Origin of the sequence: Parolsenella sp. LCP21S3_E11, from assembly GCF_052118165.1 — a bacterium.
Lineage (GTDB): Bacteria > Actinomycetota > Coriobacteriia > Coriobacteriales > Atopobiaceae > Parolsenella.
The window spans coordinates 686,319-743,159 of record NZ_JBQKHS010000001.1 but is presented as its reverse complement, the minus strand read 5'-3'; the positions used below and the strand labels follow the sequence as shown (position 1 = coordinate 743,159).

Annotated in this window: 56 protein-coding genes and 5 tRNA genes (2 of these 61 running past the window's edge); 44 read left to right on the top strand and 17 right to left on the bottom strand. The window is 57.8% G+C overall.

The genetic code is table 11. The annotated features are described in order from the left end of the window. The 42 genes from pyrH to ACTQ1Z_RS03090 all read left to right on the top strand — a co-directional run. On the top strand, positions 1 to 620 hold the 3' portion of the coding sequence (gene pyrH, locus ACTQ1Z_RS03295; RefSeq protein WP_441858669.1) for a UMP kinase. Its footprint begins 109 nt before the window's first position; 620 of the gene's 729 nt are visible here — the last part of the coding sequence; its start codon lies beyond the left edge, outside the window; its stop codon occupies positions 618 to 620. After that, a complete protein-coding gene (gene frr, locus ACTQ1Z_RS03290) occupies positions 620 to 1,165 on the top strand; it encodes a ribosome recycling factor (RefSeq protein ID WP_293845157.1) in 546 nt (181 codons plus the stop codon). Before pyrH ends, frr begins: the two co-directional genes overlap by 1 nt. Positions 1,166 to 1,198: 33 nt before the next feature. After that, the gene (locus ACTQ1Z_RS03285; protein ID WP_320678965.1) at positions 1,199 to 1,981 is read left to right on the top strand and encodes an isoprenyl transferase; all 783 of its coding nucleotides are present in this window, start codon (positions 1,199 to 1,201) and stop codon (positions 1,979 to 1,981) included. A 75-nt stretch (positions 1,982 to 2,056) separates the two neighbouring features. Beyond that, the gene (locus tag ACTQ1Z_RS03280; RefSeq protein ID WP_441858666.1) at positions 2,057 to 2,935 is read left to right on the top strand and encodes a phosphatidate cytidylyltransferase; all 879 of its coding nucleotides are present in this window, start codon (positions 2,057 to 2,059) and stop codon (positions 2,933 to 2,935) included. Beyond that, positions 2,932 to 4,128, top strand: a complete 1,197-nt coding sequence (dxr, locus tag ACTQ1Z_RS03275; protein ID WP_441858664.1) for a 1-deoxy-D-xylulose-5-phosphate reductoisomerase — start codon at positions 2,932 to 2,934, stop codon at positions 4,126 to 4,128. Before ACTQ1Z_RS03280 ends, dxr begins: the two co-directional genes overlap by 4 nt. Further along, positions 4,125 to 5,519, top strand: coding sequence for a M50 family metallopeptidase (locus ACTQ1Z_RS03270; RefSeq protein WP_441858662.1), 1,395 nt, complete (start codon positions 4,125 to 4,127; stop codon positions 5,517 to 5,519). Before dxr ends, ACTQ1Z_RS03270 begins: the two co-directional genes overlap by 4 nt. Before the next feature lies 1 nt (position 5,520). Then, positions 5,521 to 6,618, top strand: coding sequence for a flavodoxin-dependent (E)-4-hydroxy-3-methylbut-2-enyl-diphosphate synthase (gene ispG, locus ACTQ1Z_RS03265; protein WP_441858660.1), 1,098 nt, complete (start codon positions 5,521 to 5,523; stop codon positions 6,616 to 6,618). Between the two features lie 108 nt (positions 6,619 to 6,726). Then, positions 6,727 to 8,436, top strand: a complete 1,710-nt coding sequence (locus tag ACTQ1Z_RS03260; RefSeq protein ID WP_441858792.1) for a proline--tRNA ligase — start codon at positions 6,727 to 6,729, stop codon at positions 8,434 to 8,436. Between the two features lie 5 nt (positions 8,437 to 8,441). After that, entirely contained in the window at positions 8,442 to 9,596 is a 1,155-nt protein-coding gene (locus ACTQ1Z_RS03255) for a pyridoxal phosphate-dependent aminotransferase (RefSeq protein ID WP_441858658.1), read from the top strand. A 110-nt stretch (positions 9,597 to 9,706) separates the two neighbouring features. After that, positions 9,707 to 9,782, top strand: a tRNA-Ala gene (locus tag ACTQ1Z_RS03250). Between the two features lie 44 nt (positions 9,783 to 9,826). Further along, a tRNA-Ile gene (locus ACTQ1Z_RS03245) sits at positions 9,827 to 9,902 on the top strand. Positions 9,903 to 10,240: 338 nt separating this feature from the next. Further along, complete coding sequence (locus ACTQ1Z_RS03240) at positions 10,241 to 11,212, top strand: hypothetical protein (protein WP_441858656.1); 972 nt, start codon at positions 10,241 to 10,243, stop codon at positions 11,210 to 11,212. Between the two features lie 160 nt (positions 11,213 to 11,372). Next, positions 11,373 to 11,447 (top strand) — tRNA-Val (locus ACTQ1Z_RS03235). Positions 11,448 to 11,451: 4 nt separating this feature from the next. Continuing rightward, a tRNA-Ala gene (locus ACTQ1Z_RS03230) sits at positions 11,452 to 11,527 on the top strand. A gap of 118 nt (positions 11,528 to 11,645) precedes the next feature. Then, entirely contained in the window at positions 11,646 to 12,020 is a 375-nt protein-coding gene (locus ACTQ1Z_RS03225; protein WP_441858654.1) for a VOC family protein, read from the top strand. Between the two features lie 27 nt (positions 12,021 to 12,047). Then, positions 12,048 to 14,057, top strand: a complete 2,010-nt coding sequence (locus ACTQ1Z_RS03220; protein ID WP_441858652.1) for an ABC-F family ATP-binding cassette domain-containing protein — start codon at positions 12,048 to 12,050, stop codon at positions 14,055 to 14,057. Beyond that, positions 14,057 to 14,752 (top strand): site-2 protease family protein, encoded by a 696-nt coding sequence (locus ACTQ1Z_RS03215; protein ID WP_320678979.1) that lies wholly within the window; start codon positions 14,057 to 14,059, stop codon positions 14,750 to 14,752. Before ACTQ1Z_RS03220 ends, ACTQ1Z_RS03215 begins: the two co-directional genes overlap by 1 nt. A 1-nt stretch (position 14,753) precedes the next feature. Continuing rightward, positions 14,754 to 15,563, top strand: coding sequence for a segregation and condensation protein A (locus ACTQ1Z_RS03210; RefSeq protein WP_320678980.1), 810 nt, complete (start codon positions 14,754 to 14,756; stop codon positions 15,561 to 15,563). Continuing rightward, positions 15,563 to 16,237 carry an SMC-Scp complex subunit ScpB gene (gene scpB / locus ACTQ1Z_RS03205; RefSeq protein ID WP_441858649.1) on the top strand — a complete coding sequence of 225 codons (675 nt, stop codon included), beginning with the start codon at positions 15,563 to 15,565 and terminating at the stop codon, positions 16,235 to 16,237. The genes ACTQ1Z_RS03210 and scpB overlap by 1 nt, the downstream gene beginning before the upstream one ends. Continuing rightward, a complete protein-coding gene (locus ACTQ1Z_RS03200) occupies positions 16,230 to 17,030 on the top strand; it encodes a pseudouridine synthase (RefSeq protein ID WP_441858647.1) in 801 nt (266 codons plus the stop codon). Before scpB ends, ACTQ1Z_RS03200 begins: the two co-directional genes overlap by 8 nt. 3 nt (positions 17,031 to 17,033) lie before the next feature. Further along, positions 17,034 to 17,723 carry a histidine phosphatase family protein gene (locus ACTQ1Z_RS03195; protein ID WP_441858645.1) on the top strand — a complete coding sequence of 230 codons (690 nt, stop codon included), beginning with the start codon at positions 17,034 to 17,036 and terminating at the stop codon, positions 17,721 to 17,723. Positions 17,724 to 17,755: 32 nt separating this feature from the next. Then, positions 17,756 to 18,445, top strand: a complete 690-nt coding sequence (gene cmk / locus ACTQ1Z_RS03190; protein ID WP_441858643.1) for a (d)CMP kinase — start codon at positions 17,756 to 17,758, stop codon at positions 18,443 to 18,445. Beyond that, complete coding sequence (locus tag ACTQ1Z_RS03185; protein WP_441858641.1) at positions 18,442 to 19,188, top strand: lysophospholipid acyltransferase family protein; 747 nt, start codon at positions 18,442 to 18,444, stop codon at positions 19,186 to 19,188. Before cmk ends, ACTQ1Z_RS03185 begins: the two co-directional genes overlap by 4 nt. Positions 19,189 to 19,211: 23 nt before the next feature. After that, a complete protein-coding gene (gene ispH, locus ACTQ1Z_RS03180; RefSeq protein WP_441858639.1) occupies positions 19,212 to 20,051 on the top strand; it encodes a 4-hydroxy-3-methylbut-2-enyl diphosphate reductase in 840 nt (279 codons plus the stop codon). Positions 20,052 to 20,135: 84 nt separating this feature from the next. Further along, complete coding sequence (der, locus tag ACTQ1Z_RS03175) at positions 20,136 to 21,458, top strand: ribosome biogenesis GTPase Der (protein ID WP_441858637.1); 1,323 nt, start codon at positions 20,136 to 20,138, stop codon at positions 21,456 to 21,458. A 36-nt stretch (positions 21,459 to 21,494) separates the two neighbouring features. Next, on the top strand, positions 21,495 to 22,190 hold the full coding sequence (locus tag ACTQ1Z_RS03170) for a glycerol-3-phosphate acyltransferase (RefSeq protein WP_320678994.1): 696 nt from the start codon (positions 21,495 to 21,497) through the stop codon (positions 22,188 to 22,190). Further along, positions 22,187 to 23,206 carry an NAD(P)H-dependent glycerol-3-phosphate dehydrogenase gene (locus ACTQ1Z_RS03165; RefSeq protein ID WP_441858634.1) on the top strand — a complete coding sequence of 340 codons (1,020 nt, stop codon included), beginning with the start codon at positions 22,187 to 22,189 and terminating at the stop codon, positions 23,204 to 23,206. Before ACTQ1Z_RS03170 ends, ACTQ1Z_RS03165 begins: the two co-directional genes overlap by 4 nt. Positions 23,207 to 23,254: 48 nt before the next feature. Continuing rightward, positions 23,255 to 23,932, top strand: coding sequence for a ribulose-phosphate 3-epimerase (gene rpe, locus ACTQ1Z_RS03160; protein WP_320678997.1), 678 nt, complete (start codon positions 23,255 to 23,257; stop codon positions 23,930 to 23,932). A gap of 6 nt (positions 23,933 to 23,938) precedes the next feature. Continuing rightward, positions 23,939 to 25,105 carry a cysteine desulfurase family protein gene (locus ACTQ1Z_RS03155; protein WP_441858632.1) on the top strand — a complete coding sequence of 389 codons (1,167 nt, stop codon included), beginning with the start codon at positions 23,939 to 23,941 and terminating at the stop codon, positions 25,103 to 25,105. Between the two features lie 55 nt (positions 25,106 to 25,160). Continuing rightward, complete coding sequence (locus ACTQ1Z_RS03150; RefSeq protein ID WP_320679000.1) at positions 25,161 to 25,943, top strand: Nif3-like dinuclear metal center hexameric protein; 783 nt, start codon at positions 25,161 to 25,163, stop codon at positions 25,941 to 25,943. A gap of 5 nt (positions 25,944 to 25,948) precedes the next feature. Next, positions 25,949 to 26,662 (top strand): zinc ribbon domain-containing protein, encoded by a 714-nt coding sequence (locus ACTQ1Z_RS03145; RefSeq protein ID WP_320679002.1) that lies wholly within the window; start codon positions 25,949 to 25,951, stop codon positions 26,660 to 26,662. Positions 26,663 to 26,664: 2 nt separating this feature from the next. Then, the gene (coaBC, locus tag ACTQ1Z_RS03140; protein WP_441858630.1) at positions 26,665 to 27,951 is read left to right on the top strand and encodes a bifunctional phosphopantothenoylcysteine decarboxylase/phosphopantothenate--cysteine ligase CoaBC; all 1,287 of its coding nucleotides are present in this window, start codon (positions 26,665 to 26,667) and stop codon (positions 27,949 to 27,951) included. After that, positions 27,945 to 28,826 carry a deoxyribonuclease IV gene (locus tag ACTQ1Z_RS03135; protein ID WP_441858628.1) on the top strand — a complete coding sequence of 294 codons (882 nt, stop codon included), beginning with the start codon at positions 27,945 to 27,947 and terminating at the stop codon, positions 28,824 to 28,826. Before coaBC ends, ACTQ1Z_RS03135 begins: the two co-directional genes overlap by 7 nt. A 16-nt stretch (positions 28,827 to 28,842) precedes the next feature. Next, on the top strand, positions 28,843 to 30,681 hold the full coding sequence (locus ACTQ1Z_RS03130; protein ID WP_320679006.1) for an ABC-F family ATP-binding cassette domain-containing protein: 1,839 nt from the start codon (positions 28,843 to 28,845) through the stop codon (positions 30,679 to 30,681). A 119-nt stretch (positions 30,682 to 30,800) separates the two neighbouring features. After that, positions 30,801 to 30,877, top strand: a tRNA-Pro gene (locus ACTQ1Z_RS03125). Between the two features lie 287 nt (positions 30,878 to 31,164). Beyond that, positions 31,165 to 31,866 (top strand): CDP-alcohol phosphatidyltransferase family protein, encoded by a 702-nt coding sequence (locus ACTQ1Z_RS03120; protein WP_320679007.1) that lies wholly within the window; start codon positions 31,165 to 31,167, stop codon positions 31,864 to 31,866. An 83-nt stretch (positions 31,867 to 31,949) separates the two neighbouring features. Then, positions 31,950 to 33,023, top strand: a complete 1,074-nt coding sequence (locus ACTQ1Z_RS03115; protein ID WP_441858625.1) for a D-alanyl-D-alanine carboxypeptidase family protein — start codon at positions 31,950 to 31,952, stop codon at positions 33,021 to 33,023. A 9-nt stretch (positions 33,024 to 33,032) separates the two neighbouring features. After that, positions 33,033 to 33,407: a RidA family protein gene (locus ACTQ1Z_RS03110; RefSeq protein ID WP_441858623.1), complete on the top strand. Its 375-nt coding sequence runs from the start codon at positions 33,033 to 33,035 to the stop codon at positions 33,405 to 33,407. 37 nt (positions 33,408 to 33,444) lie between these two features. Further along, on the top strand, positions 33,445 to 33,864 hold the full coding sequence (locus ACTQ1Z_RS03105; protein WP_441858621.1) for an FHA domain-containing protein: 420 nt from the start codon (positions 33,445 to 33,447) through the stop codon (positions 33,862 to 33,864). 4 nt (positions 33,865 to 33,868) lie between these two features. Continuing rightward, entirely contained in the window at positions 33,869 to 34,585 is a 717-nt protein-coding gene (gene ftsR / locus ACTQ1Z_RS03100) for a transcriptional regulator FtsR (protein ID WP_320679013.1), read from the top strand. Positions 34,586 to 34,643: 58 nt separating this feature from the next. After that, a complete protein-coding gene (locus ACTQ1Z_RS03095; RefSeq protein ID WP_441858619.1) occupies positions 34,644 to 35,192 on the top strand; it encodes an adenine phosphoribosyltransferase in 549 nt (182 codons plus the stop codon). A 13-nt stretch (positions 35,193 to 35,205) separates the two neighbouring features. Further along, complete coding sequence (locus tag ACTQ1Z_RS03090) at positions 35,206 to 36,798, top strand: ClC family H(+)/Cl(-) exchange transporter (RefSeq protein ID WP_441858617.1); 1,593 nt, start codon at positions 35,206 to 35,208, stop codon at positions 36,796 to 36,798. 380 nt (positions 36,799 to 37,178) lie between these two features. On the opposite strand, the gene ACTQ1Z_RS03085 is transcribed toward ACTQ1Z_RS03090, so the two are convergent. Genes ACTQ1Z_RS03085 through ACTQ1Z_RS03070 form a run of 4 tightly spaced genes read right to left on the bottom strand, consistent with a single transcriptional unit; the run spans position 37,179 to position 39,356 of the window. Continuing rightward, entirely contained in the window at positions 37,179 to 38,114 is a 936-nt protein-coding gene (locus ACTQ1Z_RS03085; RefSeq protein ID WP_320679016.1) for an NAD(P)/FAD-dependent oxidoreductase, read from the bottom strand. A 42-nt stretch (positions 38,115 to 38,156) separates the two neighbouring features. After that, entirely contained in the window at positions 38,157 to 38,606 is a 450-nt protein-coding gene (gene dut / locus ACTQ1Z_RS03080) for a dUTP diphosphatase (protein ID WP_320679017.1), read from the bottom strand. Beyond that, positions 38,596 to 39,051: a transcriptional regulator NrdR gene (gene nrdR / locus ACTQ1Z_RS03075; protein WP_293814164.1), complete on the bottom strand. Its 456-nt coding sequence runs from the start codon at positions 39,049 to 39,051 to the stop codon at positions 38,596 to 38,598. The genes dut and nrdR overlap by 11 nt, the downstream gene beginning before the upstream one ends. 59 nt (positions 39,052 to 39,110) lie before the next feature. After that, entirely contained in the window at positions 39,111 to 39,356 is a 246-nt protein-coding gene (locus tag ACTQ1Z_RS03070; RefSeq protein ID WP_441858614.1) for a hypothetical protein, read from the bottom strand. A gap of 193 nt (positions 39,357 to 39,549) precedes the next feature. Here ACTQ1Z_RS03070 and lexA point away from each other — a divergent pair, with 193 nt between their 5' ends. Continuing rightward, positions 39,550 to 40,203 (top strand): transcriptional repressor LexA, encoded by a 654-nt coding sequence (gene lexA / locus ACTQ1Z_RS03065; RefSeq protein ID WP_320679020.1) that lies wholly within the window; start codon positions 39,550 to 39,552, stop codon positions 40,201 to 40,203. 8 nt (positions 40,204 to 40,211) lie between these two features. Continuing rightward, positions 40,212 to 41,042 (top strand): heparan-alpha-glucosaminide N-acetyltransferase domain-containing protein, encoded by an 831-nt coding sequence (locus tag ACTQ1Z_RS03060; RefSeq protein WP_414153549.1) that lies wholly within the window; start codon positions 40,212 to 40,214, stop codon positions 41,040 to 41,042. Between the two features lie 12 nt (positions 41,043 to 41,054). On the opposite strand, the gene hflX is transcribed toward ACTQ1Z_RS03060, so the two are convergent. The 13 genes from hflX to ACTQ1Z_RS02995 form a co-directional block, all read right to left on the bottom strand. Continuing rightward, entirely contained in the window at positions 41,055 to 42,359 is a 1,305-nt protein-coding gene (gene hflX / locus ACTQ1Z_RS03055) for a GTPase HflX (protein ID WP_320679021.1), read from the bottom strand. Between the two features lie 31 nt (positions 42,360 to 42,390). Beyond that, the gene (gene miaA, locus ACTQ1Z_RS03050) at positions 42,391 to 43,335 is read right to left on the bottom strand and encodes a tRNA (adenosine(37)-N6)-dimethylallyltransferase MiaA (protein ID WP_320679022.1); all 945 of its coding nucleotides are present in this window, start codon (positions 43,333 to 43,335) and stop codon (positions 42,391 to 42,393) included. Beyond that, complete coding sequence (miaB, locus tag ACTQ1Z_RS03045) at positions 43,332 to 44,639, bottom strand: tRNA (N6-isopentenyl adenosine(37)-C2)-methylthiotransferase MiaB (protein WP_320679031.1); 1,308 nt, start codon at positions 44,637 to 44,639, stop codon at positions 43,332 to 43,334. Before miaB ends, miaA begins: the two co-directional genes overlap by 4 nt. A gap of 59 nt (positions 44,640 to 44,698) precedes the next feature. Continuing rightward, a complete protein-coding gene (locus ACTQ1Z_RS03040) occupies positions 44,699 to 45,016 on the bottom strand; it encodes a stage V sporulation protein S (RefSeq protein ID WP_293814157.1) in 318 nt (105 codons plus the stop codon). A gap of 96 nt (positions 45,017 to 45,112) precedes the next feature. After that, positions 45,113 to 46,228 carry an ATP-binding protein gene (locus ACTQ1Z_RS03035; RefSeq protein ID WP_441858610.1) on the bottom strand — a complete coding sequence of 372 codons (1,116 nt, stop codon included), beginning with the start codon at positions 46,226 to 46,228 and terminating at the stop codon, positions 45,113 to 45,115. Between the two features lie 17 nt (positions 46,229 to 46,245). Next, positions 46,246 to 47,808, bottom strand: coding sequence for a ribonuclease Y (gene rny, locus ACTQ1Z_RS03030; protein ID WP_441858608.1), 1,563 nt, complete (start codon positions 47,806 to 47,808; stop codon positions 46,246 to 46,248). A 339-nt stretch (positions 47,809 to 48,147) separates the two neighbouring features. Next, positions 48,148 to 48,744, bottom strand: coding sequence for a regulatory protein RecX (locus ACTQ1Z_RS03025; RefSeq protein WP_441858606.1), 597 nt, complete (start codon positions 48,742 to 48,744; stop codon positions 48,148 to 48,150). A 109-nt stretch (positions 48,745 to 48,853) separates the two neighbouring features. Further along, a complete protein-coding gene (recA, locus tag ACTQ1Z_RS03020; RefSeq protein WP_441858604.1) occupies positions 48,854 to 49,948 on the bottom strand; it encodes a recombinase RecA in 1,095 nt (364 codons plus the stop codon). 274 nt (positions 49,949 to 50,222) lie between these two features. Continuing rightward, entirely contained in the window at positions 50,223 to 51,347 is a 1,125-nt protein-coding gene (gene pgsA / locus ACTQ1Z_RS03015; protein WP_320678558.1) for a CDP-diacylglycerol--glycerol-3-phosphate 3-phosphatidyltransferase, read from the bottom strand. Beyond that, complete coding sequence (rimO, locus tag ACTQ1Z_RS03010) at positions 51,348 to 52,730, bottom strand: 30S ribosomal protein S12 methylthiotransferase RimO (RefSeq protein WP_441858602.1); 1,383 nt, start codon at positions 52,728 to 52,730, stop codon at positions 51,348 to 51,350. It abuts the gene before it with no gap. 125 nt (positions 52,731 to 52,855) lie between these two features. Beyond that, positions 52,856 to 53,353, bottom strand: coding sequence for a YajQ family cyclic di-GMP-binding protein (locus tag ACTQ1Z_RS03005; protein WP_293814151.1), 498 nt, complete (start codon positions 53,351 to 53,353; stop codon positions 52,856 to 52,858). A 54-nt stretch (positions 53,354 to 53,407) separates the two neighbouring features. After that, positions 53,408 to 54,910, bottom strand: coding sequence for a helix-turn-helix domain-containing protein (locus tag ACTQ1Z_RS03000; protein ID WP_441858600.1), 1,503 nt, complete (start codon positions 54,908 to 54,910; stop codon positions 53,408 to 53,410). 8 nt (positions 54,911 to 54,918) lie between these two features. Beyond that, a protein-coding gene (locus ACTQ1Z_RS02995; protein WP_441858598.1) for a DNA translocase FtsK crosses the window boundary here: on the bottom strand, positions 54,919 to 56,841 show its 3' portion. The gene runs 690 nt beyond the window's last position; the window shows 1,923 of its 2,613 coding nt (coding positions 691-2,613); the start codon falls outside the window, past its right edge; its stop codon occupies positions 54,919 to 54,921.

Sequence of the window (56,841 nt, the reverse complement as noted above, 5' to 3'; positions counted from 1 at the left end):
AGATTAAGCTCATCCACGATGATGGCATCGAGATTGGCATCGTCGTTGGTGGAGGTAACATCTTCCGTGGCGTGTCTGGCGCCGCTGGCGGCATGGATCGAGCCCAGGCAGACTATATGGGCATGCTCGCCACTGTCATGAACGCTCTTGCCCTTCAGGACAGTTTCGAGCGTCACGGTATGACTACGCGCGTGATGAGCGCCATCAAGATGGACGAGGTGTGTGAGCCCTATATTCGTCGTCGTGCAATCAAGCACCTCGAGAAGGGCTATATCGCAATCTTCGCGGCCGGTTCCGGCAACCCGTATTTCACGACGGACACCGCAGCTGCTCTTCGCGCTTGCGAGATTGATGCTGACTGCCTCATGAAGGCCACCAAGGTTGACGGCATCTACGACGCTGACCCCGTGAAGCACCCCGATGCCAAGAAGTTTGACCAGATTACTTATCGTGAGGTCCTTACTCGCGATCTTAGGGTCATGGATGCAACCGCTACGGCTCTTTGCAGCGATAACAACATGTCTATGATCGTGTTCAACATTGACCAGCCGCACGTGTTCGCCGATGCCCTCCAGGGGCTTCCGGTTGGTACCACCGTCTATGGGGAGGAGACCCACTAATGAGCGAGATCACCAACAACGCGCGTACGCGCATGGACAAGTGCCTCGAGTCTCTTAAGGCCAACTTCGCGCGCGTTCGTACCGGTCGCGCCAACCCGCACATCCTTGATTCCATCATGGTTGATTATTACGGTCAGGCGACCCCGGTTACGCAGCTTGCCGGTGTCAAGGTTCCCGAGGCTAGCATGCTCTGCGTCGAGCCCTGGGATAAGAGCAGCCTCAACGCCATCGAGAAGGCCATCTCCCAGTCTGACCTCGGTATCACTCCGTCGAATGACGGCGTTGTCATTCGCCTCCCGTTCCCGAAGCCGACGGGCGAGCGTCGCAAGGAGCTCGCTAAGGAATGCCGCACCTACGCCGAGGAGGCTCGTGTTGCCGTGCGCAATGTCCGTCGCGAGGCAAACGCGAAGCTCGAGCGTGACGAGGAGCTCTCCGAGGACGACGTCCGTCGCGAGCAGGCTGTCATCCAGAAGCTGACTGACGAGTTCGTCGCTAAGATCGACGAGGCTACCAAGGCTAAGGAAGCCGAGGTAATGGAGATCTAGGAGCCTGTCCACCACTTATTTGAGGAGCAGAACGTGCTGCGCGACGAGCAGAAGCTGATCGAATACTTTGCCGATGCACCAGATGACATCTCGCTGTCTGATGTCAATCTCGACCATCTCCCCAGCCATATCTCCGTAATCATGGACGGCAATGGCCGTTGGGCCACCCGCCAGGGCAAGGAGAGGGGAGAGGGTCACATCGCGGGCATTTCCAGTCTTCGCGAAACCATCACCGCTTGCGTTCGACTCGGGATTGATGTTCTGTCCGCATATGCGTTCTCAACCGAGAACTGGAAGCGTCCACAGCATGAGGTCGATCTCCTCATGCATCTGTTCGCCACCACGCTTCTCAAGGAACTCCCCCTTTTCCATCAGGAAAACGTCAGGCTTGTATTTCTCGGAGACATCGAGGCTCTTCCAGAGAAGACGCGCGATGTCTTCGAGGAGGGTCTTGCTGAGACTGCGGGTAACACGGGCATGGTGCTCGCCCTTGCTGTGAACTACGGCGCAAGGGCCGAGCTCGCCCGTGCCGCCCGCACTCTCGCGGCTCGCGTGGCAAGTGGAGACATTAATATCGAGGATATCGATGAGGGTGCTGTCGCGGCCTCGCTCTATACCGCCGATCTTCCTGATCCGGAGCTTCTCATTCGAACCTCCGGAGAACTTCGACTTTCTAACTATCTCCTTTGGCAGCTTGCTTACAGCGAGTTCTATGTCACAGATACTCTGTGGCCAGATTTCGATCGCTGGGAACTCCTTCGTGGCATTAGGGCCTTCCAGGGCCGAGACCGTCGCTTTGGCGGGGTGAAAGCCTAATTGTCTACAGAAGAACATCGCGACAAGGAGACGCAATCCAAGGGTCCTGTCGGCATCAATAAGGTGTCGGATACCATGGAGCGCAGGCGAGCGGCCCGTGAAGACGCGCGCGTCATCGGTGGCCTTCGTAGTCAACGTTTTCGGTCGAGTGCTGAGAAGTTCATTACTCGCTCGACGTATGGTCTTCTCTATGCCGCGATTATTCTCGTCTGCCTCTTTTGGGGTCGAGTTCCCACGATGTTCCTCGTTTCCGCTATGTCATGGCTTTGTGGGTCTGAGTTCTACCGCATGGCTCGTCTGGGTGGCAGGATGCCTAACGAGTTTATCGGACTAGCTGCCGCCGCTCTGTATCCGCTTGCTGCGCTAGTCTCCGTTGAGGGTCAGACTGGAGTTACGCTCCTGCTCATGCTCGCAGCTGGCACTTGGTACGTCCTCACTCCTAGAGCTAGCATTTCTGATGCGGCGATTACGGTATTCGGGGCTGCCTATACAGGCCTGCTGTTCTCATCTGTCGTCGTTATCAGGGCTTCGTACCTTGGAACTGAAGGCGCGCTCCTAACGCTCGGCGTCATGGGGTCTGTCTGGGTTAACGATGCCACTGCATATATATTCGGGTCGCAATTTGGAAAGCATAAGATGGCTCCCCGCATCTCTCCCAATAAGAGCTGGGAGGGTTTCGTCGGCGGTCTTCTTGGTAGCTGCCTGACATGGATTGCTCTCTACGCGCTCAAGGTATGTGGGATCAGCCTGCTCCTCGCACTCATCGGGGGTCTTATCTGCGGCGTTTCTGGCGTCATCGGCGACCTCTTTGAGAGCCGCCTCAAGCGCGCGGTTGGAGTAAAGGACTCCGGGAACCTAATTCCTGGTCATGGAGGCCTTTTGGATCGCTCGGATTCCATGCTCTTTGCAACCATGACCGCCTATTTCGTCCTGCACATCGGAGGGATTCTGTGAGCATATTCGAGGACATGACCTCAAGCCTTGAAAGGCGTCGCCCGACTCGTCTGGCCCTCTTGGGCTGCACGGGGTCTATTGGCACCCAAACGCTTGATATCTGTCGCATGCACCCTGACAAGGTGGAACTTACTGCCATCGCGGTGAACTCTTCCTGCAAGGGGCTTGTAGAAGTTGCTCGGGAATTTGGCGTGCCCCATGTTGCCGTTGCAGACGAGGCCCGCAAGGACGACCCGATTCTCGAGGAGCTTCCCGAGGGATGCGACATTGGTTTTGGCCAGGACGCCGTCACGCGTCTTGCCAGCCTTCCGGACGTCGATTGCGTACTCGTTGCCGTAGTTGGCGAAGCTGGCATCTGGGCGAGCGCGGAGGCCCTTCGCTGCGGCAAGATTTGGGCGCCCGCAAACAAGGAGGCTCTTGTCATCGGCGGGGACCTTCTCATGCCCATGGCTAAGCCGGGCAGGGTCCTTCCCGTCGACTCTGAGCATAACGCCATCTATCAGTGCCTCGTTGGGGAGAGGCGCGAGGACCTTTCGAAGATTTGGCTCACCTGCTCTGGTGGACCCTTCTTCGGCAGCTCTCGCGAGCAACTCAAAAATGTCACCGCGACGCAAGCTCTCGCGCACCCCACGTGGAAAATGGGATCTAAGATCACCATCGACTGCGCAACCCTGATGAACAAGGGGCTCGAGGTCATCGAGGCGCATCATCTCTTCGATGTTCCCATTGACGACATCAATGTTCTCGTTCACAGGCAGAGTAAGGTACATTCCGCCGTCGAGTTCTCGGACGGCTCGGTTAAGGCGCAGCTTGGCCCCTCAGACATGAGAGTCGCCATTCAATATGCTTTGAGCTATCCAGAGCGCTGGGAAAGCCCGGCCACCCACGTGGATTGGCGCTCCAGCGAGCCCCTCACCTTTTCCGCGCCTGATGTCGAGTCGTTCCGCTGTCTCCCTCTCGCGCTTGAGGCGGGCCGTACGGGAGGCACGCTTCCCTGTGCGATGAACGCAGCCAATGAAGTGGCAAACGAGGCCTTTAGAAACGCCGCCTGTGGGTTCTGCGACATCGATCGCGTTGTCGAGCGCGTGATGGAGATGACGGAGGTCGAGCCGCTCTCCTCATTCGAACAGATAGCCGAGGTTGACGCTCTTTCGCGCAGTCGCGCTCGTGCTCTTGTCTCGGAGCTTGCATGAGCTGGCTCTCATCTTTTGCCTCGGCAGCCTTTTGGGGGATATTCCTTCTCTCGATACTCGTGTTCCTTCATGAGGGAGGGCATTTTCTTGCCGCCAGGGCTTTCGACATGCGCGTAACAGAGTTCTTTCTCGGCATGCCTTGTCGCTATAAGCTTTCGTACAAGAGTAGGACGCGCGGTACGGAGATTGGCATTACTCCCATACTCCTTGGGGGATACAACCGCATTTGCGGCATGAATGGCCCTGCAGGCACACGTGCTGCCGAGGTTCTTTCCGCCGTCGCGCGTGTCGGACGCATCAAAATCTCTCAACTCTCCGAAGACCTTGCCATGGATACGAATGAGCTCGTCGACGTTCTTTCCGTGCTGGTTGATTGGGCGTCTATAGAGCCGTACTACGATGAGAGCCTTGGAGAAAACCCAAGCCAAAAGACATGGCCAGAGCAAGTTCAGACCGTAGAGCGCGATGCGAACCTGCTGACTGCGTTCGATCGAGGCCACGACTTCTCGCTCCCCGGCTCTACGAAGGCGGGGGAGAGTCATGCCCTTCCTGATGGTGGAGCCGACGCGTTCTTTGCGCAAGAGCGGTCACGGACGTATCAGGGCAAAGGGTTCTTTGCTCGCGTGTTGACCCTAGTGGCAGGCCCCGCGGTCAATGTCGTTCTTGGCATTGCTCTAATCGTTGGCTGCCTTTCGATCGGCGGAGTCCAAGTCGTCGAAAACGTGCCGGAAATCGGGTTCGTTGAGGTGGGTTCGCTTGCCGAGCGGTGCGGTCTGACCGAAGGGGACCGAATCTCCTCCGTCAATGGAACGTCGGTCTCCACCTGGGTGGAGCTATGCGACCAACTCAACGAGTGCCTAGCGTCTGGCCAGACTTTCACCGTGGAGTTCAATCGCGATGGCCAGCAACTCGAAGGCGACGTTGACCCAGCTAACAACCCGCTTGAGTCTGGAAAGTTTGGCATCACGGCCGTCGTTACGACGTTGCACCCAAGCGTTGCCGACTCCATTAAGGCCGCCCACAACTATGTGACGGCAACGGTGTCCTATATTGCACGGCTGTTCCAACCCGCCCACACTGCCGAGGTTGTCTCGCAGTCTTCGTCCGTCGTTGGCATTTCCGTTATGGCATCTCAGGCTGCCGCTTCGGGTGCGAGAGACTTCCTGTTCCTCATGGCGGCGATTTCGCTTTCGCTCGGATTCATGAACCTCATTCCCATTCCTCCGCTTGACGGTGGAAAGTTTCTCATCGAGGTCATACAGCTGCTTATTCGCAGGGATGTCTCGATACGCGTTCAGAATGCCCTGTCTTACCTGGGCATTGTTCTCGCAATGATCTTGTTCTTCTTCGTCTTGAAGCAGGACATCGTTCGAATTATCTTTGGAGGTTAGCATGCTCGACCTTCGACTTCCGTCCCAGCAGGATGCCCCGCTTCCTAGGGAACTCACTCATCAGGTGCTCGTGGGTAACGTTCCTGTTGGCGGGGGAGCTCCCGTGTCGGTCCAATCCATGTGCACCACCGCCACGACCGACCCCGTAGCGACGCTAGCGCAGATCCATGACCTCGCTGAGCTCGGCTGTGAAATCGTTCGCGTTGCGATTCCGCACGCTGATGCACTCGACGGCTTTGCCGAGACGTGCGCCGAGTCGCCTATCCCCGTCGTTGCTGACGTGCACTTCGACCACCGCTTTGCTATCGAGGCGGCGCGTCGCGGTGCTGCCGGCATTCGCATCAATCCCGGGAACATCGGCTCTTTCGATCGTGTGGATGCCGTCATCGACGCGGCAGGGGAGGTTGGAATCCCCATTCGCATCGGAGTGAACGCTGGCTCTCTCGACAAGGAGATCGATGCGCGCGAAGACCTGACGCAACCCGAGAAGCTTGTCCAGAGCGCCGTCTCCTTCGTGCGGCATTTCGAGGAGCGCGGCTTCAGAGACATCGTTCTCTCCGCCAAGGTCCACGACGTTCCCGCGACGATTCTCACCAATCGCGAGCTTTCCCGAGTCCTGCCTCATGTGCCACTCCATCTTGGTGTTACGGAGGCGGGCACCATTCGCCAGGGCACGGTTAAGAACGTCTCGGCGCTCTCCGTGCTGCTCTCTGAGGGTATTGGCGACACCATGCGCCTTTCCCTCACCGCTCCACCCACCGAGGAGGTTCCCGTCGCCTGGGAGCTTCTGCAGTCCCTCGGTATGCGGCGTCGCACTCCGGAGCTCGTGAGCTGTCCCACCTGCGGCAGGTGCCAGGTCAACCTTATCGAGATCGCCAACGAGGTCGAGGAGAGACTCCAGAAGATCTCAGCCCCCATTTCCGTTGCCGTCATGGGGTGTATCGTCAACGGCCCAGGCGAGGCGCGCGGCGCCGACATCGGCGTTGCGTGCGGACTTGGCACCGGGCTAATCATCGCTGGGGGAGAGACCCTGCGGAAGGTCCCCGAGGATCGCATAGTCGACGAACTTTTCGCCGAAATTCACGCGCGTTTCGAATAAACAACGGACCGCTCGCAAGCTTGGGCCTTTTGTCCGGTTCGCGTTAGAATGACTAGGCCAATTAACGAGCGCCAATAGCGCCGATTAAAGGATACAGTTATGAACCCAATGAAGATGAGCCGTCTTTACGCCCCCACCCTCAAAGAGGATCCCACCGAGGCCGAGCTCGCGAGCCATCGCCTGCTTCTTCGCGCGGGCATGATTCGTAAGGAGGCTGCTGGCCTCTACACGTATCTGCCTCTGGCTTGGCGCTCCATCCGCAAGATCGAGAACATCGTTCGCGACGAGATGGACACGCATGACGCCCAGGAGCTCATGATGCCCATCATGGTCGACGCGGACCTTTGGCGCCAGAGCGGCCGCATCGATGCCTATGGCAAGGAGCTTGTCCGCTTCAACGACCGTCACGAGCGCGAGTTCGTCCTTGGCCCGACTCACGAGGAGACTATCACCGCCCTCGTTCGCAACGAGCTCAGGAGCTATAAGCAGCTACCCGTTAACCTCTACCACATCCAGGACAAGTTCCGTGACGAGTTCCGCCCTCGCTACGGCCTCATGCGCGGGCGCGAGTTCATCATGAAGGATGCCTACTCCTTCTCTGCCACTCAGGAGAGCCTACAGGAGGAGTACGACAAGATGAAGGAGGCGTACGCCAACATTTGCGTGCGCTGCGGCCTGAAGGCCCTTCCCGTCGTCGCCGACAGCGGAGAGATTGGCGGCGATACTTCCGTCGAGTTTATGGCTCTCGCGGATGCCGGCGAGGCGAGCCTCGTTTATTGCGACGATTGCGGATTCGCTGCAGACGATGAAGCGGCGAGCACGATGGTTAACGTCAGCGAGGGCCCGGGCGACGGTACCCTCACCAAGGTAGAGACCCCGGGTCTTGGCACCATCGCCGACGTCGCCAAGTTCTTCGGCTTCCCCGAGAACGGCACGCGCAAGGCCCTCGCCATCATCGACGCCGAGGGAAACCCTGTCGTCGCCATCGTCCCCGGCGATCACGAGCTCAACGACTGCAAGGCGGAGCACGTCTTTGGCAAGGGCTATCGCCTCATGACCGACGAGGAGCTCGAGGAGAATGGCCTGTTCAAGGGCTTTATCGGCCCCGTGAACCTCCCCGAGGGCATTCGTCTCGTCTGCGACAAGAGCCTCGAGGGTTCCAAGAGCTGGACGTGCGGCGCCAACGAGGTCGACTACCACTTCACTGGCGCCTGCCCAGGCCGCGACTTCACCCCTGACGAGTGGGCTGACCTTGTGACCGTCGTCGCCGGCGATCCCTGCCCTCACTGCGGACGTCCGCTCGCCTCCGCCCGCGGCATTGAGGTCTCCCAGGTCTTCCAGCTCGGCACCAAGTACTCCGAGGCAATGGGTGCCTACTTCATGGACGAGGATGGCAAGGAGAAGCCCCTTATCATGGGTTGCTACGGTGTTGGCGTCTCTCGTACGCTTGCCGCCATTGTTGAGCAGCACAACGATGAGAACGGCATCATCTGGCCTGTCTCTGTCGCCCCGTACGAGGTCTCGATCATCCCGCTTGACGTTAACGACGATCTCGTCTGGCCCGTCGCGGAGAAGGTCAGCGCCGCTCTTGCCGAAATGGGCATCGAAGTCATTGTCGACGACCGCAAGGAGCGCCCTGGCGTCAAGTTTGCCGATAACGACCTCATGGGCTTCCCGTACCAGATTGTGTGCGGCAAGAAGGCCGTTAAGAACGGCAACGTCGAACTCAAGGACCGTGCCACCGGCGAGCGCTCCGAGGTCGCCATCGATGAGGTCGCCGAGAAGGTCGCTCGGCTCGTTCTCGCTGCCAGGGCTTAGTTCTTATGTCTGCATGCCAGACAAATACTGACCTTGCCCGTCTGGCGACGAGCGGCATTCGCCGTTTCACCGCGCTCGCGAACCAGACTCCGGGATGTGTCAAGCTCACTCTTGGTGAGCCCGAGTTTGACACTCCGGAGCCAATTCGCGAGGCGGTTGCTGTGTCGCTGTCGCGCGGTCTAACGCACTATCCTCCCAGCAACGGACGCCCCGAGCTGCTTGCCGCCCTAAGCGCCTACATGCATGGTCACGGGCTTTCATACGACGTGGATGAGCTCATCGTTACTTGTGGAGCCACGGAAGCGCTGTCAGCGTCTCTCCTCGCTTTGCTAAATCCCGGCGACGAGGTCATTGTGCCGGTTCCGGCGTTTAGTCTCTATGAGACGATCGTGCGTGCCGCTCACGGGACATACGTTCCGCTAGACACAAGCGAATACGGGTTTCAGATTCGTGAGGAAGAGCTCGAATCAGTCATTACGCCACGCACGCGAGCGATCATCATTACGTCTCCCAACAACCCAACTGGTTGCATCTATACCCCGGAGACGCTAGACGCCGTTGCCAACTGTGCTGTCCGCCATGGCTTCTGCGTCATCTGCGATGACGTCTACAACAGACTTGTTTATGACGCCGGATACGAGCGCTTTGCCGTTCGTCATCCAGAGCTTCGCGAACGGACCATCGTCGTGGACTCGTTTTCCAAACCCTGGGCGATGACGGGATGGCGTCTTGGCTGGCTCGCGGCGGCTCCCTCAATTAAGTCCCAAGTCGAGAAGATGCACCAATATCTCGTTTCAAGCGTTCCGGCGTTTCTGCAGGATGCAGCCGTCGTTGCGCTTGGGCTTGGGATTGACGAAATGGTTGACACCTATAAAACCCGACGCGATCTCGTTTGCTCGCGACTCGATGCTATGGGGCTTTCGTTTAATTCTCCCGGTGGAGCGTTCTACGCATTCCCTCGAATTGATTCGTTTGGCATGAGTTCGGAGGAATTCTGCGAGCGAGCGATTAGGGAAGCTGGAGTTGCGCTCGTTCCCGGCTCTTGTTTTGGGGTCGAGGGATTCGCGCGCCTTTCGTATTGCGTAAGCGATAGCGACCTAGAGACAGGCCTAGAGAGGCTAGGGGAGTTCACTGGTTCTCTCGGAGGGGTTTCTTTCTAGTGCGAGCAAGTCCTTGGAGGTCCGTATGTTCTTGTTCGAGCTAGAAAGAAATTCTAAATTCTGACTTGCGCGACTTGTAAGGTTTGGTAATATCTCTCTCGCACCAATTCGGGGAATTAGCTCAGTTGGGAGAGCGCATGACTGGCAGTCATGAGGTCAGGGGTTCGAACCCCCTATTCTCCACCATAGATGAGGGGGCGGCGGCTTAGGTCGTCGCCCTTTTTGTTAACGGGCCTATGGCGCAACGGTTAGCGCGAGGGACTCATAATCCCCAGGTTGCAGGTTCGAATCCTGCTGGGCCCACCAGAATTAGTCGCGGGTCGTAGGGCGCATGTGCTCTGCGACCCGCTTTCGTTTCAAGAGTCCGATGCTGCGCTCCAGGTAGAAGTCCTGGATCCTGGCGAAGATGAAGAACGGCGGGTTGTCGGCCACGACGCAGCCCTCCGGGTACTCGAACGACTCGAAGTCGCGCCCGGCCAGAATGACCTCACGACGTCCGCCTCCTGAACGCCTCAGCGCCCGCGCACGTAGTCGAGCACGACTGCGTACACCTCCGGCAGCCTGCTCGCGGGCCTCGCGATGCGCAGCCCATTCAGTCTGGCTATACTTGACAAACAGACGGAAGCGACACGGGAGGATTGGTAATGGGAGAGACGGATTCTAGGGGCAGAATGTCCCTGATCAGACCGCTTTCCTGCGCCTATCTTGTATGGCTGGCCATCTCTCTGCTGTGTGTCGCCGTAACTCTTGGTTATACGACTCTTGCCTATGCCGGCTTAGTCTCGACCGCATCTGAGCTATATCCAACTACTCAGGTTCTGGGATTTCGGATTTCGGTATGGGTGCTCCTCGTGGCTTCTTGGGTCATCTTTGCCGCAGTCGCGTTTGTAGGTTCACTTTTCGGAATACGGGCTTTTAAGATGCCGAGTAATCCGGGTATTCGCGATAGCGCAACTAAGTACGGGCGCATCGTCTTTTCCCTCAGCTTCGTAGACCTCCTGTTCTCGGTATTCCAGCAGAACGCAACGAGCTCCATCTCCTCGATCGTATCCGTAGGCCTTTCTGGCTTTCTGCTGCTCGAAGTCGCGCGTTTCGCGCCTAATACCGAGGAAGTAGCCACCTCGTCATCCAAGCGCAGCGTATCTGCGATTGAGGCCATTGGCCTTGAACAGGAACTTGAGGAGTCTCTTTCTAAGGATGCGAAGGAGCTATACCGCCTCCTGAGGGGATACTCCACGATCATGCTCGTCTGGGGCCTGCTTCGTCTTCTCAGCGGCGTTTCCCAGGTTTTTGGCAGGGGCTATGTCACCGGCGACGCAGAAAGTCTCCGCAACGTTATTGCCGGCGCGGACGTCTGCCTCGTCGGTATCTATCTCCTTGTTACCGGCCGCTATGGCAAGCTCGCCCTTGCGGGTGGCCGTAACCTAAAGACTTTTTCAATTCTTAGCGGAGTCGGTCTCGTGATATCTGCCCTCACGCTCATTCCGGTCTTTCTCTGGTGGTGGCAGGGAAGGGCGCTCGCTGCGGGCGACGTCTTCTGCGTAGTTGTTGACCTCGCGCTTTATGCAGCGGGTGTGTTCTACGCTCGCAGCCTCGATCGTCTGCATGCGCTCTAGTTCGCACTTCTTATTGCGCCTTGCAAACTAACCATGTCCATGCTTTGGCGTGTTTGTCTCATTGCCTGTTTGACACCAATTAATATGACATTCAATTTCTCGCTTGCATACATTCAAGTGCTTGTGATAGACTCCTTTCCGCTGCGACGGCAGCCGAAGTGGGCGATTGGCTCAGGGGTAGAGCACATCCTTCACACGGATGGGGTCGCTGGTTCGAATCCAGCATCGCCCACCACTTCGGGGAATTAGCTCAGTTGGGAGAGCGCATGACTGGCAGTCATGAGGTCAGGGGTTCGAACCCCCTATTCTCCACCATAAACGACGAGGCCGGGGCTTTTGCTCCGGCCTTTTTGTTATGCGATGATGCTGCGAGTGAGTTGAACGCCACTTCAGCATCGTGAGATTTAGGCCTTGCGCCGGAGAGAAGGTTCGTATGTCCGAGGACACCAGCAATCCCGTCGAGGCCTTTGGTCTTCGTGTGGCTCACGTTGGAATCAACGCCGCAAGTCCTGAAGAGGCGATGGAGATTGCGTCCCTCTTCGAGGCTCTCATGGGGCTCGCTCCGGTCAAGACTCCCGTTTCCGTGTTCGCGGACACGCTCGTTGAGGTTATGAGCGGCTGCGGTCGCGGCGAGAAGGGGCATATCGGATTTGGCGTCAATGACATTCCTGCCGCCGAGAAGTGGTTTGCCGCTCGTGGCTTTGAGATCAACGAGGATTCCCGCGCTCTCAACCCTGATGGCACAACGAAGCTCGTCTACTTCAAGCGCGAGATCGCCGGATTCGCCATTCATCTCTGCCAGAACTAGCCCCAGATTCAAGCTCAGGAGAGTGCCTTGATTCTTCTTGCCGATAAGGTTTCCAAATCGTTTGGTGGTCGCACCCTATACGAAGGTGCGACGCTACAGCTTAATGCGGGTCAGCGCTGGGCCCTCGTTGGCCCTAACGGCGCCGGCAAGACGACGCTTCTCAAGATTGTCATGGGAACCGAGACCCCGGATGAAGGCACCGTTAGCTTTCAGAAGGGGGCTACCGTCGGCTACCTAGAGCAGGAGGCTAAGCTCGCCGGCCATGACACCGCCCTCGAGGAGGTTATGGCGTCGGCGACGGAGATTCGCTCGCTCGGCGCTCGCATCTCGGAGCTCGAAGCGCAAATTGCCAACGCTGGCGAAGGCGAGGGCCTTGAGCCGCTCCTGGATGAATATGGCCATGCTCAGGACAGGTTCGAGAGGCTGGGCGGCTATGAGCTCGAGAGTCGGGCCCGAGCCATCCTTTGCGGTCTCGGCTTCCCCGTAGAGGACCTCGACAAGCCCGCGGAGGATTTCTCGGGCGGGTGGCAGATGCGCATCTCCCTCTCCAAGCTCCTTCTTCGCCATCCCGATCTGCTGCTCCTGGACGAGCCCACGAACCACCTCGACCTCGAAAGCGTGAAGTGGCTCGAGCAGTTCCTCGCCGGCTATGACGGTGCCGTTCTTCTCGTAAGCCACGACCGTGCGTTCATGGACGCCTGCGTGTCCCACGTGGCAGCACTCGAGAACCGTCGACTTACAACGTATACGGGCAACTACTCCAGCTACCTTCGTCAGCGTGAGGACAATCTCGAGCAGCTGCGAGCCAAGCGCGCTGCTCAGGAGCGCGAGATCGCTCATATGCAGGTCTTCGTCGACAAGTTCCGCTACAAGCCCACGAAGGCTGCTCAGGCTCAGGAGCGCATGAAGAAGATCGAGCAGATCAAGAGCGAGCTCGTCGTGCTCCCCGAGCAATCCAAACACGTTCACTTCAGTTTCCCGGAGCCTCCCCGCACGGGAGATATGGTCATATCCATCGAGCATGTTCGCAAGGCGTTTGACGATAACCTCGTTTACGGCGACGCCAACGTGACGTTCTATCGCGGCGATCACGTCGCGCTCGTGGGTCCCAACGGCGCTGGCAAGTCGACCCTGATGAAGCTCGCTCTCGGTTTCGAGACTCCAGATGCAGGTAAGATCGAGCTCGGCCAGAACGTGACGAGCGCCTACTACGCCCAGCACCAGCTCGAGACCCTCAACGAATCAAACACCGTCATGCGTGAGATGGACGAGGCGGCTCCCGGCTGGACGAGCTCAGAGGAGCGTCGCCTCCTTGGTGCTTTCCTCTTCCATGGCGACGACGTCGAGAAGCGTGTGGGCGTTCTCTCCGGCGGTGAGCGCGCTCGTCTCGCCCTCGCGAAGATGCTCGTAGCGCCCGACCCGCTCCTTTGCCTCGACGAGCCCACCAACCACCTCGACATTGACTCTGTCGACGTGCTGGAGCAGGCCCTGGTGGACTTCAAGGGAACCATTCTCCTGATCAGCCACGATGAGCACCTCGTGCGTGCCGTGGCCAACAAGGTCGTCGAGGTCCGCGATGGTCGCGTCACCGTTTATGACGGCGACTATGACTACTACCTCTTCAAGCGCGCCGAGCTTGAGACTGCGGAGGCGGAGGACGCTAAGCCTGCTACCACCAAGGCTTCAAAGGCGGTCGAGGCAAAGGCAGCCGATGCGCCCGCTCAGACCAGCGGCAGGAACGTAAAGACCAAGGAGCAGCGTCGCGCCGAAGCCGAGGCGAGAAACGCGGCGTCCAAGGCCATGCGGTCCACTAAGAAGCGCCTCAAGGAGGTTGAGGCCGCCCTCGAGCCCGCTCACAAGCGTTACGACGAGCTTATGGAGCTTATGGCCTCTGAGGAGCTCTACGCCGACGCAAAGAAATTTGACGAGGCGATGTCGGAGTATAACGCTCTCAAGAAGAAGATTCCGGCGCTCGAAGAGGAGTGGCTCGAGCTTTCGACCGCCCTCGAGGAAGCCCAGAGTGGGATCGGAGCGTAATGTCCCCGAGCCGGCTATTCACCATCACGATTACGGTCGTTCTGCTCATGCTGTCTGCCGTCGTGCACGAAGTCGCACACGGATGGGTGGCTCATCTCTGTGGGGACGACACGGCGAAGGAGGCAGGTAGGCTGACGCTAAACCCAGCTCGCCATCTGGACGGGTTTGGTTCGTTTGTTCTGCCGATCCTCATGGAGCTTCTAGGCGGGTTCGTCTTCGCGTACGCAAAGCCCGTTCCCTACAACCCGAATCGCCTCAAAAACCCAAGGCGCGACGAGGTTCTCGTAGCGCTCGCCGGACCCGCATCCAACATCCTCCAGGCTTGTATTGGCACGGGTCTCTTTAACCTCGTGTGGGGAGCCATCGAGCGCGATCCCGGCTTGTTTTCCGCGGGACCCGTGGTCTTCGGCTATACCCCTATGGCTCTAATTCTGTCCCTCTTCTCTACCTACGTGTGGATCAATCTCACCCTAGCCTTTTTTAATCTGATTCCCTTTCCGCCTCTGGATGGGTCAAAGGTGCTTTGTTACTTCCTAAAGGGCGAGACTCTCAGGCGCTACTATCGGGTCCAGAACTACGCCATGCCCATCCTCCTCGTATTGCTCTATGCCCTTCCCAAGCTTGGCCTTGATCCCGTTGGGGCATATCTCGAGTTCACAGCCGGTGGTCTATACAACCTGCTCATGGGGGTGTGACGTGAGCTACCGCATTCAGACCCAAGCCTATTCAGGTCCTTTTGACCTGCTCCTCCAGCTTGTGAGCAGGCAGCGGGTGGACATCGGAGCTATTTCCATCTCTGAGGTGGCGGACCAGTACCTAGCCGAGGTCGAGAGGATGGGGGAGCTTGACCTCGACGTCGCAAGCGATTTCGTCCTGGTCGCCTCCACGCTCCTGGACATTAAGGCTGCGTCGCTCGTTCCCGACGACACGCCCGTTCACAAGACGGCGGAAGACGAGGACGACGACCTCGAGGGCCTGACCGCAGACGAAGCGAGAGAGGTCCTTGTCGCCAGGCTTATCGCATACAAGCAGTTTAGGAATGCCGCGGCGGCTCTTGGAAGCCGCATGGAGTCTGAGGCGCGCATGCATCCGCGTGTCGCGGGTCCCGACCCAGACTTTCTCCACGTCGTCCCTGATTACCTTGAGGGCATCACGTTGAGGGGGCTCGCTGTCATCTGCGCGGACCTAGACAGTAGGCGAGAGGGCTTCCTTCTCGAGGCGGAGCACATCGCGCCAAAGAGGTTGCCGGTCGCGCTTACCGTGGCTTCCGTCGATCGCGTGACTCGCTCACGCGGCCACCTTACGTTCAACGAGCTCCTCGACGGAGAACGAACGCCCGAGCAGGTTGTGGTTACGTTTCTCGCGATCCTTCAGCTCTACAAGCTTGGCTCCGTCACGCTCTCGCAGGCTGAGACCTTTGGAGAAATCGAGATCGACCGCATCGAGGGCGCGCCCGCCTACGAAATTGACGCGACGGCGCTAGCCGAGCTGGAAGGAGAGTACTAATGCAGGAGTTGGATAAGCTCGACGCCAATTCGATTCGTGGCGCGCTTGAGGCGATGCTTCTCGTGTCAAGCGATCCCGTCAGCGCGACGGACCTTGCGGTGGTGCTCGGCATTACCCCAGGCGAAACCTCTGAGGCCCTTGCCGACTTGGCAGCCGAGTACTCTGACGCAAACCGCGGCTTCCAGCTTCGTGAGGTCGCCGGGGGCTGGAGGCTCTTCACCCATCCTGCCTTCCACGACCAGGTCGAGGCACTTGTCATGAGCTGGGACACCAGGAAGCTCTCCCAGGCGGCACTAGAGACCCTTGCAGTCATCGCGTACCACCAGCCCGTCACCCGCGAGGGCGTCAAGGCGATCCGCGGTGTCAATTCCGACGGCGTCATCGCGTCCCTCGTCGACAAGGGCCTCGTCCGAGAGGCGGGCAGAGACCCTCAGCGCGCTCAAGCCATTCGCTATGCAACGACGCAGGCGTTTCTCGAGCGCTTCGGCCTCAAGAGCCTTCGCGAGCTGCCGGATCTCGAGCAGTTCGCCCCTGACGAGGAGTCGAAGAAGTTCATCCGCGAGCGTCTGAGCGGCCGCGTCATCGAGTCGACCCTCGAAGAGGCGGAGGCTGACTTCGAGGAAGAGCGCGAGCTCCTTTCGGATGACACGACCGGTGATGCCGCGAATGAGTAAACAAGCCAGCCAGGAGGAGCGCGTCGTTCCGATGCGTCTCCAGAAGTTTCTTGCTCGAGCGGGCGCCGCCAGCCGCAGGGGGTCCGAGAACCTTATGACGGCTGGTCGCGTTCGCGTCAACGGCGTCGTCGTGACGGAGCTCGGCAGCAAGGTCGATCCCACCGTTGACGTCGTCACCGTTGACGGCCGAGAGGTGCGTCTCGCCGATGAGGCCGTGTACATCATCCTCAATAAGCCCGCAGGTTATGTGACCACCATGAGCGACCCGGCCGGGAGGCCGTGTGTGGCGTCCCTGGTTCCCAAGGACCAGTATCCGGGGCTCTTTCCCGTGGGGAGACTCGACCGCGACACCACGGGAATCCTCCTCTTCACGACGGATGGCGAAGCGGCGCAGAGACTTCTCCACCCCTCATTCGAGAAGGACAAGCATTACGTCGCACTTGTTGAGGGTAGCCTTTCTCGTGCCGCGATCGACAGGCTCGAGCGTGGCATTACGTTGGATGACGGCCCCTGCGCACCGGCGAAGGTCGAGCGAATCGAGGCCAGCTCGCCCCTTGTAAGCGCCGTTTGCCCAAGAGGCATTCCCAAGGGCTGTTCACTCGTTGGCCTCACCATTCATGAAGGTCGAAAGCACCAGGTCAAGCGCATGCTCTCAGAAGTGGGGCACGAAGTGATCGCACTTCACAGGGACACGTTTGGCTCGCTCGTGCTAAAGGATGTCAAACCTGGCAAATGGCGTCAGCTTACGGCCGATGAGCGCAAGAGGCTCCTCGCGCAGACGAAGGGGGAGTAGGGTATGAAGGAACATGGTCGCATCATCCTCATGAGGCACCCTCAGACCGAGTACAACATCGAGGCACGCCTTTCCGGCAGGATCGACGTCAAGCTTTCCGAGCTGGGCATCGAGCAAGCGAAGCGAGCGGCGCGCGCCATCGTTGCCTGGAAGCCCGATCGCATCATTACGTCGCCTCTATCGAGGGCTCATGCCATTGCCGACGTTGCTGCGAAGCAGCTTGGCCTTGAGGCAATCGAGGACGACCGCGTAATCGAAATGGACTTTGGCTCTATGGAGGGCAAGCGCGTCGCAGACCTGCCGGCGCTTGGGTACCCGTTCCCCTGGCGTGTGGTCGACGGCAAGTCCCTTCCGGCTCCGGGGGCGGAAAGCTACGAGGACCTGATCGAGCGCGCCCGCACCTTTGTCGACTACACGAAGGGTCTCGAGGGCAAGACCGTCGTTGTCACTCACGGCGGTTTCACGAGGGCCTTCATGGCTGCCGTTTACGGCATTCCCGTGGAACTGTTCTGGGATCGTGTCGTGGCGAATGTGTCGTCACACGTATTCGTCTCAAATGGTGAGCGTCTCTCCCTGCAGACCTCGGGCCTTGCCCCAAGCGAGCTCGAGCGGCGTGCAAAGACGGGTTTCGTGCCTGGCAAGTCTCCCCTTGCTGACATTGAGACGGACGACTTGATCGCAAAGATGAGCTAGCATGGGCTAAAAGCCCTTAAAAGGAGGAAGACATGATCGTTGCCATTGACGGGCCGGCCGGTTCCGGTAAGTCCACAGTCGCGAGGGCCATGGCCTCTCGCGAAGGCCTTACGTATCTCGATACCGGTGCCATGTACCGTGCCGTCACCGACGCCGCCCTTACCCACGGCATCGACGTGACCGATTCCGCCGCTGTCGCAGACCTTGCCAACCACATCGAGATCTCCCTCGAGAATGGCCCTGAGGGTCCCGTCGTCATTGTCGACGGAGCCGATCGAACGAAGGCCATCAGAACGCCCAAGGTCGACGAGAACGTCTCCGCCGTCGCCGCAATCCCCGAGGTGAGGGCTGCCATGGTTGAGCTTCAGCGCGCCTCCTCCAAGAACGCAGACGTTGTCGCCGAAGGAAGGGATATCGGAACGGTCGTCTTTCCTGAGGCCGAGGTGAAGGTCTTCCTGACAGCGGATCCCTCCGCGCGTGCGCGCCGTCGCGCCGTCCAGCGCCACGGCGGAGATACCGCCAAAGATTCGAGCGCCGTGGCGGACTCTGCAGAGGCCGCCGCCATCGAAGCCGAGCTCATCGCCCGTGACATGGCGGACTCCACTCGCAAGACCGCTCCGCTCAAGCCCGCAGAGGACGCCGTGCACATCGACTCCACCAGCCTGACCGTTGACGAGGTTTGCGATCAGATTTCTGCCCTCATCTCTAAGGCGCGCGCATGAGCGACACCCAGACGAAAGTCAAGGCAAAGAGCGCGAAGCACAAAGGGTTCGATTACCTACGAAACAGCATTGTGAACTTCCCTGCAGGCGCGCGGGCGCTCTATGCGTTTGTTTTCTCCGTTCTTCACGCCTTCTCATCCATCGTCTACCCCACGACTATTCGTGGAGAGGAGAACCTGACAGCCGGCGAGGATGGCAAGGGCGCGATGCTCGTTATGAACCACGTCTCGATGGTCGAGCCCGTTGTCTTCATTGTTGGCCTCTGGCGCCGCGGAATTCGAATCAGGCCTCTCTATAAGATCGATTTCGACAAGATCGCTCCTGCTCGGTGGCTCTTCCGACGCGTCGGCGGAATCCCGGTCGATCGTGGGTCTGCCGACCTCAAGGCCCTTAAGGCGTGCCGCGACGCTTTGAAGCGTGGCGAGTACGTGCTCGTCTATCCCGAGGGCACCCGCGTCAAGAACGACGAGCAGCAAGTCGAGCTTCACGGTGGCTTTGCGATGATTGCGCAGATGGCGGGGGCCAACGTTATTCCCTGCGCCGTCGTGGGCGCCGCGGACCCGTATAGGACCCGAAAGACGCGCCGTCGCATGCCCAAGATCGCCATCGGGAAGCCCATTTCCTTTGACGAGCTCGAGGCCACCGACCGCAAGGGCAGAGTCGCCGAGATGGAACGCGTCGCCATGGATGACGTCTATGCGCTAAGAGACGAGCTTCGAAACGATTATCCCGGTCTTTGGTAACCACTCACTTCTTGGAGGACCCCATGCCTGTGACCATCACCGTTGCCGAATACGCGGGAGCATGCTACGGAGTTCAACGGGCGCTTGATCTCGTTCATAAGTTGGCTAGCGAGAGCAGTGAACCCGTCCGCACGCTTGGTCCACTCATCCATAATCCCCAGGTAGTTGCTGGGCTTGAGGCCTCAGGAGTGACCGTTGCCAACGAGGTGCCCGATGACGCTGGCTCCACCCTCGTTCTTAGGACGCATGGGGTAGTCCCCGAAATCGAACGCCGGGCTCGAGAGAACGGTCTTAACGTCGTCGATGCTACGTGCCCATACGTCAAGCGAGTGCATCATGCGGCAGAACGTCTCCAGCGCGAGGGGTATCAGGTCCTCGTGGTAGGGGAGTCCGGTCATCCCGAAGTTGAGGCCATCCTCGGGCATGCCCCCGGAGCATTGGCCGTAGCTGACGTCGACGCTCTCGATCAGGTTGACCTATCAAAGAAGGTCGGCGTAGTGGTCCAGACTACGCAGGCAAAGGCAACGCTCGACGCGGTCGTCTGCGAGCTTATGGGGCGCGTGCAGGAGGTGTGCGTCGTGAACACCATCTGCGAAGCTACGAGCGAGCGCCAAGGCGCGGCGGCTCGCCTCGCGTCCACTTCGGACGTTATGGTCGTCATAGGCGGCAGAAACTCCGCGAACACGACGCGCCTTGCAGAGATCTGCACAAGCGCCTGCCCGCGAACCCATCACATCGAATCCCCGGATGAGCTCGAGGCTAGCTGGTTCGATGGAGCCTCGTCGATTGGCGTAACCGCCGGCGCCTCAACGCCCACCGCCCATATCGAAACCCTGGTCAAGGCAATCGAGGCTCTTTGCTAAAAGCGTGGCAGACCGCTTTTCTTCAGGATGCCGGAATGGGGCATGTTAGACTTTTACACCTGAACATTCGAGCAAGGAGCACTCATGGCCAAGCCCATCGTCGCCATCGTCGGACGCCCCAACGTCGGCAAGTCCACGCTGGTTAACCGTATTGCACAGAAGAAGGAAGCCATCGTCCACGAAAGCCGTGGCGTCACCCGAGATCGCAGCTACCACGAGGCAGACTGGTGTGGTCGCGAGTTTACTCTCGTTGACACCGGTGGCATCGAGACAGGCCGCTCTGATGACGCCTTTGCCGGCCGCATCCGCGAGCAGGCGGAGGCCGCCTGCCAGGAGGCGGATGTCATCATCTTCGTCGTCGACGCTACCACCGGCGTGACCGAAGAGGACGAGACGGTTGCGCGTATCCTGCGTCGAGCCGGCAAGCCCGTCTTCCTCGTAGCCAACAAGCTCGACAATCCCGCGGACGACAAGACCATGTGGGATTTCTATGCCCTCGGCCTTGGTGAGCCCAGGCCCATTTCCGCCGTCCACGGTCACGGTACGGGAGACCTTCTCGACGAGGTCGTCGCAGCTCTCCCTGAGCCCGCGGATGAGCCCGAGTATCCTGAGGACGCCCTTCGTGTTGCCATTATTGGCCGCCCGAACGTCGGCAAGTCCTCGATCACCAACCGCTTTGCCGGCAAGAATCGTTCCATCGTGAGCGACGTCGCCGGCACGACGCGCGACGCCCTCGACGTCATCGTCGAGCGTGGCGACAAGCGCTACCGCCTCGTCGACACCGCCGGCATGCGCAAGCGCAACCTTGTTCACGAAGACGTCGAGTACTACAGCCTCGTCAGGGGCCTTCGCGCCATCGACGAGGCGGAGGTTTGCCTGCTTGTCGTCGATGCCTCCGAGGGTGTCACCGAGCAGGACCAGAAGATTGCCGGCCTTGCCATCGAGCGTGGTTGTGCCCTCATCATCCTGCTTAACAAGTGGGATCTTGTGACCGACGACCACGAGCGCGAAGAGGTCATGCAGTCCGTCGCTCGTCGAATGACGTTTGCCCCCTGGGCTCCCGTCATCCGCGTCTCCGCGCTCACGGGACGTTCACTTGAGAAGGTCTGGGCCGTTGTTGACCGCGTGGGCGCCGCTCACTCCGGCCAGGTGTCCACGAGCGCACTCAACAACCTCCTCGCTCAGATGCGCGAGAGTGGTCACACCATCGTCAAGGGGCCGAAGCGCCTTCGCATTCAGTATGCGAACCAAACCGGCAATTGCCCGCCCGCCCTTACGTTCTTCTGTAACTTCCCTGAGCTCATCGATGATAACTTCAAGCGTTATCTCGAAAATCGCCTTCGCGAGCAGTTCAATCTCGAAGGCACTCCTCTCCGTCTGAGGTTCCGAAAGAAGCAATCCGCCTAAGGCGAGCCGAAGGGCTCTCGAAGGGACGTCTGACTCATGTCGATTAACTACCCCGTTCTCGTTGCTTATCTCGTTATCACGTTTCTAGTCTGCGGCATACCGTTTGGCAAGATCATTGCGAGGGCGAGGGGCGTTGACATTCAGAAGGTAGGCTCCGGCAACATCGGAACCACGAATGTCGCTCGTGAGATTGGTAAGGGCGCAGCCGCCCTCACGTTGCTTCTTGACGCCGGAAAAGGCGCGCTTGCCACTGGTCTCGCCCTTTGGTTCTTCCCTGCATTCATCACCGGCGCCGCCTCTGTAGCGCCTCATGGTGATATGGCATGGCTCGAGGGGCTGGTTACCCTTGCTGCCATCTGCGGCCACATCTTCTCGCCCTTCCTCCACTTCCATGGCGGCAAGGGCATCGCCGTGGGCGTGGGCACCCTCCTCGGCTTTGCTTGGCCCGTGGGCCTCTTGGAGCTCGCCATCTTCCTCGTTATCGCCGTCGCGTCGAAGAGAGTATCAGCGGGCTCCGTAACCGTGGCCGCCATTCTGGGCCCGGTCTTTGCGCTCATATATGGCCCAAGCCTTGGGCTCGACCTTCTTCTCGAGCTTGCGGGCCTCGTCGTTGTGTGGGCTCATCGGTCCAATATCAAGAAGCTCATCAACGGGCAAGAGAAGGAGTTCTCCTTCCACAAGCGTGGCGACAAGCCCGCGCCTGATGACGACACCATAGGAGAATCCAAATGAACGCACGCGCCGCGGTCATAGGTGCCGGTTCATGGGGAACCGCCTTCGCCGGCCTCGTAGCCCAAAACGTTAATGAAGTGCGACTCTGGTGTCACAGCGCCAAAAGTGCGGACGCAATCAACGGGACGCACCATAACCCCCGGTATATCGCGGACTATGAGCTTCCGGCGAACGTTTTCGCCACCAGCTCGCTAGGAGAGGCGGTATGTGATGCAAGCGTTGTTGTGCTCGCACTGCCCTCCGTCCATCTTCGTCGAGTGTCCGGCGAGCTAGCGGAGTTCCTGACGCGCGACGTTCCCGTGATCACCCTCACAAAGGGCATCGAGGCCAAAACCGGAATGCTCATGACCGAGGTGGCTGCAGACGAGCTCGGTTCTCCCGAGCGCTTCTGTGCCCTTTCTGGTCCAAACCATGCCGAGGAGGTTCACCTCGGCATGTACTCCGCTGCCGTACTCGCAGGTGTTGACTCCAGCCTGACGCGTTCGCTTCTCGACATTGTGGCAACGCCGAAATTCCGCGTCTATGTATCTCCCGACGTAAGGGGAGTGGAGACCTGCGGAGCGGTTAAGAACGTCATCGCCATCGCCTGCGGCATGGCCGCTGGCAGCGGGCTCGGAGACAACACGCTCGCGGTCATTATGACGCGTGGCATCGCCGAGATCGGCCGCGTCGTGAATGCACTGGGCGGAGACCCCATGACGTGCATGGGCCTTGCCGGCATGGGGGACCTTGTTGCCACTTGCACTTCAGAACACTCCCGCAACCGTCGTTTTGGCGAGGCATTTTCTCGTGGGATGTCGCTCCAGGACTTCGAGCGCGAGAGCCATATGGTCGTCGAAGGCGCAAACGCGGTGATTTCCGTTCGTGAGCTGGCTCACAAGATGGGAGTCGACGTTCCCATCACAGAGGCAGTCTGGAGCCTCGTTCACGGTGGAGTCGCCCTTGATGACGTTGTCGAGAAGCTCGTTGGAAGACCTCTGACTCACGAGTTTTACGGCATGGGCAAATATAACTAGAATTAGGCGCCGTGAATCACAACACATGGCATCACGAAAGGACATAGCATGCTCAACGACGTAATGATCGCCCCCTCCATCCTCTCGGCCGATATCGCGAATCTCGCGAAAGACCTCGAGGCCATCGCCACTGCTGACTATGTCCACGTCGATGTCATGGACGGCCACTTCGTTCCCAACCTCACGTTTGGAACCAATGTCGTGAAGGCCGTCAAGGCCAGCACCGATGTTCCCGCTGACGTTCACCTCATGATTTCTAACCCGGACGAAATGGCCGTTGAGTATGCGAAGGCTGGCGCTGACCTCGTGTCCTTCCACGTCGAGGCCGCCACGCACGCTCACCGCATCGTCTCCGCGATTCATGATGCTGGAGCAAAGGCCGGCATGGTCATCAATCCCGCTACGCCCGTGAGCTCTCTCGAGGCCATCATCGAAGACCTCGACCTCGTCCTCGTTATGTCCGTCAACCCCGGCTTCGGTGGACAGAAGTTCATTCCTGGCTCCCTGCGCAAGGTTGCCCAGGTCGCGGCTCTCGCTGCCGAGCGCGGCGTGAATCCGATCATCGAGGTTGACGGTGGCTGCAGCGCGGCCAATGCTGCCGATCTCGTTGCCGCCGGTGCCACCATGCTCGTTGCTGGCAGCGCCGTTTATGGCAAGGAGGATCGTGCCGCAGCTATCGCCGAAATTCGCGCTGCTGGTCGCGAGGGTCTCACGAAGAGGGCTTAATTCCATATGAGCAAGCGCTACACCTATCTAGACTATGCCGCCTCGGCCCCACTTCGACCGGAGGCCCGAGATGCTTGGCTTGCCTACCACGAGAAACCCGGCTCGGAGGCTAATCCCAACTCGCTCCATTCGCTCGGCCGTGAGGCAGCGCGCGAGCTCGAGGCTGCCAGAAGAACGATAGCCACCTCCATCGGCTGCGGGTTCCGTCCCGGCGAGGTCGTGATCACATCCGGTGGTACGGAGTCCAACAACCTTGCCGTGCTTGGCATGGCGGAGGGCGCTCGGCGCAAGAGCTCAAATAAGAAGAAGAGGGTCATTCTCTCCGCCATCGAGCATGACTCAGTTCTTGACGTGGCGACGCTGCTGAGATCCCGTGGATTCGAAGTCGAGCTTGTGGGTCCAGATCACAATGGCGTCGTTCAGCCCGACGAGCTCGCGCGCGTCATGGGGGAGAACTGTGCCCTCGTGAGCGTCATGGCGGCCAACAACGAGACGGGCGTCATACAGCCCACGGCGAAGCTCGTCGAGGTCGCCCACGCCGGCGGCGCGGTCATTCACGTTGACGCCGTCCAGGCCTTCGGCCGCATTCCCCTTGACGCAGCCAAGGCGGATGCCGTCTCCGTCGCAGCCCATAAGATCGGTGGTCCGCTCGGCGTCGGCGCGCTCGCGATTCGCGCAAGGTGCCCCTTCGAGGCGCAAAGCCTCGGTGGCGGCCAAGAGGGCGGTAAGCGCCCCGGAACCCAGGACGTCGCCGGCGCCGTCGCGTTCGCCGCGGCCTGCCGCGTCGTCATGCGCGACCTGACCACAGTAAGGCCCAAGGTCGCCGCGATGGCGAACAAGGCCTACTCACGCCTTTGCGCAGAGGGAACCGGCATCCTTCCGACAACCCAGGCCTTCGTTGATGACACGCGCATGCCCGGCATGATCAGCGTCATGGTCCCCGGGATGGAATCAGAGACCCTCATTCTCAAGCTCGATGACCTTGGGTTCGAGGTTTCCGCGGGCTCAGCCTGCTCGTCAGACTCCCTCGATCCGAGTCACGTCCTCTCCGCCATGGGCGTTCCAAGAGATCAGGCCCTTGGCGCGCTTCGCATCAGCTTCGATGAGCGCATGAACGAGGAAGATCTCGATGCGTTCTGCGACGCCCTGCTAAAGATCGTTCGCAAGGAGTAAGTCGATACCCGACGGGGCCTGTGCGGCCCCGTCTTTGTTTCTACGAGGAGGTAGCATGCTCGTCAGCGATATCGTCAATCTGCTCTTCTCGCAGTATGACGTAACTCTTGCTGAGCCGTGGGACAAGCCTGGCCTATCCGTTGGCTCACCAAACGCCAGGGTTGAGGCGATCGCGTGCGCGCTCGACCCGACCCCCACCAACATCAGGCTCGCGAAGGAGTCTGGCGCGAACGTCCTCGTCACCCACCATCCGGCGTTTCTCGATCCTCCTTTTCCCATTACGCCGGAACCAGGCACGAGCTCTATTGGCGGAGCATCGGTCTATGAGGCGGCAAGACTCGGCGTGTCGCTTATCGCCATGCACACCAACCTCGACCGCTCCAAGGACGCGCTCGACCTCATCGCCGGCAAACTGTCGCTAGGGCGCATCGGTCGTCTGCAAGAGCCCGATGGCTTTGGAGCCCTGCTCGACGCCTCATCCCTTACGCTATCCGAGCTCGCCAATCGCGCCGGCAAGGCATTCGCTTGCACGCCCGTCGTATGGGGAGACCCTGACACGCCTCAGGATAGAATCGCCTTCTGCTCCGGATCGCTCGGCTCACTCGGCCACGATGCCATCCAGAAGGGCCTGAGTTGCGTTATTGCTGGGGAGGCCGGATATCATCGCCTCCTCGAGCTCTCCGAGGCGGGAGTTGCCGCTATACTTTTGGGTCATGACGCTTCCGAGCTTCCCTTTGCAGGCCTTCTTGCAAGGACACTGTCTCTCGGGGCGCCTGACACGCGAATAATAACCTTAGACGAGAGCCTGCGTTGGCATGCGTGGGGCACTGGAGAGTGAGAACTATGTCAGAGGCAACCGCGCTGCTGAGGCTCCAGGAGATTGACCTCGAGCTCATGAGGTCGAAGAAGGTAGCTCAGGATCTTCCCCAGAGGGCAAAGGTCGAGGCCGCAAGGGCCGCGGTCAAGAAGGTCATGGGCGAGCTCACAAAGATCGTCGGCCAGCGTAAGGACATCGAGATCGAACTTCAGGATCACGAGGAGGACAAGGTCTATTACGCGGACAAGGTAACCGAGATTCAGGAGAGCGTTTCCAACGGCACCTATCGCGATGCGCAGAATTTCGAGGCCGCCCTTGCGACCCTCGCAAAGCGCATCGAAAAGGCTGAGTTCGACTCCAATGCCCTCGTAGGCCAGCTCGAAACCGTCGAGCGCGCGGAGAAGAACGCTCGCGACCTCGTTGCCAAGCTCGAGGCCGAGGAGAAGGCCCAGACGGATTCGTTCAAGGCGGACGTCGAGTCCATTCGAGCCCACGTTTCCGAGCTCGCCAAGGAGCGCGAGGGTGTTGTCGCCCAGATCAGTGACCAGAATCTCGCCGCTTATGACGCGGCCTGCAAGCGCTTCGGCGGAATTGCCGTCGAGACCCTCGTTGGCAATCGTCCCTCGGTCTGTCGCGTTGCGCTCCAGCCGAGCTCATATACGGATATCCGTCGTTCGAACGCCGAGGTTACGACGTGCCCCTATTGCAAGCGCATGCTCGTCATCTCCAAGGAGGAGTAATCATGATTGAGGGGGAGAGCTCTCGCTCTCGTAAGGTAGCCCTATTCGTGACCGGAGGAATCGCCTCATATAAAGCCTGCGAAATTCTGCGTGGGCTGCAGAAGAACGGTTGCGACGTCCGAGTCGCAATGACCGAGGCGGCTACGGAATTTGTCGGCCCCAAGACATTCGAAGCCCTCACCGCGCACGAGGTTTATCTCGACGTATTCGAGAGCTCCTCTCCCATTCCGCACATCGAGCTAGCAGAGTGGGCGGATATCGCCCTCGTCGCCCCGGCAACCGCAAACGTCATGGCGAAGATGGCCTATGGCATCGCCGACGACATGGTTTCGACTGCGCTTCTGGCATGCTCCTGTCCGATAATCGTGGCTCCTGCCATGAATGTCCATATGTGGGAGAATCCCGCCACCCAGCAGAACGCCGAGACCCTTGAGTCCCGCGGCGTCTTCCTGGTTGGGCCCGCGACCGGCAGGCTTGCTTGCGGCGACACCGGCACCGGCAAACTCGCCGAGGTTGACCAGATCGTCTCCGCAACGCTCGCTAGGCTTCGCGCCTCGTCCGATCTCGCGGGAAAGCACGTCGTCATCACCGCTGGCCCCACGCATGAGGCAATCGACCCGGTTCGCTACCTCTCGAACGCCTCGTCCGGCAAGATGGGCTATGCGGTCGCCGAGGCAGCGGCCGCGCACGGCGCACGCGTCACGCTCGTCTCCGGTCCCGTCGCGCTTCCTGCGCCCACGGGGGTTGCGGTGGTTCACGTCACGAGCGCGCAAGAGATGCTCGATGCCACCGTCGACGCATTCGCCACGGCTGACGCTGCAATCCTTGCCGCGGCAGTAGCAGACTATCGCCCTGCCGTCCAAGCGGACCACAAGCTCAAGAAGGGCAAGGAAGACCTCAGCTCGATCGAACTCGTCGAGAACCCCGACATCCTCGCCACCATATCGAAGGACAGGGGCGATCGCATCGTCATTGGCTTTGCCGCTGAGACGAACGACGTCATCGACAATGCCAAGAAGAAGCTCGCGCGCAAGGGCTGCGACCTTATCGTCGCGAATGACGTTACGAGAGCGGACTCCACCTTTGGTTCTGACACTGACAGCGTGACACTCGTCGGCGTTCACTCGGAAACCGAGTATCCCTGCATGCCCAAGGCCGAAGTCGCCAACGTCATCGTGAGCGAGCTCGCCCACATGCTTGAGCCTGAGGTTCCCGTCACTGACGCCACAATAGTTCTCCCCGTTGGCGATAACAACGCGCGTGAGGAAGAGCAGGACAGCACGTGTTAACGCTCGGCTGTCATCTCTCCACCTCGGGCGGGTTTGAAGCCATGGCAAAGCGCGCCGTCTCGATTGGCGCCACCACCTTTGCCTACTTCACGCGAAACCCTCGCGGTGGCTCTTCAAAAGAGCCAGACCCAGAAGACCTCCGGAGGTTTTCGGACATCGCTAGAGAATCCGGCATTGGCACCCTCGTCGCGCATGCTCCTTATACCTTAAATCTTTGTTCCGCCAAACCGGACGTACGGGAATTTGCCCGCATGGCCATGAGGCAGGATCTCGAGCGGATGGAATTGCTTCCGGGCAATTTTTACAACTTCCATCCCGGATCGCACGTTGGCCAAGGAGCCGATGAGGGCATCGCTCTCATCGCAGAGGGGCTCAATTCTTCCCTCGTATCCGGACAGCGCACGACCGTACTTCTTGAGACCATGGCGGGTAAAGGGACCGAGGTCGGCAAGAGCTTTGAGGAGCTGGCTCGCATCATTGATCTCGTCGACCATGACGAGCTTGTCGGTGTGTGCCTCGACACATGCCACGTGAGTGATGGCGGTTACGACATCTCCGCTGACCTCGATGCCGTCCTGGACGAGTTTGATCGCGTGTTGGGAATCGACAGGCTTCGTGCGCTCCACCTCAATGACTCTAAGAACCCCCTCGGCTCTCATAAGGATAGGCACGAGCGTCTCGGCCTGGGACACCTTGGGCTCGAGTGCTTCGCCGGCATCGTTAATAACCCGAGGACTCGCGATCTTCCCATGATTCTCGAAACCCCCAACGAGCTCGGCGGCTACGCTGCGGAGATTCATGCGTTGAGAAGGCTAGCGGACGGAGCCGACACGCAGATGGTCATGGAGGAGCTTTCGTCTGAAAGAGACTGCTAAGAAAGGCAAGACCCACGTGGGAATTCTCATAGGCTGTGAACACGTCGAGCACGAGTGGCCCGGCAAGCGCGCCCTCAACGACGTCACAATCGGCGTGAACGAGGGAGACCGCATCGGGATCGTCGGCAAGAACGGCGACGGAAAGTCGACGCTCCTGCAGTTGATAGGCCACGTGTTTGAACCGGAGGACGGTAACGTCACCTGGCGTGGAGGCATTACCGTCGGCATGCTCGGCCAATCCGACAACCTCGACGACGACATGCCCGTCTCGCACGAGGTGGTAGGTGACGTGCCGGAATACGAATGGGCTTCCAATGCCGAGACAAGGCGCATCATTGCGGAGCTTATCGGTGACGTCGACTGGAACGCCAAGGTTGGGACGCTCTCCGGCGGTCAGAGAAGGCGCGTAGACCTCACGAGACTCCTCATTGGTTCCTATGACGTCCTTCTTCTCGACGAGCCTACAAACCATCTCGACATGGGAGCCATCACCTGGCTCGCTAGCCACTTGCGTCACCGTTGGCAAAGCGGCGTGGGGGCGCTTCTAGTAATCACCCATGACAGGTGGTTCCTCGACGAGGTGTGCGAGAGCATGTGGGAGGTCCACGACGGCGTGGTCGAGCCCTTCGAGGGCGGATACTCGGCCTATATCCAGCAGCGAGCGGAGCGCGCCCGTCAGGCGGCCGCAACTGAAGAACGCAGGCAGAATATCCTCCGCAAGGAACTTGCCTGGCTATCTCGTGGAGCCCAGGCTCGCTCGAGCAAGCCAAAGTTCAGGATCGAAGCGGCGCGGGCGCTCATCGCAGACGAACCACCCCTGAGAAACCCCCTCGAGCTCAAGCGCCTCGCCGTAAGCAGGCTTGGAAAGCAAGTTTTCGAGCTCAAGCAGGCTTGCGTAGACTATGAGGGCAGGCGCGTCATCGATCACGTCGACTGGCTCATTGGCCCCGGAGACCGCTACGGAATCCTCGGCGAGAACGGCGCCGGCAAGACCACGCTCCTTCGCCTGCTTGACGGCAAGATTGCCCCCACGAGCGGTCGCGCCAAGATGGGTAAGTCCGTCAAGCTTGGCATTCTCTCCCAGCACATTGATATGCTCGCCGATAAACTCGACTGGCGCGTGCGAGAGCTTCTCGGCACGTATAAGCGCACGTATGTGATTGGCGGCAAGGAGTACACGCCCACCAAACTCCTCGAGAGCCTCGGCTTCGACAAGCGTGAGCTAGACACACCCATTGCGGACCTCTCTGGAGGCCAAGCGCGCAGGCTGGCGCTCATGTGCGTGCTGCTCGATGAGCCCAACGTTCTCATTCTCGACGAGCCGGGTAACGACCTTGACACCGATATGCTCGCCGTCATGGAGGACCTGCTCGACACGTGGCCAGGAACGCTCTTGCTTGTCACCCACGATCGCTACCTTATGGAACGCGTGACCGACGATCAGTTTGCCCTCATAAATGGGAAGCTGAGGCATTGTCCAGGCGGGGTTGACGAGTATCTCTCGCTGATTGGAGAGCGCCATGGCTCCGGAGATGTTTCCGGTCACGGTCCTGCGCCCAAGGCCCCCATATCCACGTCTGAGGGCAGCAATAGCTCAGCGTCCGCCCCTGTAAAATCGACAAGTGGCCTTTCGAGCTCAGAAGAGTGGAAACTTAAGAAGCAGCTTTCGAGCGTCGAACGCAAGATGCAAACGCAACGCGCACGAATCGAGGATCTCGAACACGCGATGGGGGAGGTCGACCCGACGGATTACCTCGCTCTTGAGAAAGCTCAATCGAATGTCGACGACGCTCGCGAGGCACTCGATGCACTCGAAATGGAATGGCTTGAGCTTAGCGAAGTCCTTGAGGGGTAACCTGGGCTTTTATGCGTAGCAAAGAGATACGCGCAAACAAATTTCAATTTTCTTGAAATTAGTCCTTGCGCGTTATCCGCACGGATGTTAATCTCTTTTCTGCTGCGGTTGAGCAGCAACGGGTGGTGGCGCAGTTTGGTAGCGCACTTGACTGGGGGTCAAGGGGTCGCTGGTTCGAATCCAGTCCACCCGACCAGAATTTGATGAGACCGGCGGTTTTCCGTCGGTCTTTTTCTTTAGCCTATCTATTTGTTTCATCATGGCTTAATCGATGTGCACATTACATTTATCCAAAAGCGTGACCTATACACTCAATGATGTACGAATCCAGCTTGCCAGCCTGGGCAGAGCGAGGGGCCTTGGCTAACAATTCCGTCACGTTTCCGAAAGAGAAGACTGGTCCTGATAGGACGGTAAAGCGATGGGGTATCATCGACTAAGCTTGCGCCGTATCCCATGGCGCTTGTATCGGGGGAGTAAGATTTGAAGTTCAAAGATTGGCTCGAGTACAAGGTTAGTCGTGGGTTTGAAACTGATATAGAAGCTCCGGTGGGCAGCTCGGATAACCCTTCAAACAAGATTCTTACCGTTGCTAACGGTGTAACTCTATCGCGCATGGTTCTGACGATTGTTTTTCTCGTCATGTTCAGCCTGAGAATCAATCGCGTCGCTTCGATCGTCATCTACATCGTTGCGGCTTGCACCGATTGGATGGACGGACAAATTGCCCGCCGCACGCAGACCGTAAGCTGGTTTGGCAAGCTACTTGACCCAGTTTGCGACAGATTGCTGCTCTTTACCGGGGTTCTCGGCCTCGTCATCACCGGCGAGCTTCCCGCTTGGGTTGCAGTTCTCATTATCGGTAGGGATATCTACCTTGCCATAGGATCGCGCATCGTCGCCAGGTTCCACGAGCGTCCAATCGACGTTGTGTACGTAGGCAAGATCGCAACCGCGCTCCTTATGACGGGATTCTCATTCCTTCTCCTCGGAGCCCCCGTTATCGAAGGACTCAACCTTGTGTCTGCTTCCTGGCTTCCCGGTCTTAATGACGTTGGCGGCTCAATTGGCCTCCTCTTCGTATATGGTGGATGCATCTTTTCCTTGCTTACGGCGTATGTCTATACGGCAGAAGGCGTAGCAATCGTCCGCGAATCGAAGAGGCGTAAAAAGTGTGGTCTATAACGGTTAAGCGCTCTAGAAAGCTCGCCATTTGTGGCGCCATTCTCGTTGCGGCGCTGACGCTTTGCTATGCCCCGACCAACGCTATGGCAGTTGAGTCTAAGCCCAATTTAACCGAGGCTCAGTCAGCCATGGTGATTGACGCCCAAGGCAATGTCCTTTACGAGAAGAACCCTGACGAGGAAATCAATATGGCCAGCGTCACGAAAGTGATGACCGCCGTCGTCGCTCTCGAAAGCGGCGTTTCCCTCGATACCGTATGCAACCTATCCGCCCCAGCGCTCGACGAGAACGCAATGGTTGCTGGATATCAGTCTGGGGATACCTCTACGCTTCGCGACCTTCTCCGAGCCGCACTAGTCTACTCGGCAAACGATGGTGCCTACGAGGTCGCCGTCGCCGTTGCTGGTTCAGAGGACGATTTCGTCCAGATGATGAACGACAAGGCGGCAGAGCTCGGGATGAACAATACCCATTTCGAGAACTCCCACGGCCTCGATGCGGAAGGTCACCACTCGACCGTACATGACCTCACCATCCTCGCGCGCTATGCCATGACAAAGCATCCCTTTATCGCAGACACGGTACGCCAGACTGAGGTTACGGTCCCAATTGGCGGAAACAACGTTACGCTGCCAACGGTTGACACCCTACTCTATAGTTATCCTGGCCTCCTTGGCATTAAGACGGGTACCGGAAACCACGTCACCGCATTCCTTGGCTGCGCCAGAAGAAATGGGTTGACGCTTTACACGAGCGTTCTAGGCTGTCAGACGAAGGAAGGCCGCTTCACTGATACCGCCTCGCTTCTTGACTGGGCATTTGGCACGTATGACGCGCATTCTTACGCCAACCCCCGTCTCCGTGAGGGGTGTCGCACGTTTGCCTATAACTTCGCCTTCTCTTGCGTCGTTTCTCCTGATTCGTATGCCACTGGGCTCTCCTGGCCTGACGGGGGAGACATCTCTTGCAAACGCATCATTCCACGGGATCGTCTCTTTGTCTCTGGGGACACAGTCGAGGTGCGTCAGTGGACACAAGGCGAGCATATCGTGTCAACGTGCTCATACTCTGCGCGCAACCAGCTTTGCCACACCGTAAGCGGATTTGGACTTAATGACACGATTTTCCCCTGGCTATCTGTAACTCAAGCTGCCTAGGAGGTCCTCATGTACTCGATTACGTGCGATTCCGCCCCGAGGACGCAAGGTCCCTTCTCTCAAGGCACAAGCGCGGCAAGATACGTCTTTGTGTCTTCGCAGCTACCCGTCGACAAGGATGGCATATGCCACACCGACGATGCCGTCGAGCGTCAGACGGAACGCTGCATCGATAATGTTGCCGCCGTCCTAGCTCAGCTCGACCTTACTTTGTCCGAAGTATCTAAAGTCACTATTCATCTCGCGAGCATCGAAGACCTTGACGCGGTCTACACCGTTTGCGAGAATCGCTTCGAAAGGCCCAGGCCTGCATGCTCAGTCTTTCAGGTTGCAGCGCTGCCCCTTGGCGCAAAGGTCTCGATTGAGGCCATCGCCTGCCGGTAGGGGTACAATGAATAGACAACGACGCGAGGGAGACACCATGCAGAACAACATTGATAAGCCTGAGTCTGACGCTACTGCCATCTTCTGCATGCCGTCCTCAGATGCCACTGTCCCGGATCTCATGGGTGGAGTGCGTCCTAGCAACCCGACGCTCACCATCCTCAAGGGCCCTCAGACCGGCCAGACCTTCGAGCTAGCCACCCCGGAGATTTCCATTGGTCGCGATCCGTCGAGTGACGTCTTTTTGAATGACATGACCGTCTCTCGACACCATGCAAAGATTTCAATCACAGGCAATGTTGCTACCGTCGTAGATCTTGGCTCTCTTAACGGCACATGGGTCGATGGCGCTATTGTTAACAGCTCCGCGCTTGCTGACGGTTCAACCATCCAGGTTGGCACCTTCCGCATGGTGTATCACACCGTGCGCGCCCCGAAGATCGCTACGAGCGAGTAGCCAGATGGCCGACGCCGGCTATCTCACCATAGGAAAGGTCGTCTCCAAGCTTCAGGAGCAATACCCCGATCTTTCCGTTTCAAAAGTTCGCTATCTCGAGGACGAGGGACTTCTGACGCCATCAAGAACGCCAGGGGGATATCGTCTCTATTCCGCGCGTGACATCCAGCGCCTCGAGACAATCCTCTATCTTCAGAAGAGCCGCTTTTTGCCCCTTAGCGTTATCAAGGATGAGCTTGACGGCAAAAAGGGGAATACGGACTCCACGCCTGAAGAAGGTACCGAGGCCACTTCAGACCCCATAGACCCCACGCTGTCCGTAAGCCCAGAGGCAGAGCGCGAGATGCACCCCATTGATAGGATTCCGGAAGTTGCGGGCGTTCCCATCTCTCTCGTTCGCAAGCTTGCGGATTGTTCAATTATCAAGCTCGTAAAATCGCCTGCCGGTAGAGATCTCGTTCGGGGGAGCGACCTTCGCCTCATTCGAGCTTGCAACGAACTCGCACGCTTTGGCATTGAGCCGAAGAATCTCCGCCAGTACCTCGCAGCCGCGAATCGTGAGATACCCATGTTTGAGCAGGCACTAGCTTCGCTCTCTCGCCATCAGGGCGAAACTCCGGACGAGCGAAGGCTTCGACGAGAGGCGGCTCTTGACCGAATGCTTACGCTAACAGGTGTCGTACGAGGTTCAATCATGCGCAGAGAGTTGATTGACGATTAGCTGGTTGCCGGGCATTATGGCCCGCTGTATTATTCACAAATTTACACAAGGAGACATCATGAGCGAAGATTACGAGGCACGCTTCCCGTACGAGAATCTCATCGTCGACATTCCTGACTATCCGGAGCCTGGGGTCATCTTCAAGGACGTAACCCCTCTCATCTCTAACGCACAGGGCCTTGCGGCCTGTGTTGATGCAATCTCCGATCACTTCCTTGGCAGGGGGATTACCAAGGTCATTGGATCTGAAGCGCGCGGTTTTCTCATCGGCGCACCGGTTGCTTATCGCCTTGGTGCCGGTTTCGTCCCTGCACGCAAGCCAGGCAAGCTTCCTCGCGAGGTTTATACGGAGAGCTACGCCCTTGAATACGGAACTGACAAGCTGCAGATTCACACCGACTCCATGACCTCCGACGACAAGGTCCTCGTGATTGACGACCTTATTGCAACCGCGGGCACCGCCCTTGCCACGGCACGCCTCGCCGAACAGACAGGCGCTACGGTCATTGGCTTTGCGTTCATCCTAGAGCTTGCGTTCCTCAATCCGCGCGAAGCCCTTGCCAAGGAATACGATCGAGAGATTTTCTCACTCGTCAAGGTTAAGTAGGAGCGTCACATTCGTGGCTAGTGAAACCAAAGACCCCATTCGCAGGCGTTTGTCAAAGCGATTCCAAGTCAGCCTCGTATGGGAAGGCGCTCTCGTTGGCCTTCTCGGAGGGTCAATCATCACTCTCTATCGGCTTTCTCTCACCTGGGCTGAAAAGACGATGAGATTCCTTACTGGCCACATTACCTCTAGCCCTTTTCTCGTTATTGGATGGTTTGCCGCTCTTGCGATTATGGCTCTCGTTGTAGCCACGCTCGTGCGTTTTGAGCCGGCTACCTCGGGTTCCGGAATTCCTCAAGTTGATGCCGAGGTAATGGGCAAGTTAAGTGCGCCTTGGCATCGCGTCATTGTTGCGAAGTTCCTCGAGGGAACCGTGGGGGCATTTGCCGGCCTGTCTCTTGGTAGAGAGGGCCCCTCAGTACAACTGGGCGGTATGGCGGGCAAGGCCGTATCCAGAGCCTTCAAGCGTGGAAGGGGAGAGGAGCGTCTGCTCGTCACATGCGGGGCAGGTGCGGGTATGGCCGCGGCGTTCCATGCGCCCCTTACCGGCGTCATGTTCGCCCTCGAGGAGATCCACAAGACGTTTAATGCACCGCTGATCATCTCGGTCATGATGAGCGCGGTCATGAGCGACTACGTTGTCTCTCAGGTACTTGGTCTTTCTCCGGTCATCAGCTTCACGCTCATCGAGAACATTCCCCACGAGGCATATGCGCTGCTCATCGTCTTCGGAATCATGATTGGAGCAATCGGGGCACTGCATAACCTAGGCATGTTCGCCATTCAGAATGCTATGTCTCGCATCAAGCTGCCGAATCCGCTTCGCTACATTATTCCGTTCATGCTTGCTGGCTTTGTTGCCATCGCAGCCCCAGACCTCATGTGCGGAGGAGACGCGATCCTCGAGCTACTTATGCGTCCCCAGGGGCTAACGCTTGCCGCCCTCATGCTGATCTTGCTCGGGAAGTACCTCTTTACCGGAGTCTGCTTTGGAGCAGGTACGCCTGGCGGCACGTTGTTTCCACTGGTGGTTATGGGCGCTCTTGTCGGCGCAATATTCGGCAATGTGGCGACCAACCTATTTGGAATGCATCAAAACCTCGTCATGAACTTCATGGTTCTAGGAATTGCCGGCCTATTTGCCGGTGTCGTAAGAGCTCCCGTCACCGGAGTCGTTCTCGCATTTGAACTAACTGGTAGCCTCGACGCACTCCTTTCGCTATCCATCGTGAGTGTCTTTGCGTACGTAACCGCCAATCTGCTCCAGATCGATCCCTACTATGAGCATCTTCTCGCCAGGTTCCTCGGAATCAGCACCAACGAAACTCACGAGCATTGGGGTGGACACGGTAGGCAAATTCACAGTTACGTTGTTGAAGCGAGCTGCAACGCAGCCAATAAGGCGATCTCAGAGATACCCTGGCCTGAACACGCGCTTATTGTATCCGTTCGCCGTCATGGCCGTGAGCTATTGCCTAACGGCGCTCTAGTTCTCGAGGAAGGTGACCGGATTCTTGTCCTTATGGACGAGAAAGAGGGAGACGAATCCGAATCGACGGTTCGGATGCTTTGCCATGGGACATTTGTGCCAAAGGAAAGAGCCTAAGACCGGAAAAGGTATCGAATCTAAATCACTTTGTCATGAAACGGGGGCCGCGAAGCAGTATCGCGGCCCCCGTTTGGTTGGGATGCCTTGTTCTTTTAACATCATCCATGCACGCAAATACTATTAGCAGCTACTTTACATAAGATATATTATCGTTATTAAATAACAGATTGAGGAAAGGGGAGTCGGGAGCCAATTCATGTTTCTTCAAGTTGCTAACTAATTAGGGCAACGCGCGTAATCGTAACGAAGACTGAAGCAGCGACGGCGAATGGATTCGACACGATAAACGCACGTAAGCTGTTAGCCGCAACCAAAAGTCGTTAGCAAGACACGGACATCGTCGTGCTTATCAACCCATGAGTGCACACAGGTTTTTATTAGATGCTATCCAAATAGCGCATTGTAGATTGAGCAGCGACGGCGCCATCAGACACCGCAGTTACCACCTGCCTGAGCGGCTTTTCGCGAACATCACCAGCACAGAATAGCCCTGGCGTCTTCGTAGCCATGGAATCATCCGTTATTATCGAACCGTCAGCGGCCAAATCAACGAGACCAGCAACCAAAGCAGCGTCTGCATCATGGCCAACCGCAACAAAGATGCCAAATGAGCCGGGATCACATTCTATGGTCTCAACTTCATCATTCACTAAGCTCCTGAGCCTAATCTTGCTAGGAAGCATTTCTCCTTCGATCGACTCTATTTTAGTTTGGTACCTAACTGAAATAGAGTTCGTATTCGAAATCTTGTCTTGCAGGCTCTGAACGGCACGCATCCGGTCCTTGCGAACGACCATCGTAACCTGTTTACCCATCTTGGAAAGGTAAAGGGCCTCTTCGCATGCCGTGTTGCCACCACCGACAACATAGATATCCTTGCCACGATAAAACATGCCGTCACATGTGGCGCAATAGGAAACGCCTCTCCCACGGAACGAATCCTCACCGGCAAACCCAGCCATGCGCGGTTGAGCACCTGCGGTATAAACGACAGCCTTTGCCTTAAGGGTCACACCGTAGCATTCCAGCTCAAAACCATCTGCTGTTTTCGAAAGGCTTGTAACCTCATCCTGAAGAATCGAAGCCCCGAGCGATTTTGCGTGTTCATAAAGCTGTTCGCCTAGGTCACGACCAGTTATTTGAGGCAATCCAGGATAGTTATCGACTTCAGGCGTGGTGGAAATCTGACCGCCGAATGCACCCCTCTCGACCGTTATGGCATCAATGCCATAACGCGTGGCGTAAAGAGCACAGGCGAGGCCGGCTGGGCCTCCGCCGACTATGACAAGGTCATGACTCTCAGTGGCGATCATGGGCTGTCAGCTCCTCAAAGACGGCAAATAATCGAGTTCTATCTACGCAACACCGCTTGAACCGAAGCCGCCAATCCCTCTGTCGGTCTCATCAAGCTCCTCGACCTCGGACAGAGTGACCGCCGGGACTTTTTGGATAACCAGCTGAGCGATTCTTTCGCCCCGTTCGATATGAATCGTCTTCTCGGGATCAAGGTTAATGGCGCAGACCTTAAGCTCTCCACGATAATGCGAATCAATAAGACCAGGTGTGTTAGCCATAGAAAGGCCCTCGCGCAAGGCAAGCCCACTCCTAGGCTGAACAAAGCCGGCATAACCTTCCGGAATCGCAATCGCAAGACCCGTAGAAACGAGCCTACGCTCGAACGGCGCAAGGCTTACATCTTCAGAAGAGCGAAGATCGAGTCCCGCATCACCTTGATAGGCATAGGCGGGAAGTTGCACGGACTTATCAAGCCTTTTGATTGGAAGAACGATCTCGTCATTGTTCATTAGACAGTCTCCTCAGCTCGGCGGAAAACTCGTCGATATCTTTGAAGTCACGATATACGGATGCGAAGCGAACGTACGCGACCTTATCTATGTCGGCAAGGCGCTTCAAAACCATCTCACCAAGAGCGCTAGACTCCACCTCGGTAATACCGTGGTCACGGAGATCGGACTCGATATCAACAATGATGGAGTCCAAAACATCGACAGGAATATCGCGCTTGACCGTCGCCCTAACAAGGCCGCGCATGATCTTCTCACGATCAAAAGGCTCTTTGGTACCAGAGTGCTTTAAAACAACGAGCGGCAGTTCCTCGCGGCGCTCGTACGTCGTAAACCTGAATCCGCATTGCGTGCACTCGCGACGACGCCGAATCGAATCGTTGCTCTCCGCAGGACGGGAATCGACAACCTTTGACTCTTCGCAGCCACACTTTGGACAGCGCATGGTACTCCCCTCGATAATACATTCTCAAGGAAAGATACCATAAGCAGCCATTATCTGAACTAGAAGACGCCTCGAGTAAATGCCCAGAAGGCAAGAACAACGATAGAGGTGACGATGAATGCCAGCATGCCACCGAGCTCTTCGCGAGCACCAAGGCTCGGAGCATTCAGAGAAGCGACGTTGGGCCTCAAATTCTCTGAAGCAGGCAAAGCAGTAGATTTGCCGCCACCAATGACGGTGAAGTTAGCAGCAGCCTGCGGCTTAAGGGCAGATGTGCCGGACACGAAATACATATCGTTCGTCATAATCTTAAGTCCTCCCCAATAAGCAACTTTTACAGCATCTATCTAACTTCATCTTGCGGACATTAATCTATGCCTGAACATTTGTTCTATAAGTAGAATACTCGTACGCTTGTTCGTGTCAAGTAGAAATAAGAACATTTGTTTGAATGCAAAAGCGAACGGGTGTATGATTGCTCAAAACAAAGGAGGAGACATGCCCAAAGAGAAAATCACCAAACGTCAGCAGCAGGCGTTCGAATTCATTTGTGCCTTTACCGCGGAACATGGCTATCCCCCTTCAGTTCGAGAGATAGGCTCAGCTATCGGCCTCTCCTCGCCCTCGACCGTCCACTCCCATCTCCACAAGCTCGAAGAAGCCGGCTACATAAAAAGAGATCCGAATAAGCCGCGTACGATTGAAATCTGCGAAGATGCCAAAACGCGAGCCAAACAAAGCCCAAAGCTTGTTGAGGTAAAGCAGGACGTCAACACAAATACGGTGACTCTACCGCTCGTTGGTCGCGTAGCCGCAGGCTTGCCCATTCTCGCCGAACAAAACGTTGAGGAAGTCATGACCCTGCCCACGAACGTTGTGGGCGACTCGAGTTCCTTCATCCTTCGCGTCCGCGGCGAATCGATGATTAATGCTGGCATTTTTGACGGCGACTACATCGTTGTCAGAGAACAACATGACGCCCATAACGGAGAGATTGTCGTCGCCCTCATTGAAGACTCCGCAACCGTTAAAACCTTCTACAGGGAAAAGGATCGCATTCGCCTTCAGCCCGAGAATGACACGATGGAACCCATCTACGCAATTAACCCAACGATCCTCGGCCGCGTCACCGGTCTTTTCCGTTCCATGTAGGTCAGCATATGGTTTCAAACCTGCATACGGTTTCAAGCCAAAGAGTACGCGGTTATGATGTCCTGCGAGGTTTTTCCGTCATATCGATGGTCGCGTTTCATGCTTGCTATGACATTGTCTATCTCTGGGATATTCGTTTAGGCTGGTTTAGAAGCCCGTTGCAGGACGTTTGGCGGGCCTCCATCTCGTGGTGTTTCCTGCTCGTCGCGGGAATCATGTGTAGCTACTCGAGAAACAACCTGAAGCGGTCCCTAAAGTACCTATTCGTCGCAGCCATCATCTGGATTGCGACGACGTTGATTTCCGTAGACACACCTATTAGCTACGGGATCATTTATTGCATGGGCTTCAGCTCACTTCTTGCTTCGGTACTAAATGAGCTCTTTCGCAAAATACGATATGCATGCGCAATCAAGCCTGACGGTCTTGTCTCGCACCCCTCAAATGGATCGAAATCAGTTCAACTCGCAATTGCAGCGGTAACGCTATTCTTGGCCTTTTTGCTAACCCTAGAAGTGCCGCAAGGCAGACTTGGGTTAGGCAGCTTTGGCGGGCCTTACGTTACGCTACCGAAGGGCCTCTACACGACAGAGATGCTGAACTGGCTGGGGTTTCCAGGGCCATTATTTGCTTCGGGTGATTACTATCCGCCAATCCCCTATTCGCTTCTGTTCCTCGTGGGGTCAGCACTCGGCCTAAATATGAAGCTCCGTGGAGTACCCAGTATCTTAAATAAGATGAGATGCGCTCCTCTAGAATGGATTGGCAGACACGCCCTGGAAATCTACGTGGTTCATCAGCCAATCGTTCTAGCGCTTCTCACCTTGGTCTTAGGCTAGACCTTCGCACTGCTAAATGGAATCAGAATCCCCCACCTGATAAGGCACGAGGGTCGCAGCCATACGAGCAGAGACCCTAGCCGTGACGAGTAGACCCCCGCCTCGATACTGCTCGCGGATAACCTGGCAGCGCTCGTGAACCATCTTCATGAGAATGCCCTTTTCATAAGGAATGAGCGCCGTAAGGGTCGTATCTCCAGCGCTCGCCTCCTCCGCGATCCTGTGAAGGAGCGCCGCCAAACCCGTTTCCTCTTCAGCAGATACGAATACGGCATCAGAATGATGGGTGCGAAGACTCGAAAGGTCATCAGCATCGAGCAAATCGCACTTGTTGAACACGAGCACTCGACGAATGTCCTTCGCCCCTATCTGATCGAGAATCTCGTTGACGGCGTCACGCTTCTTCTCCCAATTGGAATCACTAGCGTCAACGACCTCAAGGACAAGATCGGCCGCCTTCACCTCGGCAAGAGTGGACTTAAAGCTCTCGATAAGGCTCGTGGGTAGCTTTTGAATAAAGCCGACCGTATCGGTAAGAGTTATCTTGCGTCCTTCAGCCAAATCGATAGAACGAGTCGTGGGGTCAAGCGTCGCAAATAGCTCATCCTTTGCATAGACGCCAGAATCGGTCAGCGCATTAAGCAAGGTTGACTTGCCGGCATTCGTATAGCCCGCCAACGCAACGCGCCAAACACCTGAGTCCCAACGCGCCTTGCTCTGAGTCTCACGACGTGTCTCGAGCTTTACAAGTTCGCGCTTCAGCGCGGAGATTCTATCCCTGACCAGTCTGCGGTCAACCTCTAGCTGGCTCTCACCCTGGCCAAACCTGCTACCAATACCTCCACGAGTCTGCTCGCCCATGAGATGGCTCCACATGCCACGAAGGCGCGGAAGCAGATACTGCAGCTGTGCAAGTTGAACCTGAAGACGTCCCTCTCGGGTCTTGGCATGCCTGCCAAAGATATCAAGAATGAGCGCCGTTCGATCAATGACCTTAACCGGATCACCAAAGATGCGTTCAAGATTCGACTGCTGAGACGGCGAGAGCTCATCGTCAAACACAACTACATCGACATCGAGCCTGCGAACCGCAGCGGCGATCTCATCGGCCTTACCGGAGCCAACGAACGTCTTCGGAGAAGGGGCGTCGAGTTTTTGAGTCTCCCGACCAACGACCACACCATCTGCAGTAGCAACAAGTCTCTCGAGCTCATCGAGGGAGTCAGCCATGGGCCAATCGCCCTTGCCAGTATCCACTCCCACTAAGAGAGCCCTTTCTGGAACCGGAGCCGTCTCAATATACTTGAATCTCGGCATGACCGACCACCTCTAAGAAACGAAAGACCTGCTAGCTTCGATAACGAGAGCGGAGATTGGACACGATAAGTGCCGTCGCTTCAGCAGGGGAAACGGCATCGAGGTCGATCCAATTCGCACGCCCATCTCTACGGAGCCACGAAAGCTGCCGCTTTGCATAACGGCGCGTTCGCCGCTTAATCAATTCGACAGCCTCATCCAGACTAATCTCGCCATCAAGATATTCCAGGATCTCTTTATAGCCAATAGCCTGACGGGCCGTTAGGTCAACTCCATAACCTCTGGAGACAAGCCCTTCAACCTCAGATACGAGGCCTTGCTCGACCATCATGTTAACGCGCTGGTTGATGCGAGCGTAAAGCCTGTCCCTATCCATGGTGAGGGCCCATATCCTAGCGTCATAGTGGGGCTTTCGGACACGGAGATTCTCAAGCTGTGCGGAATACTTGACTCCCTGGTCAAGCATTTCAAGAGCGCGGACCACTCGCTTGGAGTTATTAGGGTGAATCGCCTCCGCTCCGAGAGGGTCACGCTCGTAGAGGAGGTCCCAAATCGCCTGTGCACCCTTGTCCTCTAGCATTTGCTCATAGCGGCCACGAGTGACGCCGTGGGTTTCCCCGGTCGGGAATTCCATCTCGTCAATGACGGCGTCAAGATAGAGACCCGTGCCACCACAAAGAACTGGGGTAACTCCGGTGGCCAGACGCTCATCTATGAGCTTTCTGCAATCCTCCTGGAACCTCGCAACGGAATAGTCCTCGTCGATACCTACGACATCGACCATCTGCAGCGGAACACGCCTCTCTTGAAGTGGCGTCTTAGCAGTACCGATATCCATGCCGCGATAAACTTGCATGGAATCAACCGAGATGACGTCACTCCCAAGCTCAAGCGCGACGAGTTCAGAAAGTGAGCTCTTACCGGAGGCAGTAGGCCCAACAATGCAGACAACGGGACCTCTCAGCCCCTCACTCACCTGGGCTCCCCTACCATTGGTCCGCGTAGATACCAAGTGCGTGCTTCCTCGACCTTCACATCAACAAGCTTACCGATGAGGGAATCGGGTTCGAAGCCTTCCGGAGCACGGAAGTGAACGGTCTTGTTCTTCGGGCTATGGCCAACAAGAACATCGCCATCGCGCTTCGAGACACCCTCCACAAGCGCCTCGACAGTGCGACCAAACTCGACCTGATTGGCATCGAATGCCTGCTGGGCTACAAGCTCAGCCAAGCGATCGAATCGCTCCTGGATAACCTCGCGGGGAGTCGGGTCATCTATTTCCGCAGCTGGGGTACCGGGGCGCTTCGAGTAGATGAAGGTGAACGCAGACTCAAAGCCGACCTCTTTCACGAGAGAGAGGGTCTGCTCAAAGTCTTCCTCGGTCTCACCGGGAAAACCAACGATGATGTCCGTCGAGAGCGCGATTCCTGGCATTGCGGTCTTAATCTGGTCAGTGAGGGCAAGGTACTCCTCACGCGAATAGTGACGGTTCATGGCCTTAAGAACGCGCGTGGAGCCACTCTGAACCGCAAGATGGAGCTGCGGCATGACAGCAGGAGTCTCGGCCATCGCAAGAATTGTCTCGGGCGAAAGATCCTTAGGGTGAGAACTCGTGAATCGAATGCGTTCGATGCCGGTCTCCCCCACCGCACGGAGAAGCTCGGCAAAACGGGGTGAGCCATAGCGCTGGCGACCGAAAGAGTTGACGTTCTGGCCAAGAAGACAGACTTCGCGAACACCATCTTCACGAAGGCGACTTACTTCGTCGACAATATCCTCGAAAACGCGATCCCTTTCCCTGCCACGGACATACGGCACGATGCAGTAACTGCAGAAGTTGTTGCAGCCCGTCATAATGGGAACCCAAGCATGCCAAGGAGTCTCACGCCTGCTCGGGAGGTCGCTGGAAAAGCCAGGGTCATCCTCGCTCACGTCCGCCTGAACAGACTTGCCATTACTCTCAAGCGCACCAACGAGCAGCTCGGGAAGACTGGAGATGGCCCGAGTGCCAAAGACCACGTCGACGTTCTTCATGTGCTTACGAATATTCTCGCCATCTCTCTGGGCGATACAGCCGCCAATGGCGACAAGCCTACGCCCACTCGGCGGCACCGGAGCGCTCACCATGGCAGAAACCTGGCCGTACAGATGGGTATCCGCCTTCTCGCGAACACAACAAGTCATAAAGACGACGATATCCGCCTCATCGGGCGAGGCAACTTCGATACAGCCGCACGACCCAAGCACGCCAGAAACGCGCTCAGAGTCATGAAGGTTCATCTGACATCCGAAGGTCTTAACGTGATACGTAAGACCAGCAAGAGAACGAGAAGCTTCCACTACGCAACCACCGATCCAGCGCCCTGCTCGATGCAAGTGGCATCCGCAGGAGTAAGCCTATGAACATAAATTGCAATACGAATTGCCGTGCGACTCTGGCCGTCAATGTCAATATCGGAGAAAGTCGGGGCGCAGGAGATGTCATAGCCGGTAGGAATCAAGAATCCACGCGCAATTGCGACGGCCTTGATAGCCTGGTTAACAGCGCCGGCACCCACAGACTGGATATTGACCGGCACGCCATCCTTCACCATACCTGCAATGGCACCCGCAACAGAGGCGGGAGACGATTTGCTCGAGACCTTTAGGTAGTCCATGGGTAAAGCTCCTGTCGTGTACTGGAATAATTCGAGTGCTGTTGTGCTGTGATAGTTAGTGATGGAACTGCGATGAAACGCGCAGGATTTGCCGCGTCAGTCTTCTTTTTCAAGGTCAAACGTTACGACTACCTTATCATGCGAGACGCTAATCCTCGGATCACCAGCAAGGGCGAGGTAATAGCGCTCAGACAATAACGAGAAGTCACGCTCCATAATACGCGCGAATTCCTCGGTGTCGTCTTTAGAAATACGAAGGCCCCTACGATCGCGCGTAAGATCGATTTCCTTTGGACCAGGGGTGCCACCCTGATGAGTAAGCCTATTTGCGACCGATCTGAGAGGCTTAATTTGACCGGCTAGTATGCGGTGGGCAGTCCGCTCCGAAATGTAGAGCCCAAGTGATTCGGCGATAGAAGCGAGCTCATGGGCATCCCCAGCAACAGCAGGACGATCAATCACTCTAACCTCATCGATATCATCTACGAATAGGAGGCGAGAGCGATCCGGCGATTCATTGGTAAGCGCGCGCATAGTGGCAAGTACCTCTGCCGCAGATCCGAGATACACTTCGCACACGCCACGCTCTTCCAACGCAAATTCGCAGCTCGTTCGAATTATGTTTTTGGGACCACGAAGTCGAGGTTCGCCTTCGTCTCCGCGTCCAATAGTCGGCCACGTACTTTGATCCTTGCGCTCGGTTAAAGCCGTCGTGTCCGAGACAACACGAATGGAAGAACCGAGCCCCACGCCAGAAGCCATGACATCGGAGCTCTTAGAATTCTCACGAATGGAGAACAGGGCCATGCCTCTTCCGTGCACGCCCCATCTGTCCATATGCACAGAATCGAGCTTGGATGTAACGCGCGCATCGAAAATCTTCTTGCGCATGGAATCAGGAAGACCAGAGCCATCGTCAATCATGACGATGCTACGCTCGTCACCTTCGCGATTTGTAGCTACGAATATGGTGTGGGCACCGGCGTCACGAGAGTTGCGAAGCATCTCAATGACAACGTCCTCGGCACAGCGAATGTCATGCTTCGCCTGCCTTCGCTCCGCCTCGCCGACACGAAGCCTGACGAAGCCGTTGCCCAGGGACTCTTCAACCCTAATGGCAGAATCCCCCGAAACGCTTGCAACGAAATCAGCGAGCGAGGGAGTCCCCTTCGAGGCCCCCCCGCTCACGAAATCTGTTCTATCTTCAGCCATTCGATGGTAAATGACGTCTACTTGGCAACGTCGACAGCGCGAGATTCGCGAATGACAACGACGCGGACCTGACCGGGATACTCCATCTCGTCCTCGATCTGCTTGGCGATGTCATGGGCAAGCACCGTGGCCTCAGCGTCAGAGATCTTCTCGGGCTGTACCATGACATGAAGCTCACGACCGGCCTGCATGGCATAGGTACGCTCAACGCCCTCATGGGCGTTCGAAATCTCCTCGAGCTTCTGGAGACGCTTGATGTAGGTCTCAGCGCTCTCGCGGCGAGCACCGGGACGAGCGGCGGAAACTGCGTCAGCGGCCATCACGAGCTGATCAAGGATGGTGTTGGGCTCAACGTCTGCGTGGTGAGCCTCGATAGCGTGTACGACCTCAGGGCGCTCGCCATAACGGCGGGCAAGATCCGCGCCGATAACGGCGTGAGGTCCCTCAACCTCATGGTCGATCGCCTTGCCGATGTCGTGGAGAAGTCCGGCGCGCTTGGGAAGCGTCGGGTCGAGACCGAGCTCAGAAGCCATGATGCCGCAAAGCTCAGAGACCTGCTTGGAGTGCGAGAGGACATTCTGTCCAAAGGAAGTGCGATAGCGGAGAGCACCGAGGGTCTTTACGATCTCAGGGTGAAGATCATGGATCCCAGCGTCGAAAGCTGCCTGCTCACCAGCCTCCTGAACCCTCTGCTGCACGAGAGTCTCCGCCTTCTTATACATCTCCTCGATGCGGGCGGGGTGGATGCGGCCATCTGCGATAAGGTTCTCGAGAGCAACGCGAGCCGTCTCGCGGCGAACGGGCTCAAAGCTGGAGAGAAGCACCGTCTCAGGCGTATCGTCAATCACGAGAGAAACACCGGAGACCTGCTCGAAAGTGCGAATGTTTCGACCCTCGCGACCGATGATGCGGCCCTTGAGGTCATCGGAAGGAATGTGAACCGTGGTTACCGTGACCTCACCGGCCTGATCGGCAGCACAACGCTGAATGGCAGTGGTGACGATCTCGCGAGCGGTCTTGTCCGCCTGGGCGCGGGCACGCTGCTCACTCTCGCGAAGAATCTGCGCCTCCTCGCGGACAGTATCCTTGCGGACGCGATCGAGAAGCTCCTTGTGTGCCTCGTCAGTGGAAAGGGCGGCAATACGCTCGAGCTCGGTGGTCTGCTGCTTCATGAGCTCGTCAAGGTCAGACTGGCGGCGGTCAAGCTGGCCGGCCTGGCTAGAGAGCTGGTGCTCACGACGGTCAAGAGCGTCATTGCGGCGGTCAAGAGACTCTTCGCGCTGCATGATGCGGCTCTCCATGGTACGAAGCTCGCTCTTGCGCTGCTTCTCCTCAGCCTCGGCGGCCTGGCGCTGCTTGAGGATGTCCTCCTTAGCGGCGAGAACAGCCTCCTTCTTCGTGGTCTCAGCCTGACGCTCTGCATCGTGGGTAATCTGCTTAGCCTTCTCCTCGGCCTCGGAAACCTGACGATTCGCATCCTGTACTCGAGCGGAATTCTGGCCGTTGACGACGAAGTGCGAAATTGCAAAACCAATTGCGAGCGCAACAAGCGCTGCGATAACGACAATCTCGATGCCCATAGTGACTCCTAGGAAAACGTTTGGCGAGGGTGTTCAGGAAACCGTCCCACAATGAGACAGAGCCCACCATCCGAGCGAATCCCGGCGTCTATGCTTATGCGAACATCGCAGGTACATGAACAAAGAGTACGTCTGCCGCGATTATGCCGGCGGACGGGATAAACCCAAATGGTTGTTCTATTTTATGGTTAACCGAATAATCAGTCAACGTTATGTAACGTCCCCCATCAAGTGCGAACAAGTGCGAAAGCGGATGGCCGCAGCTCGCCGCAAATGCTGTGCATGACACCCGCAGCTCGTCGCAAATGCCATGAATGGCGCGATCTGTCTTAAGTGGAATTAAAACGCGCCATCTTCTCGAGCTCTGGACAAATAATCTGAAACGACAGACGTGCAAACGGAAATTGGATACCCCTTAGAGCAGAGGAACCTCACGAGCTTCTGGTATGGATTCTTCTCAGGGATACGCTTTCGCTCGAGGAGTTCGAGAGCGCGGTCCTCAGGGCTCTCGTCATCAAGAAACTCCTCAGGCCAGCCAGCGACGTCAGACAACGTTACGCCACGATGCGCAAGCTCGCGCTCGATACGAACTGGCCCCCAGCCAGCAGATAGCTTCATGCGAATAAAGGAGCCTGCAAACCTCTCGTCATTGATAATCCTGAGAGTGATTGCCTTTTCGATAACACGACGCGCGCAGTCACGCGTAAAGCCATCTCTAACGAGCTTGTCCTCGGCCTCCTTGGACGAATATTCCCTGCGAGAAACCATGTCGACCAAGCGCTCCCAGGCACAGGTATCCCCAAGCTCGCGAATCATATACATGAGCTCAGCAAGGCTCTGCGGCTCTTGGGAATCCGCTGATTCAAGCTTCCTGGCCACGGGCACAGGAATATATAGGTCATCGAAACCCTCTGAGGCGACTATCACCATGGGCATACGCTGGCCCAGGGCAGCTGCTCTGTCTGGATAGGTCGCAGACCAACAAAAGCCGGAGGACGCATGATGCTCATGCGGCTCCCCCGGCTTGATGGCCTTACGAGCGCGACTACTCGGCACTGTCAGCCTCAGGCGAGGTGGCCTCAGGAGAATCCTCCTCTGGGGCGTCAATAAGGCCCACGGCAACCCTCACGCGATTCTCGATCTCTTCGCGCAGATCCGGGTGGCTACGGAGCATCTCCTTGGCGGCCTCTCGACCCTGTCCAAGGCGCTCGCCCTCGTAGGTATACCAGGCGCCAGACTTATTAATGACGTTCTTCTCGACGCCAAGGTCAAGAATCGAGCCTTCCTTCGAGATGCCCGTGCCATACATGATGTCAAACTCAGCAACCTTAAACGGAGATGCGACCTTGTTCTTGACGACCTTAACGCGAACGCGGTTGCCGATGATATCGCCGCCCTGCTTGATGGAGTCAACACGACGGATATCCATACGGACGGAAGAGAAGAACTTGAGAGCGCGGCCACCCGGCGTTGTCTCGGGGTTACCGAACATGACGCCAATCTTCTCACGAAGCTGGTTGATGAAAATGCAGGTCGTGTTCGACTTGGAGAGAGAACCGGCAAGCTTACGAAGCGCTTGGCTCATAAGACGAGCCTGAAGGCCAACCGTGGTATCGCCAATCTCGCCCTCAATCTCAGCCCTGGGAACAAGGGCGGCGACGGAGTCGACGACTACGACATCAATCGCACCAGACCTGACAAGCATGTCGCAAATCTCAAGCGCCTGCTCACCGGTATCCGGTTGGGAGATCAGGACCTCGTCGATATCAACGCCAATGCGGGCGGCATAGCCAGGATCAAGAGCATGCTCCGCGTCGATAAAGGCAACGACGCCGCCCATGGCTTGAGCCTCCGCAAGGATCTCAAGGGAAAGGGTGGTCTTACCAGAGGACTCAGGACCATAAATCTCAATGATGCGACCACGCGGAACGCCGCCGATGCCAAGCGCGGCGTCAAGGGCAATGGAGCCAGTGGGAATGGCATCAACGTGGAGGTCTGGGCCGCCATCACCGAACTTCATGATTGCGCCCTTGCCAAACTTCTTCTCGATCTCCGCAGTTGTGGATTCGATCATCTCCTCGCGAGCCTTGCCCGTGGTGGGCGCATGAATCTCGCGAGACGTACCGCTGGACTTTGCCATTTCCTCGTTCCCTTCCATTGTCGTCCTCCATATAGTACGCGAACGTTCGTTCGTGGTCAACAGAACGGGGAAAGCGTATAACGGGGAAACCAGACATTACCTTGCAACCCTCAGACAGAAACATGACACCCAAGCTCAGAGTCATCATGAAGACAGAAAGACGCCGCCCGCGAATCTACGAACGGCGCCTTATTGAGCCCAAATGGCAAACCTTACAAACCACAGAATTAAGGTTGACCAGAGTGTGATTAGGAGACACGGCCTTCAAAGCGAACTATAGAGCCTCAGAGACGAGCTCGAGCGCACGCATGACGGACTGAAGCCTAACCTGGTCTCGATCCCCCTCGAAGACCTCGCTAACCGCACGCACCTTGTCACCGAACGAGAGGCCAAACCAAACTAGGCCCACGGGCTTACCGGGAACAGCGCCTCCCGGGCCAGCAATGCCGGTCACGCTAACCGCCACATCGCAATCAAGCGCGCGTCGCGCTCCAGCAGCCATCTCAGACGCGCACTCAGAAGAAACCGCACCCACGCGTTCGAGGGTCTCATGCGAAACGCCGAGCAGTGCCTCCTTGACTGAGCAAGCATAGCTTCCCACGGCACCCATGACGACATCAGACGAACCAGGGATAGCTGTGAGGGCACCCTCGACAAGACCTCCAGTGCAACTCTCGGCAGTGCCAATAGTGAGGCCCTTTGCACGAGCGGCCTCAAGAACGCCCTCAGCCTTCTTGGTGACGTCATCCCAGGTCAGAGGTGAAGATTCAGCGCCCACCTCATCAGCAGGCTCCTCATCGACAAGAGAACCCCACGCCTTCATGAAATAGTCCACGCCACTCCAGATCGTGAGAAGCACGGCGACAAACAGGGCTGCATAGGCAAGATAGATAAGCACGGTATGCAGAATCGTGTCCGCAGGCAGCGCAAGCGCCAGAAGATTGGTGCAAATGGCTCCCATGGTGGTGGCGGTCTTCCACTTGCCAAGGTCGCTTGCGGCGATAACAACTCCCTTGGAAGCAACGACCATGCGAAGGCCGCTAACGAGGAACTCTCGCGACACGATTACGAGCAGCGGCCACGTAACAGGCTCACCGCGTTCAAGCAGGTAGCAGAGAGAAACGATGACGACGAGCTTATCGGCAATCGGATCGAGGAACTTACCGAAGGTGGTCACCTCGTTGCGACTCCTCGCGAGGTATCCGTCGAGCTTGTCGGTAAGGGAAAGGAGGCAGAACGCGACAAATACCGCAAACATGCCCCAGGAAATACCCTCGGTGGGCACCTTACCGCCAAGAAGTTCGGCCATGAGAAGCCAAACGGGAACGAAGACGACTCGAATGCAGGTGACGATGTTAGCGGGAGTCCAGATGGAATGGCCTTTCTTGACGTCAGCCATTTAGGCCTCCTCGTCAGAAGGCACGATCTCGCCCTCAAGTTCGTAACAGAAAGCCTCGGTCAGCAGCACACGAACAACGTCTCCGACGGAAGCCTCCCCTTCCGGAATGTGAACCGCGCCGTCGCAATCGGGAGCCTGGAACCAAGCGTGACCAATGAGCTCGGGCTCGTCTCCGTCCGTGTCGACGCCGTCGATGATAACGTCGACAACCTCGCCGACGTGGCTCGCCGTCGCGGAGAAACCAAGCTCTTCCGCGATGTCAATCAGGCGCTGTGTACGCTCGAGCTTCGTCTCCTCGTCAACCTGACCGTCCATCTCGGCGCCGCGCGTGCCCTCTTCGGGCGAATAGGCAAAGACGCTGGTGTAATCGAACTCCTCCTTGGAGATGAACTCGACAAGCTCCTCAAACTCGTCGTCGGTCTCTCCGGGGAATCCAGCTATACCGGTCGTGCGCAGAACCATACCGGGAATCTCGCGGCGAAGACGTGCGAACAGCTCGGAGTACTCCTCGGCGCTGCCGGAACGGTTCATGCTCTTGAGCACGCGAGCGTTGCAGTGTTGGATGGGCATGTCAATATACGGGAGAACCTCGGGCGTATCCCGAATCGCAGCAATAAGCTCGTCGGTCATTCCCTCAGGCTGGAGATACAGGACGCGCAACCATGCGCCGTACGGCCTTACGACCTCTGCAAGGCGCACAAGGAGGCTCGCAAGGGTGTCGTCCTCGCCGAGGTCCTTGCCCCAAATGCCCGTATCCTGGCCAATGAGAACGAATTCCCTAACACCCTGCTCCGCAAGAGCCTTGACCTCAGCGACGATCTCGCTATAAGGCCTCGAGGCATAGCGTCCGCGAATATAGGGAATCGCGCAGAAGGAGCAGAAACGGTCGCATCCATCAGAGATCTTGATGTACGCGCTTGCGCCCTCAACGGTACGGAGCGGCTCGTCAAGCGGGCCGGCAGCGGAGCCCTCGGCAGCCGGGACGAGGGATTCTCTGCCCAGGACACCATCAATGACCCCCACGATCCCGTCCTCGGCATCCGCTCGAACGAAAGCCGCGACCTCGGGGAGCTCGGCAGGAAGATCGTCTCCGTATCTTGAGGGGACGCACCCGCACATGACGATGGGACGCTCGCGAACGCCCTCGCGGGCAGCCTCGGCAAGCTCAAGCGTACGCTCGATGCTCTCAGAGGCAGCACTTGCGAGGAAGGAGCAGGTGTTAACGATGACCGCATCCGCATCGGCCACGTCATAGGCCTCTCCATAACCGGCTCGCAGCAGGAGGCTGCGCATACGGTCAGTGTCGACCTCGTTCTTCGCACACCCGAGCGTTACGAAAAGAATCAGGGGGGCGTCAGCCTCATTGACATTGCTCATCGTCATACGATGCCTTTCTTGCAAAAGACTCCCGACGGCCTACGCCGCATAAAAGGAGTCAGCAGTCGTTTCTCGTCTCTACGTCCAACTGATAGAACGCCCCGGATAAATGTCCGGGACGCGCGCTCATTCTAGCGATAGTTGTTGAACTGAAGGGGAATGCCGTAGTCCTGGTCGCGAAGGAAGGCGATTACCTCCTGGAGCGCGTCTCTGGAAGCACTCGTCACACGAAGCTTATCGTCCTCGACAGTAGCCTTCACCTTGAGCTTAAGATCGCGAATATCCTTCGAAATCTTCTTCGCGCACTCCTTGTCAATACCCTGGACGATATGGCCAACGACGCGAACGCTACCGCCCGAGGCGGCCTGGGGCTTATCCCAGCTCAAGCTCTTGAGATCGACCTGACGCTTAACGAGGCGCCCGTTGAAAACGTCGATAACCTGCTTTGCGACAAAATCGGCCGGGGCGTTGACGGTCACGATGGCATCGGCCTTCGAAAGCTCGATGGAAGCACCGGAACCCTTCAGGTCATAACGCTGCGTTAGCTCGCGAGCGGTCTGCTGATAGGCGTTGTCGACCTCCTGCATGTCAACGGTGGAGACAACGTCGAAACTTGAATCCTTTGCCATATGGCATCCCTTCGGGGCGACAGCCCAGGTAGTGAATACGAAATTGAATAGACGCTAATCCTCGGAAGAATCCGAGTCATCGTCAGAAGAACCAGCAGAAGCCGTAGTTGACGCCGTCGTAGCCGCGGAAGGATCCGTGCCCTGAATCGTGACGGAGGACACGCCCGCACTCTTGCTGCCAAAGATCTGGCGCTCGCCATTCTTCGTCACGGTGACGACGCTCGGGTCGCTCACGCGAATCTCGATGTTCTTCGTGACCGTATACTCCTCAGACCAAGCCCCCGTGATGGACTCTGCCACCTTCTGCTCGCCGTCACAGGTGATTTCAACCCATGTCGTCGCACCTTCATCCACTGAAACCGCGACCTTGGTCTCCTGAGAGGCGGCGGCCGCGCTCGACGCAGCCTTCCTCTCCGCAGCGTCAGAGAGAACTTGTTGCTCAAGCGTCGAAGCGGTAGTCGCAGCCTGAGCGGCGTCAGAGGTGACGGCAGTTACCACATCGACCTTGCCGTTATCGTTCTTCGAGGAGGCACACGAGCGAACCGAAGAAGAGATGATAATGATCAGAACAACAGCCAGGGCAATCGCGATGAGCGCGACAACACGCCTCGGATCCGAGGTGAAGGCCTGGATGAAGCCGGCGAAGCCGCTAGCCTGCGGCTGATTGTTGCGCGAGCGGAGATCGCGAGAGCGATTGGGCTGAGGGCGCCTCTTAACATTGGGGCGCTCGGGCGTGGGCACATTGCGAGAGCCCTCACGGCCCGCACGCGTGGAAGAAGGACGATATGGACGCGCCTCAGAGTCAAAGCGAAGGTCATCGCGATACTGGCCAGCATTCACGCGACGAGTGGTCACGTCTCCACCGGGAAGCGCGCGACCACGAGAGCTCCCACCCCGACCGGTGTATCTAGAAGACCCATACGATGAGCCGTAGGACTCCCCGTCTCCACGGGAGCGCCTTGCATAGCCGGCCTCACGAGCTCGACGATCGCGATCAGGCTCGTTGGGATCGCGCCGCGTATAGCGACGGTCCTGTTCCTGCGAACCACGATATCCAGCGTATACGGATTGCCCGTATCGAGAAGTCCCGGGCTGAGTACGAGAAACGTACGAATTACCACGAGAGGAATACTCGGAACGATAGTCATAGCGAGCACGCGGCATACCGGCAGAATCATCTTGAGCAGACGGAAGCGACGGCGGAGTCATCGAGACGGGCTTGATGATGTTCGTGGCCGAAGCCGCGCCCTTATAAGAGGGCTCGTCTGAAAGGCTTGCAAGACCAGAAGGGGCTCGACCGGTAACGCCGGCGACATACTCGGCGTGTTCGCGCTCATAGAGCTCACTGATCTCGCGAGAGTCAAGGCCAAGGTATCTCGCATAGCTAGAAACCATGCCCTGGGCATAGCCTAGAGCGGGAAGATGATCGAAGTCGCCGGCCTCGAACGCCTCAAGCACGCTTTCGCGCATGCGAAGCACCTTGGCCGCTTGCGGGATCGAGAGGCGCAGCTGCCTGCGACGATTGTAAAGAATCTCGGCATAACGATAACGAGCCACTGGCCTATCTACACCTCCCTATAGGCCGCCTCGGCAGCCCTAAGTTCTTCGAGTCCATCGGCATCAAGGAGGACCTCTCGGGGCTTTGAACCATCCGGGGGACCAACGATGCCCTTCTGCTCGAGGTTATCCATAATTCTTCCGGCCCTAGCGTACCCCACCTTAAGCCGTCTCTGAAGGCCACTTGTGGAACCTAGCTGAGAGTCCACAACAACTTGGGCGGCTTCCCACACGAGGGGATCGTCGTCCTCCATGCCTTCCGCGGTAGCGGCTCCACCCGCTGCAGCAGGCGCAACCGCAGATAGAATCTCGGCATGATACTCAGGCTCACGCTGGTCGCGAATGAAGGAGACAACGTTTTCAATCTCATCGTCACTGGCGTAGGCGCCAAGGACACGACGAAGGACGCCCCCACTCTTGCGGAAGAGCATGTCTCCCCTACCCATAAGCCTCTCCGCACCGGTCTGATCGAGAATGACGCGAGAGTCAATGGAAGACGAGACCTTAAGGGCAACGCGCGTGTCAACGTTCGACTTGATAAGGCCCGTGACGACGTCTGCCGAGGGACGCTGCGTGGCCAGCACAAGGTGAATGCCCGCCGCGCGAGCCAGCTGCGCGATACGGACGATCGAGGCCTCGACGTCCTTGCCGGCAACCATCATGAGATCACTCAACTCGTCGATAACGATGACGAGGTACGGCATCGGCTTGGGCGGATTCTCCATGTCGGCGAACTTGCCGTCCTCGACCATCTTGTTGTAGACCTTCACGTCGCGCGCGCCGGCCCTCTCGAAGACCTTGAGGCGACGATCCATCTCGGTGACGGCCCACTGCAGAGCGCTCGCAGCCTGCCTGGGCTCGGTCACGACAGGCACATACAGGTGCGGAAGACCCGCATAGCAGGAGAACTCGACGCGCTTGGGGTCGACGAGAATCAGACGCACCTGCTCGGGCGTGGTGCGCATGATAAGCGACATGATGATCGCGTTGATCAGCACCGACTTACCAGAGCCCGTGGTACCAGCGACAAGCATATGCGGCATGCGCGCAAGGTCCGCGACGACCGGCGCGCCCTCTGAGTCTCTTCCGATCGCAAACTCGAGGGGCCCACCCTGCGCATACGGGAGAACGTCACCAAGGCAGACGTTCTGACGCTTCTTGTTGGGAATCTCGATGCCCACAAGCGACGTACCCGGGATAGGCGCAAAGATACGGACGGACTCTGACGCAAGCGAGAGCTGGATATCATCCTGCAGATTCGTGATCTTGTTGACGCGCTCGCCCTCGCCCATCTCGATCTTGAAGGTCGTGACAAGAGGGCCTGCCGTCCAACCAGAGACGCGGCTCGTAAGGCCGAACTCCTCGAGCGTCGATTGCAGGCGCCTCGCCGTACGCTCGAGCTCGGCATCCGTGCTTGCGGAGCTGGCAGAATTCGGGTTACTCGAAAGGAGCGAAAGCGGTGGCAACGTGAAATCGTCCGACGCGTCACCCGGGCGCGACGGGGAATCGGGAGCCGCGGCGACATGCTTGCGAGACCCCCTGCCGGACTTTGGCTTTGAAAGAGAAGCGGCCTCCTTGGTCTTCCTGTACGCGTCCACGTCGGCGCCGGCCTTGGCGGCCGTATCAATGAGAAACGACGGGACAGCGGTCGCGGAGGCCGCATTCGCAGGAGACTTGGCCTCATCCTCGTCAAAGGGAGCGTCCCAGATGGTCGGATCGGCAGAGGACGACACGACGTCACCGGAAGCAGCGGCGGTCTCAGCGGGAGCAAGCTCCTCCTTAACGCCGGCAACGGGCATAACGCCGCCAGCGGGACGCTCGCCCTCGATATCTAGCTTGGGGTGGCGCTTGCGACGTAGCACCGAGGTCTTGGGCTCAGGCTCGGAAGCGACACCCAGGGGCATCGTTGCCGTGGCGTGATCGACGTGATC

Excerpts from the sequence above, each read along its gene's own strand:
- ACTQ1Z_RS03060 (WP_414153549.1), top strand. The coding sequence starts at position 40,212 with ATGGTTTCAAACCTGCATACGGTTTCAAGCCAAAGAGTACGCGGTTAT.
- recA (WP_441858604.1), bottom strand. The coding sequence starts at position 49,948 with ATGGCAAAGTCCAGCGGTACGTCTCGCGAGATTCATGCGCCCACCACG.
- rny (WP_441858608.1), bottom strand. The coding sequence starts at position 47,808 with ATGGGCATCGAGATTGTCGTTATCGCAGCGCTTGTTGCGCTCGCAATT.
- ACTQ1Z_RS03170 (WP_320678994.1), top strand. The coding sequence starts at position 21,495 with ATGTCGATTAACTACCCCGTTCTCGTTGCTTATCTCGTTATCACGTTT.
- ftsR (WP_320679013.1), top strand. The coding sequence starts at position 33,869 with ATGGCCGACGCCGGCTATCTCACCATAGGAAAGGTCGTCTCCAAGCTT.
- ACTQ1Z_RS03105 (WP_441858621.1), top strand. The coding sequence starts at position 33,445 with ATGCAGAACAACATTGATAAGCCTGAGTCTGACGCTACTGCCATCTTC.
- miaB (WP_320679031.1), bottom strand. The coding sequence starts at position 44,639 with ATGAACCTTCATGACTCTGAGCGCGTTTCTGGCGTGCTTGGGTCGTGC.
- ACTQ1Z_RS03005 (WP_293814151.1), bottom strand. The coding sequence starts at position 53,353 with ATGGCAAAGGATTCAAGTTTCGACGTTGTCTCCACCGTTGACATGCAG.
- ACTQ1Z_RS03270 (WP_441858662.1), top strand. The coding sequence starts at position 4,125 with ATGAGCTGGCTCTCATCTTTTGCCTCGGCAGCCTTTTGGGGGATATTC.
- frr (WP_293845157.1), top strand. The coding sequence starts at position 620 with ATGAGCGAGATCACCAACAACGCGCGTACGCGCATGGACAAGTGCCTC.
- ACTQ1Z_RS03085 (WP_320679016.1), bottom strand. The coding sequence starts at position 38,114 with ATGATCGCCACTGAGAGTCATGACCTTGTCATAGTCGGCGGAGGCCCA.
- rimO (WP_441858602.1), bottom strand. The coding sequence starts at position 52,730 with ATGACGATGAGCAATGTCAATGAGGCTGACGCCCCCCTGATTCTTTTC.
- lexA (WP_320679020.1), top strand. The coding sequence starts at position 39,550 with ATGCCCAAAGAGAAAATCACCAAACGTCAGCAGCAGGCGTTCGAATTC.
- nrdR (WP_293814164.1), bottom strand. The coding sequence starts at position 39,051 with ATGCGCTGTCCAAAGTGTGGCTGCGAAGAGTCAAAGGTTGTCGATTCC.
- ACTQ1Z_RS03035 (WP_441858610.1), bottom strand. The coding sequence starts at position 46,228 with ATGGCTGAAGATAGAACAGATTTCGTGAGCGGGGGGGCCTCGAAGGGG.
- ACTQ1Z_RS03155 (WP_441858632.1), top strand. The coding sequence starts at position 23,939 with ATGAGCAAGCGCTACACCTATCTAGACTATGCCGCCTCGGCCCCACTT.
- cmk (WP_441858643.1), top strand. The coding sequence starts at position 17,756 with ATGATCGTTGCCATTGACGGGCCGGCCGGTTCCGGTAAGTCCACAGTC.
- ACTQ1Z_RS03280 (WP_441858666.1), top strand. The coding sequence starts at position 2,057 with ATGGAGCGCAGGCGAGCGGCCCGTGAAGACGCGCGCGTCATCGGTGGC.
- pgsA (WP_320678558.1), bottom strand. The coding sequence starts at position 51,347 with ATGGCTGACGTCAAGAAAGGCCATTCCATCTGGACTCCCGCTAACATC.
- der (WP_441858637.1), top strand. The coding sequence starts at position 20,136 with ATGGCCAAGCCCATCGTCGCCATCGTCGGACGCCCCAACGTCGGCAAG.
- ispG (WP_441858660.1), top strand. The coding sequence starts at position 5,521 with ATGCTCGACCTTCGACTTCCGTCCCAGCAGGATGCCCCGCTTCCTAGG.
- ACTQ1Z_RS03195 (WP_441858645.1), top strand. The coding sequence starts at position 17,034 with ATGAAGGAACATGGTCGCATCATCCTCATGAGGCACCCTCAGACCGAG.
- ACTQ1Z_RS03215 (WP_320678979.1), top strand. The coding sequence starts at position 14,057 with ATGTCCCCGAGCCGGCTATTCACCATCACGATTACGGTCGTTCTGCTC.
- hflX (WP_320679021.1), bottom strand. The coding sequence starts at position 42,359 with ATGCCGAGATTCAAGTATATTGAGACGGCTCCGGTTCCAGAAAGGGCT.
- ACTQ1Z_RS03150 (WP_320679000.1), top strand. The coding sequence starts at position 25,161 with ATGCTCGTCAGCGATATCGTCAATCTGCTCTTCTCGCAGTATGACGTA.
- ispH (WP_441858639.1), top strand. The coding sequence starts at position 19,212 with ATGCCTGTGACCATCACCGTTGCCGAATACGCGGGAGCATGCTACGGA.
- ACTQ1Z_RS03255 (WP_441858658.1), top strand. The coding sequence starts at position 8,442 with ATGTCTGCATGCCAGACAAATACTGACCTTGCCCGTCTGGCGACGAGC.
- ACTQ1Z_RS03225 (WP_441858654.1), top strand. The coding sequence starts at position 11,646 with ATGTCCGAGGACACCAGCAATCCCGTCGAGGCCTTTGGTCTTCGTGTG.
- ACTQ1Z_RS03185 (WP_441858641.1), top strand. The coding sequence starts at position 18,442 with ATGAGCGACACCCAGACGAAAGTCAAGGCAAAGAGCGCGAAGCACAAA.
- ACTQ1Z_RS03040 (WP_293814157.1), bottom strand. The coding sequence starts at position 45,016 with ATGGACTACCTAAAGGTCTCGAGCAAATCGTCTCCCGCCTCTGTTGCG.
- dut (WP_320679017.1), bottom strand. The coding sequence starts at position 38,606 with ATGAACAATGACGAGATCGTTCTTCCAATCAAAAGGCTTGATAAGTCC.
- ACTQ1Z_RS03145 (WP_320679002.1), top strand. The coding sequence starts at position 25,949 with ATGTCAGAGGCAACCGCGCTGCTGAGGCTCCAGGAGATTGACCTCGAG.
- ACTQ1Z_RS03240 (WP_441858656.1), top strand. The coding sequence starts at position 10,241 with ATGGGAGAGACGGATTCTAGGGGCAGAATGTCCCTGATCAGACCGCTT.
- ACTQ1Z_RS03200 (WP_441858647.1), top strand. The coding sequence starts at position 16,230 with ATGAGTAAACAAGCCAGCCAGGAGGAGCGCGTCGTTCCGATGCGTCTC.
- ACTQ1Z_RS03025 (WP_441858606.1), bottom strand. The coding sequence starts at position 48,744 with ATGCCCATGGTGATAGTCGCCTCAGAGGGTTTCGATGACCTATATATT.
- scpB (WP_441858649.1), top strand. The coding sequence starts at position 15,563 with ATGCAGGAGTTGGATAAGCTCGACGCCAATTCGATTCGTGGCGCGCTT.
- coaBC (WP_441858630.1), top strand. The coding sequence starts at position 26,665 with ATGATTGAGGGGGAGAGCTCTCGCTCTCGTAAGGTAGCCCTATTCGTG.
- ACTQ1Z_RS03260 (WP_441858792.1), top strand. The coding sequence starts at position 6,727 with ATGAAGATGAGCCGTCTTTACGCCCCCACCCTCAAAGAGGATCCCACC.
- ACTQ1Z_RS03115 (WP_441858625.1), top strand. The coding sequence starts at position 31,950 with ATGGCAGTTGAGTCTAAGCCCAATTTAACCGAGGCTCAGTCAGCCATG.
- ACTQ1Z_RS03070 (WP_441858614.1), bottom strand. The coding sequence starts at position 39,356 with ATGACGAACGATATGTATTTCGTGTCCGGCACATCTGCCCTTAAGCCG.
- ACTQ1Z_RS03110 (WP_441858623.1), top strand. The coding sequence starts at position 33,033 with ATGTACTCGATTACGTGCGATTCCGCCCCGAGGACGCAAGGTCCCTTC.
- rpe (WP_320678997.1), top strand. The coding sequence starts at position 23,255 with ATGCTCAACGACGTAATGATCGCCCCCTCCATCCTCTCGGCCGATATC.
- ACTQ1Z_RS03165 (WP_441858634.1), top strand. The coding sequence starts at position 22,187 with ATGAACGCACGCGCCGCGGTCATAGGTGCCGGTTCATGGGGAACCGCC.
- ACTQ1Z_RS03095 (WP_441858619.1), top strand. The coding sequence starts at position 34,644 with ATGAGCGAAGATTACGAGGCACGCTTCCCGTACGAGAATCTCATCGTC.